Source organism: Denitromonas iodatirespirans (assembly GCF_018524365.1).
Lineage (GTDB): Bacteria > Pseudomonadota > Gammaproteobacteria > Burkholderiales > Rhodocyclaceae > Nitrogeniibacter > Nitrogeniibacter iodatirespirans.
Genome location: NZ_JAEKFT010000017.1, coordinates 56,545 through 111,845 on the forward strand (window position 1 = coordinate 56,545; position 55,301 = coordinate 111,845).

At 67.9% G+C, this 55,301-nt stretch carries 40 protein-coding genes, 1 tRNA gene and 1 other RNA gene (1 of these 42 running past the window's edge); 11 read left to right on the forward strand and 31 right to left on the reverse strand.

The features are described from left to right. The 16 genes from murC to rsmI all read right to left on the reverse strand — a co-directional run. Nucleotides 1-164 carry the 5' portion of a UDP-N-acetylmuramate--L-alanine ligase gene (murC, locus tag I8J34_RS15030; RefSeq protein WP_214362442.1) on the reverse strand. It extends 1,234 nt beyond the left edge of the window, so the window shows 164 of its 1,398 coding nt (coding positions 1-164); its start codon is at nucleotides 162-164; its stop codon lies off the left edge, out of view. Further along, a complete protein-coding gene (gene murG, locus I8J34_RS15035) occupies nucleotides 161-1,240 on the reverse strand; it encodes an undecaprenyldiphospho-muramoylpentapeptide beta-N-acetylglucosaminyltransferase (RefSeq protein WP_214362443.1) in 1,080 nt (359 codons plus the stop codon). Before murG ends, murC begins: the two co-directional genes overlap by 4 nt. 100 nt (nucleotides 1,241-1,340) lie before the next feature. Next, complete coding sequence (gene ftsW / locus I8J34_RS15040; RefSeq protein WP_214362444.1) at nucleotides 1,341-2,570, reverse strand: putative lipid II flippase FtsW; 1,230 nt, start codon at nucleotides 2,568-2,570, stop codon at nucleotides 1,341-1,343. Further along, nucleotides 2,567-3,949 (reverse strand): UDP-N-acetylmuramoyl-L-alanine--D-glutamate ligase, encoded by a 1,383-nt coding sequence (gene murD / locus I8J34_RS15045; RefSeq protein WP_214362445.1) that lies wholly within the window; start codon nucleotides 3,947-3,949, stop codon nucleotides 2,567-2,569. The genes ftsW and murD overlap by 4 nt, the downstream gene beginning before the upstream one ends. An 8-nt stretch (nucleotides 3,950-3,957) precedes the next feature. Next, nucleotides 3,958-5,046, reverse strand: coding sequence for a phospho-N-acetylmuramoyl-pentapeptide-transferase (gene mraY / locus I8J34_RS15050; RefSeq protein WP_214362446.1), 1,089 nt, complete (start codon nucleotides 5,044-5,046; stop codon nucleotides 3,958-3,960). Further along, the gene (locus I8J34_RS15055; RefSeq protein ID WP_214362447.1) at nucleotides 5,036-6,442 is read right to left on the reverse strand and encodes a UDP-N-acetylmuramoyl-tripeptide--D-alanyl-D-alanine ligase; all 1,407 of its coding nucleotides are present in this window, start codon (nucleotides 6,440-6,442) and stop codon (nucleotides 5,036-5,038) included. The genes mraY and I8J34_RS15055 overlap by 11 nt, the downstream gene beginning before the upstream one ends. Continuing rightward, a complete protein-coding gene (locus I8J34_RS15060) occupies nucleotides 6,439-7,944 on the reverse strand; it encodes a UDP-N-acetylmuramoyl-L-alanyl-D-glutamate--2,6-diaminopimelate ligase (protein WP_214362448.1) in 1,506 nt (501 codons plus the stop codon). Before I8J34_RS15060 ends, I8J34_RS15055 begins: the two co-directional genes overlap by 4 nt. Continuing rightward, nucleotides 7,941-9,692: a peptidoglycan D,D-transpeptidase FtsI family protein gene (locus I8J34_RS15065; protein ID WP_214362449.1), complete on the reverse strand. Its 1,752-nt coding sequence runs from the start codon at nucleotides 9,690-9,692 to the stop codon at nucleotides 7,941-7,943. Before I8J34_RS15065 ends, I8J34_RS15060 begins: the two co-directional genes overlap by 4 nt. Next, complete coding sequence (gene ftsL, locus I8J34_RS15070) at nucleotides 9,689-9,955, reverse strand: cell division protein FtsL (RefSeq protein WP_214362450.1); 267 nt, start codon at nucleotides 9,953-9,955, stop codon at nucleotides 9,689-9,691. Before ftsL ends, I8J34_RS15065 begins: the two co-directional genes overlap by 4 nt. Beyond that, nucleotides 9,942-10,889: a 16S rRNA (cytosine(1402)-N(4))-methyltransferase RsmH gene (gene rsmH / locus I8J34_RS15075; RefSeq protein WP_214362451.1), complete on the reverse strand. Its 948-nt coding sequence runs from the start codon at nucleotides 10,887-10,889 to the stop codon at nucleotides 9,942-9,944. Before rsmH ends, ftsL begins: the two co-directional genes overlap by 14 nt. After that, a complete protein-coding gene (gene mraZ, locus I8J34_RS15080; protein ID WP_214362452.1) occupies nucleotides 10,886-11,326 on the reverse strand; it encodes a division/cell wall cluster transcriptional repressor MraZ in 441 nt (146 codons plus the stop codon). The genes rsmH and mraZ overlap by 4 nt, the downstream gene beginning before the upstream one ends. A gap of 297 nt (nucleotides 11,327-11,623) precedes the next feature. After that, an RNA gene (rnpB, locus tag I8J34_RS15085) (RNase P RNA component class A) lies at nucleotides 11,624-12,080 on the reverse strand. A gap of 10 nt (nucleotides 12,081-12,090) precedes the next feature. After that, the gene (locus I8J34_RS15090; protein WP_214362453.1) at nucleotides 12,091-12,954 is read right to left on the reverse strand and encodes a DUF3025 domain-containing protein; all 864 of its coding nucleotides are present in this window, start codon (nucleotides 12,952-12,954) and stop codon (nucleotides 12,091-12,093) included. Further along, nucleotides 12,951-13,373 carry a hypothetical protein gene (locus I8J34_RS15095; protein WP_214362454.1) on the reverse strand — a complete coding sequence of 141 codons (423 nt, stop codon included), beginning with the start codon at nucleotides 13,371-13,373 and terminating at the stop codon, nucleotides 12,951-12,953. Before I8J34_RS15095 ends, I8J34_RS15090 begins: the two co-directional genes overlap by 4 nt. A gap of 16 nt (nucleotides 13,374-13,389) precedes the next feature. Further along, entirely contained in the window at nucleotides 13,390-14,424 is a 1,035-nt protein-coding gene (gene pyrC, locus I8J34_RS15100; RefSeq protein WP_214362455.1) for a dihydroorotase, read from the reverse strand. 28 nt (nucleotides 14,425-14,452) lie between these two features. Continuing rightward, nucleotides 14,453-15,328, reverse strand: coding sequence for a 16S rRNA (cytidine(1402)-2'-O)-methyltransferase (gene rsmI / locus I8J34_RS15105; protein ID WP_214362456.1), 876 nt, complete (start codon nucleotides 15,326-15,328; stop codon nucleotides 14,453-14,455). Here rsmI and I8J34_RS15110 point away from each other — a divergent pair. The 3 genes from I8J34_RS15110 to I8J34_RS15120 all read left to right on the forward strand — a co-directional run bounded on the left by I8J34_RS15110 (nucleotide 15,327) and on the right by I8J34_RS15120 (nucleotide 17,055). Then, nucleotides 15,327-15,740, forward strand: coding sequence for a YraN family protein (locus I8J34_RS15110; RefSeq protein ID WP_214362457.1), 414 nt, complete (start codon nucleotides 15,327-15,329; stop codon nucleotides 15,738-15,740). The genes rsmI and I8J34_RS15110 overlap by 2 nt on opposite strands. A 95-nt stretch (nucleotides 15,741-15,835) precedes the next feature. Then, nucleotides 15,836-16,426 (forward strand): phosphoheptose isomerase, encoded by a 591-nt coding sequence (locus I8J34_RS15115; RefSeq protein ID WP_214362458.1) that lies wholly within the window; start codon nucleotides 15,836-15,838, stop codon nucleotides 16,424-16,426. Nucleotides 16,427-16,428: 2 nt separating this feature from the next. Continuing rightward, complete coding sequence (locus I8J34_RS15120; protein WP_214362459.1) at nucleotides 16,429-17,055, forward strand: BON domain-containing protein; 627 nt, start codon at nucleotides 16,429-16,431, stop codon at nucleotides 17,053-17,055. A 56-nt stretch (nucleotides 17,056-17,111) separates the two neighbouring features. Here the strand turns inward: I8J34_RS15120 and I8J34_RS15125 are convergent, their stop codons facing one another. Beyond that, nucleotides 17,112-17,582 (reverse strand): Lrp/AsnC family transcriptional regulator, encoded by a 471-nt coding sequence (locus I8J34_RS15125; RefSeq protein ID WP_214362460.1) that lies wholly within the window; start codon nucleotides 17,580-17,582, stop codon nucleotides 17,112-17,114. A 171-nt stretch (nucleotides 17,583-17,753) separates the two neighbouring features. On the opposite strand from I8J34_RS15125, the gene I8J34_RS15130 reads away from it, so the two are divergent. Continuing rightward, nucleotides 17,754-21,353 (forward strand): indolepyruvate ferredoxin oxidoreductase family protein, encoded by a 3,600-nt coding sequence (locus I8J34_RS15130; RefSeq protein WP_214362461.1) that lies wholly within the window; start codon nucleotides 17,754-17,756, stop codon nucleotides 21,351-21,353. 58 nt (nucleotides 21,354-21,411) lie between these two features. Continuing rightward, nucleotides 21,412-22,212 (forward strand): transporter substrate-binding domain-containing protein, encoded by an 801-nt coding sequence (locus I8J34_RS15135; protein ID WP_214362483.1) that lies wholly within the window; start codon nucleotides 21,412-21,414, stop codon nucleotides 22,210-22,212. A 22-nt stretch (nucleotides 22,213-22,234) separates the two neighbouring features. On the opposite strand, the gene I8J34_RS15140 is transcribed toward I8J34_RS15135, so the two are convergent. After that, nucleotides 22,235-23,911 carry a PAS-domain containing protein gene (locus tag I8J34_RS15140; protein ID WP_214362462.1) on the reverse strand — a complete coding sequence of 559 codons (1,677 nt, stop codon included), beginning with the start codon at nucleotides 23,909-23,911 and terminating at the stop codon, nucleotides 22,235-22,237. 168 nt (nucleotides 23,912-24,079) lie between these two features. Between I8J34_RS15140 and I8J34_RS15145 the strand changes: the two genes are divergently transcribed. Beyond that, on the forward strand, nucleotides 24,080-25,141 hold the full coding sequence (locus I8J34_RS15145) for a PA0069 family radical SAM protein (protein WP_214362463.1): 1,062 nt from the start codon (nucleotides 24,080-24,082) through the stop codon (nucleotides 25,139-25,141). 44 nt (nucleotides 25,142-25,185) lie between these two features. Here the strand turns inward: I8J34_RS15145 and I8J34_RS15150 are convergent, their stop codons facing one another. The 4 genes from I8J34_RS15150 to I8J34_RS15165 all read right to left on the reverse strand — a co-directional run bounded on the left by I8J34_RS15150 (nucleotide 25,186) and on the right by I8J34_RS15165 (nucleotide 32,201). Next, on the reverse strand, nucleotides 25,186-26,004 hold the full coding sequence (locus tag I8J34_RS15150) for a type IV pili methyl-accepting chemotaxis transducer N-terminal domain-containing protein (protein ID WP_214362464.1): 819 nt from the start codon (nucleotides 26,002-26,004) through the stop codon (nucleotides 25,186-25,188). An 88-nt stretch (nucleotides 26,005-26,092) separates the two neighbouring features. Further along, on the reverse strand, nucleotides 26,093-27,538 hold the full coding sequence (gene tldD, locus I8J34_RS15155) for a metalloprotease TldD (RefSeq protein ID WP_214362465.1): 1,446 nt from the start codon (nucleotides 27,536-27,538) through the stop codon (nucleotides 26,093-26,095). 45 nt (nucleotides 27,539-27,583) lie between these two features. Next, nucleotides 27,584-28,399, reverse strand: coding sequence for a carbon-nitrogen hydrolase family protein (locus tag I8J34_RS15160; protein WP_214362466.1), 816 nt, complete (start codon nucleotides 28,397-28,399; stop codon nucleotides 27,584-27,586). Between the two features lies 1 nt (nucleotide 28,400). Continuing rightward, entirely contained in the window at nucleotides 28,401-32,201 is a 3,801-nt protein-coding gene (locus I8J34_RS15165) for a YhdP family protein (RefSeq protein ID WP_214362467.1), read from the reverse strand. Nucleotides 32,202-32,316: 115 nt separating this feature from the next. Here I8J34_RS15165 and glnE point away from each other — a divergent pair, with 115 nt between their 5' ends. Beyond that, a complete protein-coding gene (gene glnE, locus I8J34_RS15170; RefSeq protein WP_214362468.1) occupies nucleotides 32,317-35,028 on the forward strand; it encodes a bifunctional [glutamate--ammonia ligase]-adenylyl-L-tyrosine phosphorylase/[glutamate--ammonia-ligase] adenylyltransferase in 2,712 nt (903 codons plus the stop codon). A gap of 149 nt (nucleotides 35,029-35,177) precedes the next feature. Here the strand turns inward: glnE and I8J34_RS15175 are convergent, their stop codons facing one another. The 5 genes from I8J34_RS15175 to I8J34_RS15195 all read right to left on the reverse strand — a co-directional run bounded on the left by I8J34_RS15175 (nucleotide 35,178) and on the right by I8J34_RS15195 (nucleotide 43,829). Continuing rightward, nucleotides 35,178-40,322, reverse strand: a complete 5,145-nt coding sequence (locus I8J34_RS15175) for a RecQ family ATP-dependent DNA helicase (protein ID WP_230411857.1) — start codon at nucleotides 40,320-40,322, stop codon at nucleotides 35,178-35,180. A 451-nt stretch (nucleotides 40,323-40,773) separates the two neighbouring features. After that, nucleotides 40,774-40,850 (reverse strand) — tRNA-Pro (locus tag I8J34_RS15180). A gap of 23 nt (nucleotides 40,851-40,873) precedes the next feature. Continuing rightward, nucleotides 40,874-41,842 (reverse strand): octaprenyl diphosphate synthase, encoded by a 969-nt coding sequence (gene ispB / locus I8J34_RS15185; protein ID WP_214362470.1) that lies wholly within the window; start codon nucleotides 41,840-41,842, stop codon nucleotides 40,874-40,876. A gap of 95 nt (nucleotides 41,843-41,937) precedes the next feature. After that, nucleotides 41,938-42,684, reverse strand: a complete 747-nt coding sequence (locus tag I8J34_RS15190; RefSeq protein ID WP_214362471.1) for a glycerophosphodiester phosphodiesterase family protein — start codon at nucleotides 42,682-42,684, stop codon at nucleotides 41,938-41,940. After that, entirely contained in the window at nucleotides 42,681-43,829 is a 1,149-nt protein-coding gene (locus I8J34_RS15195; RefSeq protein WP_214362472.1) for an extracellular solute-binding protein, read from the reverse strand. Before I8J34_RS15195 ends, I8J34_RS15190 begins: the two co-directional genes overlap by 4 nt. Before the next feature lie 46 nt (nucleotides 43,830-43,875). Between I8J34_RS15195 and I8J34_RS15200 the strand changes: the two genes are divergently transcribed. After that, nucleotides 43,876-44,418 (forward strand): hypothetical protein, encoded by a 543-nt coding sequence (locus I8J34_RS15200; protein WP_214362473.1) that lies wholly within the window; start codon nucleotides 43,876-43,878, stop codon nucleotides 44,416-44,418. A 38-nt stretch (nucleotides 44,419-44,456) separates the two neighbouring features. Here the strand turns inward: I8J34_RS15200 and I8J34_RS15205 are convergent, their stop codons facing one another. From I8J34_RS15205 to I8J34_RS15215, 3 genes are read right to left on the reverse strand one after another with little or no spacing between them, the layout of a single operon-like run. Beyond that, entirely contained in the window at nucleotides 44,457-46,274 is a 1,818-nt protein-coding gene (locus tag I8J34_RS15205) for a bifunctional diguanylate cyclase/phosphodiesterase (RefSeq protein ID WP_214362474.1), read from the reverse strand. Beyond that, nucleotides 46,271-47,815 (reverse strand): cyclic di-GMP phosphodiesterase, encoded by a 1,545-nt coding sequence (locus I8J34_RS15210; protein WP_230411858.1) that lies wholly within the window; start codon nucleotides 47,813-47,815, stop codon nucleotides 46,271-46,273. Before I8J34_RS15210 ends, I8J34_RS15205 begins: the two co-directional genes overlap by 4 nt. Before the next feature lie 28 nt (nucleotides 47,816-47,843). After that, nucleotides 47,844-48,881, reverse strand: coding sequence for an aldo/keto reductase (locus I8J34_RS15215; protein WP_214362476.1), 1,038 nt, complete (start codon nucleotides 48,879-48,881; stop codon nucleotides 47,844-47,846). 101 nt (nucleotides 48,882-48,982) lie between these two features. Here I8J34_RS15215 and rlmM point away from each other — a divergent pair, with 101 nt between their 5' ends. The 3 genes from rlmM to I8J34_RS15230 all read left to right on the forward strand — a co-directional run bounded on the left by rlmM (nucleotide 48,983) and on the right by I8J34_RS15230 (nucleotide 54,128). Further along, on the forward strand, nucleotides 48,983-50,059 hold the full coding sequence (gene rlmM / locus I8J34_RS15220) for a 23S rRNA (cytidine(2498)-2'-O)-methyltransferase RlmM (RefSeq protein WP_214362477.1): 1,077 nt from the start codon (nucleotides 48,983-48,985) through the stop codon (nucleotides 50,057-50,059). A gap of 87 nt (nucleotides 50,060-50,146) precedes the next feature. Then, entirely contained in the window at nucleotides 50,147-51,568 is a 1,422-nt protein-coding gene (locus I8J34_RS15225; RefSeq protein ID WP_214362478.1) for a DEAD/DEAH box helicase, read from the forward strand. A 175-nt stretch (nucleotides 51,569-51,743) separates the two neighbouring features. Next, nucleotides 51,744-54,128 carry a sensor domain-containing protein gene (locus I8J34_RS15230; RefSeq protein ID WP_214362479.1) on the forward strand — a complete coding sequence of 795 codons (2,385 nt, stop codon included), beginning with the start codon at nucleotides 51,744-51,746 and terminating at the stop codon, nucleotides 54,126-54,128. Between the two features lie 89 nt (nucleotides 54,129-54,217). Here I8J34_RS15230 and ltrA read toward each other — a convergent pair. Further along, the coding region (gene ltrA / locus I8J34_RS15235; protein ID WP_230411859.1) for a group II intron reverse transcriptase/maturase at nucleotides 54,218-55,301 on the reverse strand (1,084 nt) is incomplete at its 5' end.

Here is a 55,301-nt window from a genome sequence, read left to right on the forward strand (position 1 = left end):
CGCATCACGCGCGCGCCCATCGCCGTCAGGCGACGTGTCGCGGCGCTCTCGCCCAGGTCGGAGCCGCTCACCGCGAAGCCCTGGTTGATCAGCACTTCGGCGATGCCGCTCATGCCGGCGCCGCCGATCCCCACGAAATGAACGCGTTTGACCTTGTGTTTCATGATGCTTTGGACTCCTTGTCGGCCGCCAGCTCGCGGCACAGCTGCGCCACCTCGGCGGCCGCCTGCGGGCGCGCCAGGGCGCGGGCGGCGTTGGCCATGTCGCGCAGACGGCGGCGGTCCAGCCCGCGCAGGACGCCGGCCAGACGCTCGGCGCTCAGCTCGCTTTGGGGCAGCAGGTAGGCGGCGCCGCGGTCGGCCAGGAAGCGCGCATTGCCGGTCTGGTGGTCATCCACCGCATGCGGCAGCGGCACCAGGATGCTGGGCACGCCGGCGGCGGCCAGCTCGGCCACGGTGAGCGCACCGGCACGGCAGATGACCACGTCGGCCTCGGCATAGGCGGCAGCCATATCGTCGATGAAGGGGCGCAGATCGCCGCTGACCCGCGCGGCCGCGTAGGCCTCGCGCAGCGCGTCGATCTGGGTCGCGCCGGCCTGATGCACCACCTGCGGACGCACCGCCTCGGCCAGGCTGGCCAGCGCCTGCGGCACCGTGTCGTTGAGCACCTTGGCGCCGAGGCTGCCACCGATCACCAGCACCCGCAGCGGCCCCTCGCGTTCGGCAAAACGCAGGTCGGGTTCGGGCAGCGCCACGATGTCGGCACGCACCGGGTTGCCCAGCCAGCGGCTGCCCGGCATCACTTTCGGGAATCCGGTGACGATGCGGTCCGCCACCCGCGCCAGCACCCGGTTGGCCAGCCCGGCCACCGAATTCTGCTCGTGCACCACCAGCGGCCGGCCGAGCAGCGCGGCCATCATGCCGCCGGGGAAGCTCACGTAGCCGCCCATGCCCAGCACCACGTCGGGCTTCGTCCGGCGAATGGCGGCCAGCGCCTGCCAGAAGCCGCGCAGCAGGTTCAGCGGCAGCAGCAGTTTGGCCATCGGGCCCTTGCCGCGCAGTGCGCCGAAGCGGATCCAGGCCGTCTCGTAGCCGCGCGCGGGAATCAGCCGGCCCTCCATGCGGTCGGCGTTGCCCAGCCAGACGATACGCCAGCCCTCGGCGCGCAGCGCCTCGGCCACCGCAATGCCCGGGTAGATGTGCCCACCGGTGCCGCCGGCCATGACCATCAGCGTCTTCATGCGCCACCTCCGCGGAGGTGCTTGGCTCGGTTTTGGCTCCGCATCGCGCTGGCGCACGATGCGATGCTCCTTTGATCCCGCCAAATCATGCGCTCCGGTGTCATGCGCCACCTCCGCGCATGATTTGTCGATTTTCCCAATCGATCCGCAGCAGGATCGCCAGCGCCAGGCAGTTGGCGACGATGCCCGAGCCGCCGAAGCTCATCAGCGGGAGGGTCAGCCCCTTGGTGGGCAGCAGGCCCATGTTGACGCCCATGTTGATGAAGGACTGCACGCCGATCCACAGGCCGATGCCCTGCGCCACCAGGCCGGCGAAGAAGCGTTCGAGGTCGATCGCCTGGCGGCCGATGGCGAAGGCGCGGTGCACCAGCATGGCGAACAGCACGATCACCACCAGTACGCCGACCAGGCCGAGCTCTTCGGCGATGATGGCGAGGATAAAGTCGGTGTGCGCCTCGGGCAGGTAGAACAGCTTCTCGACGCTGGCACCGAGGCCGACGCCGAACCATTCGCCGCGGCCGAAGGCGATCAGCGCATGCGAGAGCTGATAGCCCTTGCCGAAGGCGTCCTGGAACGGATCCATGAAGCCGAAGATGCGGTCGCGCCGGTAGGGCGACAGCCAGATCAGCAGCATGAAGCCGATCACCGCCACCACCGCCAGCAGGGCGAACACGCGTACATTGATGCCGCCGAGGAAGAGGATGCCGAAGGCGATCGCGGTGATCACCACGAAGGCGCCGAAGTCCGGCTCCTTGAGGAGCAGGAAGCCGACCAGCAGCACCACTCCGGCCATCGGCAGAAAGGCGCGCTTGAAGCTTTGCATGTGCGGCAGCTTGCGCACCGTGTAGTCGGCCGCATACAGCGCGGCGAACAGCTTCATGGCCTCGGAGGGCTGGAAGTTGAGCGGACCGAGCGGCAGCCAACGACTGGCGCCATTGACCTCGCGGCCGATGCCGGGCATCACCACCAGCACCAGCAACACGATGCCCCCAAGAAAAAGGTGCGGCGCCATCTGCTGCCAGATGCGCATGGGCAGCTGGAAAGCCACCGCACCGATGATCGTGCCGACCAGCAGGAACACCGCATGACGCACCAGGTAGTAGGTACTCTGGTGGCCGGTGTAGGCCAGGCCTTCGGCAGTGGCGATGGAGGAGGAGTAAACCATCACCAGCCCGATCATCAACAGGGCCACGGACGACCAGATCAGCATCGGGTCGAGTTCACGTGGCTGGGCGGCTGGCGCGCTGAGCCGATGCACGGCACGCCGGGCCGCCGGGAGATCATTTCCGCGACGGGCGAAGAGATTCGCGAACGGGAGGCTGAGCTTCATGCGGCCTCCACACGCGGCAAGGCGCGTACCGCGGCGACGAAAACTTCGGCGCGGTGCGCGTAGTTGCGGAACATGTCGAAGCTGGCGCAGGCCGGCGACAGCAGCACCGCGTCGCCCGGCTGGGCCAGCGCGTCGGCACGCAGCACGGCGCGCGGCAGGTCGGTGGCGAATTCGATCGGCACGCCGGCGCCGTCGAGCGCGGCGGCAATCTGCGGCCCGTCGCGGCCGATCAGGATCACGGCCCGGGCATGGCGCGCCACCGGCTCGCGCAGCGGCGTGAAGTCCTGCCCCTTGCCGTCACCGCCGGCGATCAGCAGCACCGAACGCTGCAGGCCACTCAAGGCGGCGATTGTAGCGCCCACGTTGGTGCCCTTGGAATCGTCATAATAGGTGACGCCATCGTCGCGCTCGGCAATGCGCTCGACCCGGTGCGCCAGGCCGCGGAAACGGCGCAGGCCGTCGAGCAGGCGTTCCGTGGGCAGGCCGACCGCTTCGCACAGGGCCATGGCCGCCAGCGCATTGGCGGCGTTGTGCAAGCCGGCCAGCGGCAGGGCATCGACGGCGATCAGCGGCTCGTCGCCGCGCATCAGCTGACCATCGCGCAGACCGTAGTCGGAGACGCGATGCGGGGCGTCCAGGCCGAAAGTGCAGCCGGCCGCATCGGCGACCATGGCGGCCACCCGGGCGTCGTCGCGATTGGCGACGGCCACCCGGGCGCCGGCGAAGATACGCGCCTTGGTGGCGGCATAGTCGGCCAGCGAATCGTAGCGGTCGAGATGGTCGTCGCTGATATTGAGCACCACCGCCGCATCGGCGCGCAGCTCGGTGACGGTTTCGAGCTGGAAGCTCGACAGTTCGAGCACCCAGCAGTCGGGCAAGGGCCGGCCGGCGCTCACGCGATCGAGCAGCACCGCCAGCGTGGCCGGGCTGATGTTGCCGGCCTCCACCGCATCCAGGCCGGCGGCGCGGCACAGCGCGGCGGTCAGCGCGGTGGTGGTGGTCTTGCCATTGGTACCGGTGATGGCAATCAGCCGGCAACGCGCACGCGCGCCGAGCGATTCGAGCGCATCGACGAAGACCTGGATCTCGCCGGTGACCGGAATGCCGCGCGCACGCGCGCCTTCGATGATCGGCAAGCGCGGATCGAGCCCGGGGCTGATGGCCAGCACATCGACGCCATCGAGCAGGCTCAGCGCGAACGCGCCAGTGCTCAGTGTGACCTCGGGCAGCGCGGCATGCAGCGCCTCGGCACCGGGCGGATGGGCCCGGCTGTCGGCCACGCGCACCGATGCCCCCTCGTGCGCCAACCAGCGCGCGAGGGCTAGGCCGGATTCCCCCAGCCCGAGCACCAATACGTGTTTGCCTTGCCACATGCCCATGTCTTTCCTCAGCGCAGCTTCAGCGTCGACAGCCCGAACAGCACCAGCATGATGGTGATGATCCAGAAGCGGACCACCACCTGCGTTTCCTTCCAGCCACCCAGTTCGTAGTGGTGATGCAGCGGCGCCATGCGGAAGATGCGCTTGCCGCCGGTCGCCTTGAAGTAGATGACCTGCAACATCACCGACAGGGTTTCGGCGACGAACAGGCCGCCCATGATGAAAAGCACGATTTCCTGGCGCACCACGACGGCCACGGTGCCCAGCGCCGCGCCGAGCGCCAGCGCGCCGACATCGCCCATGAACACTTCGGCCGGGTAGGCGTTGAACCACAGGAAGCCCAGCCCCGCCCCGGCGATGGCACCGCAGAACACCGCCAGCTCGCCGGCACCGGCGATGTAGGGCACGCCCAGGTATTTGGAGAAGCCGGCATGGCCCGCCACGTAGGCGAAGATGGCCAGCGCGCCGGCCACCATCACGGTCGGCATGATCGCCAGACCGTCGAGACCGTCGGTCAGGTTCACCGCATGGCTGGTGCCGGTGATCACGAAGTAGGACAGCAGCACGAAGCCGCCGAAGCCCAGCGGATAGGCCACGTCCTTGAAGAAGGGCACGATCAGCGTGGTCTGCGCCGGGTCGCTGGCCGTGAGGCCGAGGAGCAGCGCGCCGGCCAGGGCGATCACCGAGGTCCACAAGTACTTCCAGCGACTGGCCAGCCCTTTCGGATCGCGATGCACCACCTTGCGCCAGTCATCGACCCAGCCCACGGCGCCGAAGCCCAGCGTGACAAGCAGCGTCACCCACACATAGAGGTTGCGCAGATCGCCCCACAGCAAGGTGGTGATGCCGATGGCGATGAGGATCAGCGCACCGCCCATGGTCGGCGTGCCGGCCTTGGTCAGGTGCGACTTGGGGCCGTCGTCGCGCACCGCCTGGCCGATCTTCTTGGCGGCCAGCCAGCGGATCACCGCCGGGCCGAAGATGAAGGAGATCGCCAGCGCGGTCAGTGCCGCCAGCACCGTGCGCAGCGTGATATAGCCGAACACGTTGAAGGTGCGCACGTCCTGACCGAGCCACAGGGCAAACTCAAGCAGCATGGCCGTCCTCCGAGCCGTTCGAATCGGCGGTCACCGCGTTGGCCACCCGCTCCATGCGCATGAAGCGCGATCCTTTCACCAGCACCACGGTGTCCTCGTCCATCAGTTTTTTCAGCGTCTCGATCAGGTCCTCGATGCGCTCGAAGTGTTCGCCGCCAGCGCCGAAGTTGCGCGCCGCCACCACGCTGGCCTGCCCCAGCGCCAGCAGATGGTCGATGCCCTGGCTCTTGGCATAGCCGCCGACCTCGTCATGCATCTGCGCACTGGCCTCGCCCAGTTCGCCCATGTCGCCGAGCACCATCACCTTGCGCCCCGGCGTAGCGGCCAACACGTCGATGGCGACACGCGCCGAATCGGGGTTGGCGTTGTAGGTGTCGTCGAGCACCGTGGCGCCGTTGAGGCCGGCGCGCTGGGTCAGGCGCCCACGCGTGCCGCGGTAGCTGGATAGCCCGGCGGCGACGTCATCGAGCGTCATGCCGGCGGCCAGACAGGCAGCCGCGGCGGCGCAGGCGTTGCGCGCGTTGTGCAGCCCCGGCACCTGCAGCGGGAAGCAGGTGGTCGCGCCGTCATGGTGCAGGCACATGCGCACGCCCAGCCCATGCAGTTCGCAGTCGGCGCGCACCTCTGCGGTGGGGCCGAGGCCGAAGCTCAGCCTCTGGCGATCGCGGTTGATCCCTTGCCAATACGGGGCGAAGGCGTCGTCGGCATTGATCACGGCGACGCCGCCGTCGATCAGCCCGCCGTAGATGGCCCCTTTCTCGCGCGCCACGGCATCCAGATCGCCCAGGCCGGCCAGATGGGCGCGCAAGGCGTTGCTGATGACCGCCACGGTCGGCGCCGCCAGCGAGGACAGATAGCCGATTTCACCGGGATGGTTCATGCCCATCTCGATTATCGCGACACAGTGCTCGGGGCGCAGGCGCAGCAAGGTCAGCGGCATGCCGATGTCGTTGTTGAAATTGCCCGCCGTGGCCAGCACCGAGGCGTCGGGCAACAAGCCCTTGCGCGCGACCATGGCACCGGCGATCGCCGCGCACATTTCCTTGACGGTGGTCTTGCCGTTGCTGCCGGTCACGCCGATCACCGGGATGTCGAAGCGGCGACGCCACCAGGCGGCCAGCGCACCCAGGCCCTGCCGGGTGTCGTTAACCACCAGCCAGGGCAGATCGCCACCGTCGGGATGGGCGTCGGCATAGGCCCGATCCACCATCGCCGCCGCGGCGCCGGCCTGGCGGGCGGCGTCCAGATAGTCATGCCCGTCGAAGCGCTCGCCGCGCAGGGCGACGAAGAGGCACCCCGGCACGAGCGTGCGCGAGTCGCTCAGGACCGCGTCAATGCTTGCCTGGCCGGTCGCGTGCGCGCCGAGGGCCTGGGCGATGGTCTGCAAATCGATCATGTGCGCGCTCCATGGCTGGCTGCCCACTGCGCCAGCGCAGCCCGGGCATGCGCTTCATCCGAAAAGGGATGGCGCACGCCCTGAATTTCCTGATACGGCTCGTGGCCCTTGCCCGCGATGACCACCACATCGTCGGCACCGGCGCTGACCACCGCCTCGGCAATCGCCCGCACCCGGTCGGTAACGCGATGCGCCGTCGCGCTCTGCGCCACCGCGATCTGGTCGAGAATCTGCTCGGGATCTTCGCTGCGCGGGTTGTCGCTGGTGACCCACACCACATCGGCCAGATCGGTGGCGACACGCCCCATCAGCGGGCGCTTGCCGGTGTCGCGATCACCGCCACAACCAAACACGCAGACGAGGCGACCACCCCGCGCTGCAGCGCTTTGCCGCGCGGCGACCAGCACCTTTTCCAGGGCATCCGGGGTATGGGCGTAGTCGACCAGCACCAGCGGCTCGCCGACCCCGCCGAGCATCTGCATGCGCCCTGGCGGCGGGCGCAGGCGCAGGCAGGCCTGCACCGCTTCGTCGAGGCGGGCACCATGAGCGAGCAAGGCGCCGATCACGGCCAGGATGTTGGAGACGTTGAAATCGGCCACCAGCGGCACGCTGACCGGCACGCACTCGCCTTGCCAACGGGCGTCGAAGCGGATGCCGGCCGCCGTGGCGCGCACCTGCTCGGCCAACAGCACACGCCCCTCCGGCCCCTGGGCCGCGTTCTGCGCCACCAGGGTGTAGCCGATGACCGATGCGCCTTTGGCCACTTGGCGCCGCATCAGTTCCACGCCGAACGGATCGTCGAGGTTGATCACCGCGTGGTCGATCTCCATGCGGAACAAATCGGCCTTGGCCTCGGCATAGGACTGCATGTCACCGTGGTAGTCGAGATGATCACGCGTGAGGTTGGTGAAGATCGCCACATCGAAACGCACCCCGGCCACGCGCCCCTGGTGCAAGCCGATGGAGGACACCTCCATGGCCACCGCGCGAGCACCTTCGCCCCGCAGCCAGGCCAGGGTGCGATGGACCGCCACCGCCTCGGGCGTGGTGTGCAGGCCTTCGGCCAGTTTGTCGGGGAAGCCACTGCCGAGCGTGCCGATCACGCCGCAACGCGTGCCGTGCAGCGTCAGCGCGCGCGCCAGCCACTGGCTGACGGTGGTCTTGCCGTTGGTGCCGGTCACGCCGGCCACCCACAACTGCGCCGAGGGCGAGCCATACACCGCATCGGCCAGGTAGCCGGCCAACGCGCGCAGCCCGGTCGCCGGCAGCATCGGCACGGCGACGGCCGGCGGGGTGAAATCGTCCGCGGCTTCGTAGATCACCGCCGCGGCACCGTCGGCGACGGCCTGAGCGATATAGTTGCGCCCGTCGGCCTTCAGGCCCGGATGCGCGAGGAACACATCGCCCGGCGCCACGGCGCGCGAGTCGGCACTCACCCCGGTGACGGCCACGCCGGCCGCCTTCAGGGCATCGAGGAGTTGGAGGGCGTCTTTGCGGCTCACATGCGCCCCCGTGCGGCGGTCGGCTCTTCCTTGCCGCGCGCCACTTGCATCGGCGTCACCGGCGCATCGGGCGGAATCGACAGTGCGCGCAGCGCACCGCCCATCACGCGGGCAAACACCGGCCCAGCCACCTGACCGCCGTAGTACTGCTTGCCGCTCGGCTCGTCGATCATCACCGCCACCACCAGGCGCGGATCGCTCACCGGCGCCAGGCCGACGAAGGAGGCAATGTATTTGCTGGTGTAGTTGGCGCCTTCGAGCTTGTGCGAGGTACCGGTCTTGCCGGCCACCCGGTAACCCGGCACCTGGCCATGCACCGCCGTGCCGCCAGCCTGCGTCACCATTTCCATCATGGCCCGCGTCTCGCGCACGGTCTGCGCCGAGAACACGCGACGGCCGGCCGGCGGCGGCGCATCGGCGCGGGTCAGCGTGACCGGGATCATCTCGCCATCGCGGGCAAACACCAGATAGGAGCGCGCCACTTGCATCAGGCTGGCCGACAGACCGTAGCCATAGGCCATGGTCGCCTGCTCGATCGGCCGCCATTGATTGGCGGCACGCAAGCGCCCCGACGCCTCGCCAGGAAAACCGAGACCGACTGCCGAACCGAAGCCCATCTCGTCATAGACCCGCCACATCTGCTGCGGCTCGAAGCTCATGGCCATGCGCACCGCGCCGATGTTCGACGACTTCTGGATCACCTCGGCCACGGTCAGGCGACCGTGCGGCTTGGTATCGGAAATCGTCGCATTGGCCAGCGCCATGCGGCCGTTGCCGGTATCGATGACGGTGTCGAAGCGGAACTTGCCGCTCTCGAGCGCCATCGCGGCAATGATCGGCTTGACGACCGAGCCCGGCTCGAAGGTGTCGGTCAGCGCACGGTTGCGCAGCTGGGCGCCACTGAGCGACTCACGATTATTGGGGTTGTAGGACGGCGCATTGACCATGGCCAGCACTTCGCCGCTGCGCGCATCGAGCACCACCACACCGCCGGCCTTGGCGCGGTAGGTGTCCATGGCCGACTGCAGCGCCGCATAGGCGAGGTACTGGATCTTGGCGTCCACCGACAGGGCGATATCCTGCCCTTCCTGCGGGGTGCGGATCGACTCCACATCTTCGACGATGCGACCGCGGCGATCCTTGATCACCCGGCGCGACCCCGGCTTGCCGGTCAGCTGGCGGTCGAAGGCCAGCTCCACGCCCTCCTGGCCGTGATCGTCCACCCCGGTGAAGCCGAGCAGATGCGACATCACTTCGGCACCGGGGTAGTAGCGGCGGTATTCGCGCTGCTCGTGGATGCCGGCCAGTTTCATCTCGGCCACACGCTCGGCCACCTCGGGCGGCACCTGGCGCTTCAGATAGACGAAGTCCCCGTCCTTGCCCAGACGATGGCTCAGGTCGCGTGCATCCATGTCGAGCAGACCGGCCAGCTTGCGCACCTCGGCCGGCGTCAGCTTGGCATCGCCCGGAATCGCCCAGATCGACTTCACCGGCGTGCTCGCCGCCAGCACCGTACCGTGGCGATCGGTGATCTTGCCGCGGGTGGCCGGGATCTCGATCACCCGCGCGTAGCGCGACTCGCCCTTGGCCTGCAGGAATTCGTCATTGACCCCCTGCAGATAGGCGGCCCGCGCCACCAATGCAAAGGAGCCGCACAGCAGGGCCAGCAAAACGACACGGGGCCGCCAGACCGGCAGCCCTTTCGCAAGAAGCGGATTGTGATTGAAGGTGACGCTTCGCTTGCTCATGGCGACCCCTCGACAATCAGGATCCGGTCGGCACCCGGTGGTTGCATCCGCAAGCGCTCTCGGGCGATCTTTTCGATGCGCACATGCGCCGCCCAGGTGCTTTGTTCCAGTTGCAACTGCCCCCACTCCACTTCCAGCTGGCGCATGCGCGCCTGATCGCGCTCCAGGTCGGTATGCAGCTTGCGCGCCTGATGCTGCGCGGCCACCACGCCCAGGGCGCTGGCCACCACCACGATCACCAACAGGGCATCAACCCGCAGCATGGCCAGCCTCCGTCCGTTCGGCGACACGCATCACGGCGCTGCGCGCGCGCGGGTTGGCGCGCACTTCCGCCTCGCCGGCCTTCACCGCCTTGCCCACCAGGCGCAGCTTCGGCGCCGGGCGGTCGGCCTCGCGCACCGGCAGACCGCGCGGCAGGCGCGGCGGCACCGAGGCGTCGCGCATGAAGCGCTTGACGATGCGATCTTCGAGCGAGTGGAAGCTGATCACCACCAGCCGCCCACCGGTCGTCAGCCGATCGACGCATTGCGGCAGGACTAGCGACAGCTCCTCAAGCTCCGCGTTGATGAAAATCCGAAGAGCCTGGAAGGTGCGCGTCGCTGGATGTTGCCCCGGCTCGCGCGTGCGGACCGCTTTTTCCACGAGTGCGGCAAGTTGTCCAGTGGTTGCAACAGCCCCCCCTGCCCGAGCAGCAACAATCGCCTTTGCAATCGCATGAGCAAACCGTTCTTCCCCATAGTCCTTCACCACCTCGGTAATTTCGCCGACCTCCGCCCGGGCCAGCCACTGGGCCACGGTTTCACCGCGGCTCGTATCCATGCGCATGTCCAGAGGCGCATCGAAGCGGAAACTCATGCCACGCTCGGCTTCGTCGAGTTGCGGCGACGACACGCCCAGATCCAGCAACACCCCATCGACCCGACCGACGCCTGCCGCATCGAGCGACTGCGCCATCTCGCTGAACGGCGCATGAATCAACAGGAAACGGGAGTCGTCGATCGCCGCACCGGCCGCGATCGCCTTCGGATCACGATCGAAGGCCACCAGCCGCCCGCCTGACCCCAAACGCTCGAGCACGGCGCGGCTGTGCCCACCCCGGCCGAAAGTGCCGTCGACATAGCAACCGTCGGGACGGACATTCAGGGCATCGATCGCTTCGGAGAGGAGGACGCTGACATGGTGGGCAGCGTTGCTCATAGCGCCAGATCTTCCAGGCCCGGCGGCAGCAGATCGGTGCCCATGCCGAACATGAGCTCCTGTTGCTTCTGCCAGCCGGCATCGGACCACAGCTCGAAGTGCGAGCCCTGCCCGACCAGCCACACCGATTTCTCCAGCTCGCCGAACTGCCGCAGCTCTGGCGCCACCAGCACGCGACCCGCCGCGTCCAGCCGCTCTTCACGCGCGAAACCGACCAGCAGACGCTTGAGCATGGCCGAACGCGGCTCCAGGCTGGAGCCGGCGAGCACCTTGTCGCGAATCGGCTGCCATGCATCGACCGGATAGATCAGCAAGCAGCGATGGGGGTGTGCCGTCAGCACCAGTTCGCCGGCCGCCGTCAGCGCGTCACGATGCCGCGCAGGGATCGCCAGGCGACCCTTCGCATCGAGACTGAGCGCTGCTGCGCCTTGGAACATCACACCCCCCTGGGACGGTTCGGAAGAGAGGATTTGTGCACTCTCTCCCACAATTGTGCACTTGAACCCACTCTAGTGCAAAGGACAAGGGGGGTCAAGCGCACAAATCGGGGGTTTTGTTAATGGACACAACCACTTACCGAGCACGCGGCAAAACGTGCTCAACAGCGTTTTTCCAGATAAATCAATGACAACGGGAATGAAATCGAGATTTCACGCGAGAGCCGGCGCCACCGCGGCCCGATGGTGGGGCGGTGTGGGAGAAATCACACGGGATCGCTCTTCGAGTGGCGGGAAGTGGGAAGTCCGCCGATAAGCCGGGTTCTGTCAAACGCCCTTGCGGGCGCCGGGCAGTCATTCCTCTCGGCGACACGTTACCGTGCCGCTCTAGCAGCCTACCCGGGAGCGACGCGAGCCACGCCAATGCTCCCCTATTTGGCCTTGCCCCGGATGGGGTTTGCCGTGCCGTCCGTGTCACCACGTCCGCGGTGGGCTCTTACCCCACCGTTTCACCCTGACCCGACATCTGCGGCCGTCGGCGGTTTGTTTTCTGTTGCCATCGCGCGTCTGCTCGGGTTTCCCCACCGCAAGCGGCGCAGATCACAGATCACGCGATGATCGCCCCTTCGGGCGATACTTTCCGTCGCTTTGGCCTTTCGGCGTATGGCGCCCGGCCGTTAGCCGGCATCCTGCTCTGTGTGGCCCGGACTTTCCTCGATACGCTCGCGCGTGTCGCGACTGCCTGGCGAACTTCCCGGCGCGGATTATAGCGCGAGGGCCGCCGCTTCCGGGCAGGAGATCACGGCAGCCGGCGCACGATCGCCAAGCGGCCGGAAGTGGGAGGCATCGTGATAGAAATCGGCCACCGCGTTTTCGCGCACCACGCCGGGAATGCCCAGCAGGGGCAGCGCCGACAGATCGCGCGTGGCGCTCAGCAGGCCGCGCTCGGCCACCTCGGTCGCCAGCCAGGCGTCGGCCCAGGCCAGTTGTCCGGTCAGCGGCATGTGCAGCACCGACTCGGGCACCGACACATACAGCGCCTTGGCGCACAGGCCATTGAATGGCGTGCGCATCTGGTCATAGGAAGCATGACCAAACATCAGGAAGCGTGTCGTCGCCTTGAGCCGCGCCCGGGCATCCCAGAATGCCGAGCGCCAATCGTGACCGGCCAGCGCCGCCAGCAGGGACGCATCGGTGCCGATGACCAGCAGGCCGCACTCATCGAACTGCGTCAGCGCGTCGCGCACGGGGCCGCGACCGCGGCTGCGTGTGGCACCGGACAGCGCGATCTCCTGCATGTGGCGCACGTTGAGCGCCGCCTTGGTGCGCGGGAAGACGGCCCACACCAGCGCATTGAAGTAGTCATGCCAGTTGTCCGTGCGGGTGGCGACCAGCCCGCCGTCGAACACCGCCTGCTCGTAGTCGGCGCCGATGCCGTCGGGCGCCACGAAGCGCAGCGCCTCGCCGCTGGGGCTCTTCAGCGCCGGCGCAGCCTCGGCGACCAACCGATTGAGCGCCACCAAACCCGGCAGGCGCTCGCCGCTGGCTTCGAGCAATGGCGCCAACGGCGCATACAATGGCCATCGGGCCAATGCCGCCGGGATCAGGTAGTCGGGCCGGTCGCTCATTGCGGCGCCGCGGCAGGCTCGAACACCGCCGTGCCGTCACGCATCACGAAGGTGCCGACCTGCGGGCCGGGCGGCGTGGCGGGCGCATCGGGCCAGTCCTGCACCAGACACTTGTCGGTGCTGGCCAGATACCAGCGACGGCCTTGGTGCAAGGCCCACAGCAGGTAACCGGCCTCGAAGACCTCCATGGCCGGCCCTTCTGCATTGCCCGGCCAGATGGCGACACGGCGCTGGCAGTCGGGCAGACGCGAGACGACGACGGCCTGCTCGATCTCGTCGGACCAGAAATAGCGCTGCTCGCGCACCAGCATCAGCGCGTGGTTCGAGCCGTCGATCATGTAGGCGGTGGCGGAGTTCTCGCAGCCGGCCAGGCCGAGCAGCAGGAGTGGCAACAACAGGAGGCGGCGGTCAGGCTTCATGGTGTGACGGCGGCGTTCAGCCCAGTTGCCAGGCGATGGTGCCGCCCGCGCGCAGCGGGATCAGCGGATCGTCGGGCAGGTAGTCGAGTTGCGCCGGCACCGGCATGTCGGCGCGGGTCAGCGTCAGGGTGTCGGTGTTGCGCGGTAGGCGGTAGAAGTCCGGACCGAAATGGCTGGCAAAGCCCTCCAATCGGTCGAGCGCACCGGCCGCCTCGAAGGCTTCGGCGTACAACTCGATACCGGCATGCGCGGTGTAGCAACCAGCGCAACCGCAGGCCGACTCCTTGGCGCCGCGCGCATGCGGGGCCGAATCGGTGCCGAGGAAGAACTTCGGGCTGCCGGAAACGGCCGCCGCCACCAGCGCCTCGCGATGGGTCTCGCGCTTGAGCACCGGCAGGCAGTAGTGATGCGGGTTGATGCCGCCGGCGAAGATCGCGTTGCGGTTGAGCAGCAGGTGGTGCGCGGTGATGGTCGCCCCCACGTTAGGGCCGGTCTCGCTCACGAACTGCGCCGCCTCGCGCGTGGTGATGTGCTCGAAGACGATGCGCAGCGCCGGGTAGTCTTTTGCCAGCGGTGCCAAAACGCGATCAATAAAGACACGCTCGCGATCGAAGATATCAACGTCAGCATGGGTCACCTCTCCGTGAACACACAGCACCATGCCCGATGCTTCCATCCGCTCGAGCGCCGGCCGGACCTTGTCGATGGCGGTCACGCCGGCATCCGAGTTGGTGGTGGCGCCGGCGGGATAGAGCTTCACCGCGGGGATGAAGCCGGTCGCCAGCGCGCGGTCGATCTCATCGGGCGCCGTATTGTCTGTGAGGTACAACGTCATCAGCGGATCGAACTTGAGACCGGCCGGCACGGCGGCGAGAATCCGGTCACGATAGGCCGCGGCCTGCTCGGTGGTCACCACCGGCGGGCGCAGGTTCGGCATGATGATGGCGCGGCCGAAGCGGCGCGCGGTGTCGGGCACGACAGCGGCCAGCGCGGCGCCGTCGCGCACATGCAGATGCCAATCGTCGGGGCGGGTGATGGTCAGTGTTTGCATGCTTGAACCTCGATTGCGTCGGGCGGGATTATAGGCCCGACTCGGTGTTTGATTTGATCGCCAGCGCACGCTGATAGAGCGCATTCTTCGGCTGGCCGGTGATCTCGGCCGCGAGCTTCGCGGCGGTGCGGGTAGGCAGTTCGGCCAGCAGCAGCGTCAGCACACGCTCGGCCTCGGCATCGAGCCCCTCGGCCGGCGGCGCGCCGGACACCAACAGCACGAACTCGCCGCGCTCGCGGTTGGCATCGGCATCCAGCCAGGCCTGCGCCTCACCCAGCGGCAGGCGGGCGATCTCCTCGAAGCGCTTGGTCAGCTCGCGCGCCACCACCAGTTCGCGCGCCGGCCCGAGCACCTCGGCCATGTCGCGCAGGCTCTCGCGCACCCGGTGCGGCGCCTCGTAGAACACCGTCACGTCGGCGCTCTCGCGCAGGGCCTCGAGCCGGTGCCGGCGCGCGCCCGACTTGGGCGGCAGGAAGCCGACGAAGTGAAAGCCCCCTTCGACGAAGCCGGCCACCGACAGCGCCGCGACCACCGCGCTCGGCCCCGGCACCGGCACCACCGGATGGCCCGCGGCGCGCACCGCCGCCACCAGCCGCGCGCCGGGGTCGGAAATGCCCGGCGTGCCCGCATCGGAGACGAAGGCCACCTGCTCGCCCGCGGCCAACCGGTCGACGATCTGCGCCGCGGCTCTCGCCTCGTTGTGTTCGTGCGCCGCCATCAAGGTCGCGGTGATGCCATGGGCGCTGAGCAGGCCCTTGGTGTGGCGGGTGTCTTCGGCGGCCACCACATCCACCGCGCGCAGCACGGCCAGCGCGCGCAGGGTGATGTCCTGCAGATTCCCCACCGGCGTGGCCACCACATACAATGACGGCGTCCTGGAAAGCGGTGATTCGGTGATGTCCATGAAGCGCCTGATCGACCAATGCAAGTCCGCCATTGTCGGCCGCGGTGCGCCCCAACGGCAAGCCGCCGGCCGCGGCGAGGCGGCCGAGCGGATCGCCGAGGCGCATCTGCAGGCGGCTGGGCTGAGCACACTGGCGCGCAATTTCCGCTGCCGCGGCGGCGAGTTGGACCTGGTGTGCCGGGACGGCGCCACCCTGGTGTTCGTCGAAGTACGCCTGCGCGGTCGTCGCGATTTCGGCGGCGCCGCGGCCAGCATCACCGCGCGCAAGCAGGCGCGCATCATCCTCGCCGCCCGCCACTGGCTGAGCCAGGCGGGGCGCATGGCCGACGCCCCCTGCCGCTTCGACGTGGTCTTGCTCGACGCACTCGACAGCGCCCGCCTGGAGTGGATCCGCGGCGCCTTCGAGAGCTGACGAGAATGTAACGAGGCGCGTCCACCGCGCCGGCCGCGAAGGCCCCGCATGCTAGAATCGGCGCTCGTTTCAGCCTACCGTTTCGCGGATTCCCGATGGATCTCGTCAGTCGCATTTCCGAGCAGTTCGAAGAGAGTATCGCCACCAAGCGGGCGGCCCTCGAGTTGCTCGCCGCCCCGATCGCCCATGCCGTCGACGTGATGACCGGCAGCCTGATGAACACCGGCAAGATCCTCGCCTGCGGCAACGGCGGCTCGGCCGCCGACGCGCAGCATTTCGCCGCCGAACTGGTCAACCGTTTCGAGATGGAGCGCCCGCCGCTGGCCGCCATCGCGCTGACCACCGACACCTCGACGCTGACTTCGATCGCCAACGACTACGCCTACGACCAGATCTTCGCCAAGCAGGTGGCGGCGCTGGGCCAGCCGGGCGACGTGCTGCTGGCGATTTCGACCAGCGGCAATTCGCCCAATGTGATCGAGGCGATGAAGATCGCCCATGAGCGCGAAATGACCGTCATTGCGCTCACCGGCAAGTCCGGCGGCCGCATGGCCGAACTGCTCGGGCCCGAGGATGTCCACCTGTGCGTCCCGGCCGAGCGCACCGCGCGCATCCAGGAGGTTCATCTGCTGATCCTCCACTGCCTGTGTGACGGCATCGATTGTTTGCTACTAGGAGTCGAATAAAAATGAGTCATCCCCTGCGTCGCACCGTCCTCACGCTGGCCCTTGTCGCGGGCGTCGTGCCCGCCCTCCAGGGCTGCTTCCCGCTGGTCGCCACTGGCGTCGGCACCGGTGCGTTGATGGTCTCCGATCGGCGCAGCTCCGGCGCCTATGTGGAAGACGAAGCCATCGAGTGGAAGGCTGCCGCCCAGATCAAGGAGAAGCTGGGCGACCATGTGCATGTCAACATCACCTCCTACAATCGCAACGTACTGCTCACCGGCGAGGCGCCCAGTGCCGCCGTCAAGGAGCAGTTGCCGCGCCTCGTCGCCCAGGTGCCCAATGTGCGCGGCGTTACCAACGACGTGCAGGTGGCCGGCCACAGCTCGCTGACCGCGCGCAGCAACGACGCGCTGATCACCTCCAAGGTCAAGGCGCGCATGATCGACTCATCCCAGGTGCAGGCGCATCTGATCAAGGTGGTGACCGAGAACGCCACGGTGTACCTGATGGGCCTCGTCACCCAGCCCGAAGCCGAAGCGGCCACCCAGGTGGCGCGCACCACGGCCGGGGTCAACAAGGTGGTGCGGGTGTTCGAATACATTTCCGACGCCGACGCCCGCCGGCTCGACCTGCTGCGCAGCGACAAGTAAGCGCCGTCGCGACCGCACCCAACCGCCCTCCGGGGCGGTTTTTTGTTGCCTGCGGCTCATGCGCTCTCGGTGTCGATCGGCAGCACCGTGTCGTACTTCACCTCGCGCAACACCACCGCGGTGCGTACATTGGCCACGCCGGCGATGGCGAAGATCTGCTTGTGCAGGAAGCTGTCGTAGGCCTTCATGTCGGGCACCACCACCTTCAGGATGTAGTCCGCATCGCCGGTGGTCGAGTAGCACTCGATCACCTCCGGATGGGCCAGCACCGCGCGCTCGAACTCGTCCACCGCCGTGCCCACATGGCGCGCCAGTGTCACATGCGCGAGCAGGCATTCCTTGAGGCCGATCGCTTCGCGGTCGAGCAGCACCGTGTGGCGGCGGATCAACCCTGCCTTTTCGATCTCCTTGAGCCGGCGCCAGCACGGCGTCGATGACAGCCCCACCCGTGCCGACAGCTCCTGCACCGACTGGCGCGCATCGCGCTGCAGCTCGGCAAGAATGCGGCGCACAAAGCGATCAAGCATCGATGCTCTCCAAATTGATACAAATCAAGAACACACATTCTCATAAAACGCGGTTTCCCAGCAAGTCAGGAACGCGCAGACCACTCATGCGGCCTAAGCTGTTATCACCATAAAACACGACGGGCGACACGGCCGGACATCCAGGCCGCCATCGACCCCACGGAGAGAGACATGCGCCATCCCGAATCCCGGGCGAGCGCGCCGGCCGTAGCGCTCGCCTTCCAGGCCGAGCCGGACGCAGCACTGGCGCGCCCCGACTACACCCTCAGCGACGCCTTCGAGGCCGAGCATGGCGTCGTCTTCCTGACCGGCATCCAGGCGCTGGTGCGCCTGCCGCTGATGCAGGCGCGGCTCGACCGCGCGCGCGGCCTCAACACCGCCGGCTTCATCAGCGGCTACCGCGGCTCGCCGCTGGGCGGCTACGACCTGGCGCTGTGGAAGGCGAAGCAGCACCTCGAGACCGCCGGTATCGCCTTCCAACCGGCCATCAATGAAGAGCTCGGCGGCACCGCGGTGCTCGGCAGCCAGCAGGTCGAAACCGACGAGCAGCGCACCGTCGATGGCGTGTTCGCCGTCTGGTATGGCAAGGGCCCCGGCGTCGATCGCGCCGGCGACGCGCTCAAGCATGGCAATGCCTATGGCGCCTCGCCGCATGGCGGCGTGCTGGCGGTGCTGGGCGACGACCATGGCTGCGTGTCTTCATCGATGCCGCACCAGAGCGATCTCACGCTCAAGGCCTGGCACATGCCGGTGATCCATCCCGGCAACGTCGCCGAATACCTGGAGTTCGGCCTCTACGGCTGGGCGCTGTCGCGCTTCTCGGGCAACTGGGTGGGCTTCAAGGCGATTTCGGAAGTGGTCGAGAGCGGCATGACGGTCGACCTCGACGCCGTGCGCCACGACTTCCCGCCGCCGGCCGACTACACCCCGCCCGCCGGCGGCCTGCACTACCGCTGGCCCGACCTGCCCAGTCTGGCGCTCGAAGCGCGCCTGGCCGACAAGCTCGACGCGGTGCGCGCCTTCGCCAAAGCAAACAGCATCGACCGCTGGATCCGCGCCACGCCCAAGGCCACGCTCGGCATCGTCACCGTCGGCAAGGCGCACTACGACTTCCTCGAAGTGCTGCGCCGGCTGGAACTGTCGCTCGACGACCTGGCCGAGGCCGGTATCCGCCTCTACAAGGTCGGCCTGGTCTTTCCGCTGGAGCCGACGCGCATCGACACACTGGTCGAGGGCCTGGAGGAGGTGCTGGTGATCGAGGAAAAGGCGCCGGTGGTCGAGGAGCAGATCCAGACCCTGCTCTTCAACCGCCGCGGCGCGCGAGCACGTGTGATCGGCAAGCACGACGCCGACGGCACACCGCTCTTGTCGGCGCTGGGCGAGTTGCGCCCCTCGCGCATCATGCCGGCCTTCGCCCGCTGGCTGGCCCGCCACCGCCCGGCGCTCGACCGGCTCAGCCATGTGTGCGACTTCACCGCGCCCGAGGTGCTGTCGAATGCCGGCGACGCCGTGCGCCGCCTGCCCTACTTCTGCTCCGGCTGCCCGCACAACAGCTCCACCAAAGTGCCCGAGGGCTCGGTCGCCCAGGCCGGCATCGGCTGCCATTTCATGGCCTCGTGGATGGACCGCTCGACCACCGGCCTGATCCAGATGGGCGGCGAGGGCGCCGACTGGTCGGCCCATGCCCACTTCACCCGCCGCCCGCATGTGTTCCAGAACCTCGGCGACGGCACCTACTTCCACTCCGGCAGCCTGGCCATCCGCCAGGCCATCGCCGCCCGTGCCAACATCACCTACAAGATCCTCTACAACGACGCGGTCGCCATGACCGGTGGCCAGCCGCACGACGGCACCATCAGCGTCGAACGCATCGCCCGTCAGGTGGAGGCCGAGGGGGTCAAGCGCCTGGCGGTGGTCAGCGACGAACCGGAGAAATACGACGGCGCCGGCGCGCTGTTCCCGCCGGGCACCACCTTCCACCACCGCAGCGAGATGGACGCCGTGCAGCGCACCCTGCGCGACATCGAAGGCGTCACCGCCCTCATCTACGACCAGACCTGCGCCGCCGAGAAGCGCCGTAGGCGCAAGAAGCACGCCTACCCCGACCCGGACCGCCGCATCTTCATCAACCCCGAAGTGTGCGAAGGCTGCGGCGACTGCGGCACGCAGTCCAACTGCCTGTCGGTGATCCCGCTGGAAACCCCGCTCGGGCGCAAGCGCCAGATCGAGCAATCGTCCTGCAACAAGGACTTTTCCTGTGTGCAGGGCTTCTGCCCCAGCTTCGTCTCGGTGGCCGGCGCCACGCTCAGGAAGCGTGTCGGCAAGCTCGACGCGGCCACGCTCGACCACCTCATCCACGACCTGCCCACGCCGCACACGCACCTGGACGACGCGCCCTACGACCTGCTGATCACCGGCGTCGGCGGCACCGGCGTGGTCACCGTCGGCGCGCTGGTGTCGATGGCCGCCCACCTCGACGGCCTGGCCAGCTCGCAGCTCGATTTCATGGGTTTCGCGCAGAAAGGCGGCGCGGTGCTGGCCTTCATCCGTTGGGCGAAGACGCCGGAGTTGCTCAACCAGGTGCGCATCGACACCCAGCAGGCCGACCTGCTGCTCGCCTGCGATCTGGTGGTGGGCGCCTCGGCCGAAGCGCTCCAGACCGTCCGCCACGGCCGCACCCGCATCATCGCCAGCGAACACCAGAACCCCACCGACCGCTTCGTGCGCGACCCGGACGCCCAGCTGCATGCCGACGCCCTGCTCGACAAGCTGCGCTTCGCCGCCGGCGACGAGGCGATGGAATCGGTCGACGCCTACGACCTCGCCCTGCGCCTGCTCGGCGACTCGATCGGCGCCAACATCCTGCTGCTCGGCTATGCCTGGCAGCGCGGCCGGGTGCCAGTCTCGCTGGCCGCGATCGAACGCGCCATCGTGCTCAACGGGGTGGCGGTCGACAGCAACCGCATGGCCTTCCACCTCGGCCGGCTGGCTGCCGAAAAGCCCGAGGCGGTGCTCGCCCTGGCCGAGGAACCGGCCCACAAGACGCTGACGCTGGACGCGCTGATCGCCCACCGCGTGGCGCATCTGACCGCCTACCAGGACGCCGCCTACGCGGCGCGCTACACCGCGCTGGTCGAGCAGGTGCGCGCGGCCGAGCGTGCCGTGGTCGGCACCGCCGCCCCCCTGCGCCTGACCGAGGCAGTGGCCTTCGGCTACGCCAAGCTGCTGGCCTACAAGGACGAATACGAGGTGGCACGCCTGTACACCGACGGCCGCTTCCTGGAGGAGCTGCGCGACACCTTCGAGGGCGAGCTCAAGCTGACCTTCCACATGGCGCCGCCGCTGCTGGCCAAAGTGGATGCCGCCGGCCGCCTGATCAAGCGCGACTTCGGCCCCTGGCTGATGAGCGCCATGCGCTGGCTGGCGCGTGGCAAGCGCCTGCGCGGCAGTGTGCTCGACGTTTTCGGCCGCACCGCCGAGCGGCGCATGGAGCGCGAACTGGCCCGCGCCTATCCGCAACTGATCGGCGCACTGCTCGACACGCTGGACGCCGAGCGCCTGCCCGCCGCCACCGCGCTGGCCGATCTGCCCCGCCAGCTGCGCGGCTTCGGCCATGTCAAACAGGCCAACCTGGCCACCGTCGCCGCGCGCGAAACGCCGCTGGCGCGGCAGCTGGGCGTCGCGCCGATCTTCGCGCCGGCACTGGAAAAGCTGCCGGCCATCCATGCCGCCGCGTCATTCAAAGGCATCCCGGTCGTCTCCGGGAAATAACGCGGGCCGGCGCCCGCGCGCGCCGGCCCGCACACCCCCCCTCCAAGGAGCAAGACACATGAAATCTTCGTTGCTGCCGTTGACCGCCGCCGCTGTCCTGGGCACCACCCTGTTCGCCCCGCTCGCCCATGCCGACACGGCCATGGCGGTAGCCAGCCGGCTCGACACCGTCGTCGCCAACAAGAAACTGACGGTGTGCACCACTGGCGACTACAAGCCCAACACCTATTTGAACCCGGAGACCAACGCCTTCGAAGGCATCGACATCGACCTGGCCAAGCACCTGGGCAAGAGCCTTGGCGCCGAAGTCAGCTTCGTCAAGACCTCCTGGCCGACGCTGATGAAGGACTACGCCGCCGGCATGTGCGACATCGCCGTCGGCGGCATCTCGGTCACGCTCGACCGCGCCCGCCAGGCCTTCTACTCGGCCCCACTGGCCCGCTCCGGCAAGACGCCGATCACCCGCTGCGAGAACGTCGCCAAGTTCCAGACCCTGGAGCAGATCGATCAGCCCGACGTGACCGCCATCGTCAATCCGGGCGGCACCAACGAGCGCTTCGCGCGCGCCAGCCTGAAGCAGGCGAAGATCGAGGTGTACAACGACAACGTCACCATCTTCGACCAGATCCTGCAAGGCAAGGCCGACCTGATGATGACCGACGCGGAAGAAACCCTGCTACAGCAGAAGCTGCGCCCGGGCCTGTGCGCGGTGCATCCCGAAGCGCCGTTCACCTTCTCGGAAAAGGCCTTCCTGCTGCCGCGCGGCGACGAAGTGTTCAAGCACTATGTCGACCAGTGGGCGCACCTGAGCCGTGAGGACGGCAGCCTGCAGAAGATCGTCAAAACCTGGCTGCCCTGATCCGCCCGCCCGGCGCCCGCACTCACGCGGGTGCCGGGCGCTCGAACGGAATCGACACGCGGAAGGTGGTGCCTTCGCCGACCGTGCTGCGCACCGTGATCCGGCCACCGTGTTTTTCGACGATGCCGTAGGACAGGGCCAGCCCCAGGCCGGTGCCCTGGCCGACCGGCTTGGTGGTGAAGAAGGGGTCGAACAGGCGGCCGAGGTGTTCGTCGGGAATACCGCAGCCGGTATCGGTCACCTCCACCCACACACCGTCGGCGCCCTGGCCAGTGCGCAAGGTGATGGTGCCGGCACCGGCAATGGCCTGGCCGGCATTGACAATGAGATTGAGAAACACCTGGTTGAGCTGCGAGGGCAGGCACTCGACCGGGGCGATCCCGGCGTAGTCGCGCACCAGCGTGACCCGGTGCTTCATGTCGGTCAGCGCGATGTTGGCCGTGGCCTCCAGCCCGCGTTCGAGCGAGGCGCTCTGCCATTCGTCGTCGCTGCCGGCATGGGAAAAATCGCGCAGATCTTGCACGATCTGCCGCACCCGCTGGAGCCCGTCATGCGACTCGTCGAGCAGCGCCACGACATCCTCGCGCACGAAGTCCACATCGGCCGCCGCGCGCGCCGCCGCGTAGGCCTGCATCGCCTCGCTGTCCGGCGACAGGTTGGCGCGCAGACTCCGGTCGCAGGTGTCGAGCAGCGCGAGCAGACTGCCCACGTACTGGCGCAGCGTGGACAGATTGGTACCGACGAAACCCACCGGGTTGTTGATTTCATGCGCCACCCCGGCCGCCAACTGGCCGATCGAGGCCAGCTTCTCGGACTGCAGCAGTTGCTGGTGCGTCGTCTCCAGGGCCTGGTTGGCCGCTTCCAGCTCGGCATTGCGCTCCTTGAGCGCCGTCTCGGTGCGCAGGATGTTGGTCACGTCCTGGCCGAGCGTGAAGACGCCGATCACCTCGCCGTCCGGCGCGCGATGCGGCGCCGTGCTCACCTGCAGGTAGCCGTCGCTGCCGTCGGGCCGGACGAAGGCGCGGTGATAGGCGCTCGGCACGCCCGCCAGCGCCTGATGAAAGTACCCCTCGATCTGGGCATACACCGCATCGCCCACCAGCTCGCGCAGGGTCTTGCCGTCCTGGCCCGGTTGCGTGGCGCCGAAGATCAGCTCTCGCTCGTTGCTGTAGACGCAGCGCAGATCCGCATCGAAGAAAGCCAGCTTGCCGGGCACATTGTTCATCACCAGATCGAGCTGGCGCGCGCGTGCCTCGGCCTCGCGCTCGGCCCGCTTGCGCGCCGTCACGTCGGTCCAGATGGTGACGAAGCCCCCGCCGGGCAAGGGCTCGCCGCGGATGTCGATGACCGAGCCGTCGGGGCGGTCACGCTCGAAGTGATGCGGCTCGCGCCGGCGGGCGCGTTCGACCAGCTGGTCGGCCAGCACCTCCGGATCGCCTTCGCCATACTCCCCGCGCCGCGCGTTGAACAGGAACATCTCGCGCAGGCTTGGCATGCCATGGTCGAAGAGATGGTCGGGAAAGCCGAGCATCTGGCGCGCACGCCGGTTGAAGATGCGCACGTTCGCACCGGCATCGACCAGCGCCACGCCGACCGGCAGGTTGTCGAGCAGGACGGCGATCTCGGCGGCATCGTCCGGCGCGGGCGACACCTCCGCCGTGGCCGTGGGCTGCGTTGCGTCGTACACCGGGGGGGTCATGCCCTACTCCTCTGAAGAAAACGCGAGCCACCCCGGGCGGCCTGACCCCCGCGGGAACTGGGCGACGCCCGACTCAGGCGGCGCTCCCTGTTATCTCGGCCGGCCGCCACCGGACTTTAGCCGGGCGCTTGACCGTCGCCCGCGTCAGTCGCGACACTGGCGCTTGCCATGAACACACCTCCCCTCAAGGGCCGCGGCACCGGCGAGCGCCCGGACAGCCGCTTTGCCGACTGGCAGCGCGAAGCCTGCGACGACGGCTGGCCGGTGCAGGACGACACCCCGGCGCCGGCCACCGAACTGATGATCGACACGGCGCGCTCGGTGATCAGCTACAACCAGTCGCCCGACGTGCCCTTCGACCGCTCGATCAACCCCTACCGGGGCTGCGAGCATGGTTGCGTCTATTGCTTCGCGCGCCCGAGCCATGCCTGGCTGGGCCTGTCGCCGGGCCTGGATTTCGAGACCCGCCTGGCCTGGAAGCCCGACGCCGCCGCACGCCTGCGCGAGGAACTGGCCGCGCGCAGCTATCGTTGTGCGCCGATCGCGCTGGGCGTCAATACCGATGCCTACCAGCCGGTCGAGCGGCAGCTCGGCATCACGCGGGAGATTCTCAAGGTGCTCGACGCCACCGCGCATCCGGTGGTGATCATCACCAAGTCGGCCCTGATCGAGCGCGATATCGACATCCTGAGCACGATGTCGCGCCGTCGTCTGGTGCAGGTGATGGTGTCGGTCACCACCCTGGAGCCCGACCTGGCGCGCACGCTGGAGCCGCGTGCGCCGGCCCCGCACCGGCGCCTGCGCACCATCGCTGCGCTGGCCGAGGCCGGGGTGCCGGTCGGCGTGCTGTTCGCGCCGCTGATCCCGGCGCTCAACGATGCGGAAATGGAAACCGTGTTGGCCGAGGCGGCCGGGCGGGGCGCCAGCACGGCCGGCTACGGCCTGCTGCGCCTGCCGCGGGAAGTGGGGCCGTTGTTCGAGGGCTGGCTGCGCGACCATGCGCCCGAGCGGGCCGAGCATGTGATGAGCCTGCTGCGGCAGCTGCGCGGCGGGCGGGTGAACGATCCGCGCTTCGGCCAGCGCATGCGTGGCACCGGGCTCTTTGCCGATCTCTACCGCCAGCGTTTTGCGCTGGCCTGCCGGCAACTTGGTCTCGCGCCACGCCATCTCGCGCTCGACACCGAAGGCTTTCTGCCGCCGGGCGACACGCGCCAGGGGTGCCTGTTCTGACGCGTGGCGAGCCGCTCCGCCACGCCCGAAAAATGCTCAGGCGCTCAGCCCTGGGTCGCCAGCGTTTCGTACAGGCCGACCACCAGGTTGAGCTGCTCGAGAATCCGTTCGCTGGTGGTGGCGACGGCCTTCAGCGCCTTGGGCGAGTTGTCCTGGGACAGCGCGTTCTCGAAGAAGAACCACTGCTGGTCGGCCAGCGCCAGTTCGCTGGTGATCCGGGCCGAATTCTGCGGCGCTGCCTTGAGCAGGCTGAAGGCGGCGATGAATTCCTCGCGCGCCTTGGCCAGGGCCGCCACCGCCGCTTTCGACTCGACGCCGTAGCGCGCGAAGAAGACGAACTTGGCCATGCGCTGCGACAGCATCCGCTGACGCCCGGCGACGTTGATCAAGTGCCCCACCGGCGAGCCGGACGAGCGCTCGTAGGCCAGCGTGGCGGCATGCGCGGCGCCGAGCACCGCTTCGTTGCGCGCATAGAGCTGGGCGGCTACCTCCGGCGACGGCGGGCTGAGCAAGACCGTGCGGTAGCTTTGCCAGTCGGCCGCCAGCTGCACCAGCGCCGTCTGCACCTCGGTCGTGGGTTGCAGGCGCGACAACTCGCTCATCTGCGTCTCGAACAGGCTCATCGACGACTGCAGCAGCGGCCCGGCCATCTCGGGCGCCACGCCGAGCGCCTGCATCAGCCAGGCCTTGGCGCAGCGTTGCGAGAGCATGCGCTGGCGGCCCGCCTTGTTGATCGCCTGCGGCAGGGTCAAGGCGGCTTCCGCAGTGCCGACGGCAGCCGCGGGGGCCGCCCAGGCGCCGGGCAGCATGCCCAGGCCGGCCATGCCGGCGGCGGCCTTGATGAGGTCTCGTCTGTGGATCATCGCGTCACCCAAATCGGGAAATGGAAGCATGCTCTAACGGCCGGGCGCCGGATTCCTTGATGCAGGGCAACATGCCCGTCGATACGCGTCAGGCGGTGCCGCCGACCGTCAGCCGATCGATGCGCAGGGTCGGCTGGCCGACGCCTACAGGCACGCTCTGGCCGTCCTTGCCGCAGGTGCCCACACCGGGGTCGAGGGCCATGTCGTTGCCGATCATCGCCACACGGGTAAGCGCGTCGGGGCCGTTGCCGATCAGGGTCGCGCCCTTGACCGGACGGGTCACCTTGCCCTTCTCGATGAGGTAGGCCTCGGCGGTCGAGAAGACGAACTTGCCCGAAGTGATGTCCACCTGCCCACCGCCGAAATTGACCGCGTACAGTCCGCGGTCGACCGAGGCGATGATCTCCTGCGGGTCGTGCTGGCCGTTCAGCATGTAGGTGTTGGTCATGCGCGGCATCGGCAGATGGGCGAAGGATTCGCGCCGGCCGTTGCCGGTGGGGGCAGAGCCCATCAGGCGGGCATTGAGCATGTCCTGCATGTAGCCGGTAAGGATGCCGTCCTCGATCAGCGTGGTGCACTGCGTCGGGTTGCCTTCGTCGTCGACGGTGAGCGAGCCGCGCCGGTCGGCCAGCGTGCCGTCGTCCACCACGGTGACGCCCTTGGCCGCCACCTGCTGCCCCATGCGGCCGGCGAAGGCCGAGCTGCCTTTGCGGTTGAAGTCGCCCTCCAGGCCGTGGCCGATGGCCTCGTGCAACAGGATGCCGGGCCAGCCCGAGCCAAGCACCACGGTCATGGTGCCGGCCGGCGCCGGATCGGCGGCCAGGTTGACGCTGGCCTGATGCACCGCGGCGCGGGCGTATTCGCGCAGGCGCGTGTCATCGAACCAGGCGTAGTCGAAGCGCCCGCCGCCACCGCCGCTGCCCTGCTCGCGGCGCCCGTTCTCTTCCATGATGACGGTGATCGACACGCGCACCAGCGGGCGCACGTCGGCGGCCAGGTGGCCGTCGTTACGCGCCACCAGGATGGTCTCCCAGGAGCCCACCAGGTGGGCCATCACTTCCTTCACCCGGCCATCTTCGGCACGGGCGAACTGTTCGAGCCGCTCGAGCAGGCGCACCTTGTCGGTGTCGGCCAGCGACAAGAAGGGGTCGATGCCGCGGTAGCGCGAGGGCGCCGTCACCGCCGCGCCGATGCGCGTGCGCCCGTTGCCGCCGGCCTCGCCGATGGCGCGGGTGGCATCGGCCGCGGCCATCAGGGCCGGCAGGCTGATGTCGTCCGAATAGGCGAAGGCGGTCTTCTCGCCGCTGATGGCGCGCACGCCGACGCCCTGGTCGATGTTGAAACTGCCCGACTTGACGATGCCCTCTTCGAGGCTCCAGGCCTCGGTGCGGTGGTACTGGAAGTAGAGGTCGGCGTAGTCGACCCGGTGGGCGTGCAGGCGGCCGAAAACTTGCTCCAGCGCCGACAGGTCGAGGCCGGTCGGCGTCAGCAGGTGGTTTTCGGCGATGCTCAGGGCTTGCGTGTGATCGGTCATGGTGTCCACATCGGCCGCCGTTCGGGCGCGGCCTGTTCGATGAATTCAGGGAAGGCGGCGGTGCTTGAGCGCCGGCAGGCGGGTGCGCACGTCGCGCAGGCGCGCGGGGTCCATCTCGGCCACCACCACGCCGGGCCCTTCGGCCTGACGCGCCAGCACCTCGCCCCACGGATCGATGATCAGCGTATCACCATAGGTGCGCCGCCCGCTCGGATGGCGGCCGCCTTGCGCCGGGGCCATCACGTAGCACTGGTTCTCGATGGCGCGGGCACGCAGCAGCACCTCCCAGTGGGCCAGCCCGGTGGTGTAGGTGAAGGCCGCCGGCAGCACGATCAGGTCTACCGGCCCCATGGCGCGAAACAGTTCGGGAAAGCGCAGGTCGTAGCACACCGACAGGCCGACCCGGCCGCAGGGCGCGTCGAAGGTGACCACCGCCTCGCCCGGCTCGATGGTCTCCGCCTCGTCGTAGCGCTCGGCGCCGTTGTCGAAGCCGAACAGGTGGATCTTGTCGTAGCGCACCACCCGCTCGCCGTCCGGGTTGAACACCAGCGTGGCATTGCGCACCTTGTCGCCGGCATCGGCGACCAGCGGCGAGGTGCCGCCGACCAGCCAGATACCATGGCGCCGGGCGGTCGCCTGCAAAAAATGCTGGATCGGTCCGTCGCCGTCACGCTCGCGCAGGCGCACCTTGTCTTCCTCGTCGCTGCTGATGAGCGGGAAGTACTCGGGCAGCGCGATCAGCTGCGCGCCGGCGGCGGCCGCCTCGGCCACCAGCTCGCCAGCCATCTTGAGATTTTCGTCCACCGCCGGACCGGACACGGTCTGGATGGCGGCGATGCGCACGGGCGCGTCAAAGCTCATGTCACTTACTCCCGGCGCCGCCCTCCGGCGGCGCGGCCTCGATGCGGGTCACCACCGGATCGCTCCAGGTGCCCGTCACATGGTATTCGAAGGCGAAGGCTTTCTCGACCGGGTCTTTCAAGGCTTTCTGCACCAGGTAGGTCACCACCCCGGCCACCGGGTTGACGGCCCCCAGCGCGGCGCCGACGGCCACCGATTCGCTCAGCGTCGGTTGAACGTTGACGTTCAGATCCTGGGTTTCGTTCTTGACGTTGGCCGAGCCGCGCATGAAGACCTTGGCAGACGGGCCGCGGATCTCCAGCGAATCGGTGCGCAGCACGCCCTGATCGACATCGATGCTACCGGAAATGCTGTCGAAGGCGAATCCTTCGCTGAACACGTCGCGGAAGTCGAGCGTGATGCGGCGCGGCAGCGACTGCAGGCTGAGGACGCCGAGCAATCGCCCGACACCGGGTTCGAGCTTGCGGAACTGGCCGTTCTCGGCATTCAGGGTCAACATGCCCTTCATCGTCGCCACATTGAGATCGGTCGGCGCGCCCTGCCAAGCCACCTTGCCGGCCAGCTTGGCGCTGCCGCCCTGCACCGCTTCGGCATGGCCCAGGCGCTTGAGCAGGGCGCCCGTATCGGTGCTGTCGAGCGAAAAATCCAGTTCGGTGCGCGCCGGCGCCTGCGGCCACCACTGGCCCGAGCCGGTCAGCACGCCGTCCGCGCTGGCCAGTTTCAGCTGGTTCAGATGCCACAGGCCGCCGCGGTTGAAGGCCGTCACTTCGAGGCGCCCGAGCTCGAGGTCGCGCAGGCCGAAGCGCTCGATCACCACATCCAGCGCCGGCAGCGATTCGAGCGGCTCGAGGTCGGCCGCACCTTCGGCCTCGGCCTCGCCCTTCTTGAGCAGCAGATGACTGAAGCGCGCATGCACCGCGCCCTCGCCGCCCTGCTGCCAATCGATCTCCCCGGCGGCCTCCTTGGCGCGGAGCTTCACCCGCCAGCGATCCTTGTCCTGCCGGGCCTCGGCCCGGACGGCGTGAAGATCGGTGCCAGCCACCGTCAATCGCGGCGTATCCAGGACCACGCGCTCGATCGGCAGCGCGCCGCCCGCCTCCGACGACATCGACGACACGGCGCGCCAGGCATCCACATCGACATGCGGCTGCGCGATGGCGATGCGCACACCGCGCTCGCCCGCCGGCACCGGCGCGCCTATGCCCAGGCCGCCGCGCAGCGGTGCGCCCTCGTCGCGCGGAATCGTCAACTGCAGGCTCGCCCGGTCGGCCAGCTTCGCCTCCAGGCTCACCGGCGCGCCCGGCTGCACCTTGAAGGCGGCGCGCAGCGGCCATGCCTCGGTCGCCGACTTGTTGAAGGGCGCCGGCAGGCTGCTGGAGACGCCGGACAGCGGCGCCTCGACCACCACCTCCGCCTCGCGCCCGCGCACCACGACCTGCGCCGACCACGGCGTCTCGCCGGACAGATGGGCCAGCGCCGGCCAGGCATAGGCGGCCTGCAACGCCGCCATCTGCGCCTCGCCGCGCGCCTCGAAACGCACGCCGCGATCGGCCAGGGTGGTGGCCGTCAGTTGCAGCGGCTTGCCGAACAGCGTGCCGCTCGCCTGCGGAATGCTCAGTGCGTTGGCGGTGAAATTGACCTGCCCCGCGGCATCGGCGATGGGCGCCAGGCCCGGCACCAGCGTCAGCGCGTTGTCCTTGAAGCGATAGCGGCCGGTCACCTCGGTGTCGGCCACATGGCGGAGCGGCATCACCAGTTTGAGATCCAGCATGCCATCGCCCTCGGCGCGCATGTCATCGGTGAAGCCATCGATCCGCGCGCGCACCGGGCTGTCGCCGACGAAGCGCAGGAAGTCCTGCGTGCCGCCCGTGGCCACGCCGGTGATGGTCAGCACCTCATCCGGCACGTCGAGATCGGGCAGCACCACCCGCACCTTGCCCAGGCGCACGCCATAGATGCGCCCCTGGTTGGCGGTGATCTCCATGCGCGCGCCTTCGAAGCGCAGCCCGCCCTCGATCGCCTCGATGGCCGGCCAGGCCTTGGCGTAGTCGAGCTTGGCGCGGCTGATCCGGCCGGTGATGAGGAAGATGCCGCCGCCTTCGCGGAACGGGAAGTCCGCCAGGTCGCCCTGCAGGCGCAGGCGCACGTCATGCGCACGGCCGGCGGTGATGCTGTCGCGCAGCCACACCCGAGTGTCCTGGTTGACCACCTTGGGCATGTAGCGCCAGACCGCGGTGCCGTCGGCTTCGCTCAGGCGTGCCTGCAGATCGATCACCCCCGGCCCGTCGACGCTCGGCGCGTAGTAGCCGCTGGCCTCGCCCTGGGCATCGGCATTGGCGAAGCGGGCGCGGTCCAGCGTCACCCGCAGCGCGCCGTCACGCCGCTGCCAGCCGCCTTCGGCAAACAGGGTATCGAAGCCCAGCGGCGCCTCGAACACCGCCGGCAGATCGAGCGTCATGCTTTCGCTGTCGAGCGTGTAGCGGCCGCTGCCCTGGTTGCCGGCCAGGTGCCCGCGAATGCCGCCCAGGCCCGGCAGGTTGTCGCGTGCCCGCATGCCGACGCCGTCGAAATCGGCCGACACCTGCCAGGCCGACGGCGCAGCGGCCTCGCCGGTCCATTGCAATTGCACCTGGCTGAAGCGCCCGGTCGGCGCCAGCGCGGCCAGGCGCGAGCGCACCGCCTCGTCGAAAGGCAGATGGGCCCCCAACGCCGACAGGGCCGCCAGATCGAGCTGGTTGACCTCGACCCGCGTCACCTGCCCGGCGCCGTCGCCCTTGCGGCTGATGCGCAGATCGGTCGGCGCGATGGCAATCCCATCGCCGGCGTCGAGGCTCAGGCCACGACTGGTGAGCACCGTCTCGGTGGCGCTCTTCTGGGCGCCGAGCCGGCCGGCCACTTGGTCCAGCACCAACTCGGGCAGATCCTCGCCGAGCCGGGCACGCGCATCGCGCAGCGCCAGATCGGCGGTGGCCGCCACCGGTTGCCCCGCCTGCAGACTGAGCCAGACACGGGTGTCGCCGAAGCCGGTCAGCCCGGCCGGCATATCGACCCAGGCGTGCAGGCTCTCCAGCGAAGCACGGCGCACCGCGGCGTAGAGCCGGCCGGTCCATGCCGTCGGGGCCTGCTCGTCGAACTGTCGCAGGTCGGCGCGCATGTCGATCGACTCGGCCAGCGGCCCCTCGGGCTGCATGGTCAGGCCGAGGGCATGGGTGCCGAAGCCCTTGACCAGGCGGAAGTTCACCTCGTTCAGACGCAGCGGCGGCGCCTGGCGCAACGCATCGCGCCAGATCACGGTCGCGCCGCGGACGACAATCTGGCGTTGCGCCATCAGCCAGCGCAGGGCCTCGCCATCGCCCCCTGCCGCGGCAGCGACCGGCAAGCCGGCGACGGAGAAGCCGCCTTGCGCATCGCGCGCGATATGCAATTCCGGCGTCTGCACTTCGAGCCGATGGAAGTAGGGCCGCAGTTTCAGGATCGAGGTCCACGCCAGGGTGGCATCGATCTGCGGCAACACCAGGGCCGACTCGCCCTCGGCGTCGCGCAGCACGACATTCTTCAGATGCAGGCGCGGGCGCAGGCCCGACCAGTCGGCCTCGATCGCGGCGATGCTCACCGGCACCCCCAGCGCGATCTCGGCCTGCCGGGCGATCGGCGCGCGCCAGCGTTCGATATCGGGCAGCACCGCGTAGCGCAAGACCAGGAAGGCGATGCCAAGCAGGAAATATAGCGCCAGCGCGCCTGTCAGCAGACGGCTGCGCCAACGACGGGCGGGACGCGGCCCGGCGGGCTCGGAGTTGGGCACGGCGGAAGTGATTTGAGTATCCTGAGCAACGGGTGCATCAAAGGGCAGCGCGCTGCCAAGGGGGTGCCGACAGCGGCCGCCTGCGACCCGCTCATTCTATCAAGCCGGATTCACCATGTCCCTGAACGAACTCGCCGACCTGCCGGAAAAGCTGCGCCTCGCGCTGCCCTTCTCACGCTATCTGAAGCAGATGCTGCAAAGCCGCAGCTGGTTGGCCGATCAACTTGCCGCACATCTGGATGCCCCACTGGATACCGAGACGATGAGCGCCTTCATCGATCCGGGCGCGCTCGACCGCGACAGCATGCGCGCCGCCCTGCGCCGGTTGCGCACCTGGGTGCTATGCCATCTGGCGGTGCGCGATCTGGCCGGCGATGCCGATCTGGCCGAAGTCACCGAAACCATGAGCGCCTTTGCCGACCTGGCGGTGCGCGTTGCCCATGATGTCGAACGCGAGGCACTGATCGCGCGCCACGGCAAGCCGGCGGCGCCCGGCGGCTGGGAGCAGGAGCTGCTGGTGGTGGGCATGGGCAAGCTCGGCGGCCGCGAGCTGAACGTGTCTTCCGACATCGACCTGATCTTCGTCTACCCGGAGGACGGCGACACCGGCGGCGACAAGGTGATCAGCAACTTCGAGTTTTTCGAGCGCCTCGGCAAGCGCATCATCCAGGCACTGGCCGAGGTCACCGAACATGGCCAGGTGTTCCGGGTGGACATGCGGCTGCGACCCAACGGCGACTCCGGGCCGCTGGTATGCAGTTTCGACATGCTGGAGAACTACTTCATCGCCCAGGGCCGCGAGTGGGAGCGCTATGCCTGGATCAAGGCGCGGGTCATGCTGGGCAAGCGTTTCGAACAACTCGATGCCATCACCCGCCCCTTCGTCTTCCGCAAGTATCTCGACTTCGGCGCGATCAACGCCATGCGCGACCTGCATGCCCAGATCCGCCGCGAGGTGGCGCGCAAGGACCGCGCCCACAACATCAAGCTCGGCCCCGGCGGCATCCGCGAGATCGAGTTCATCGCCCAGGTGTTCCAATTGATCCGCGGCGGACGCGAACGCAGCCTGCAGATCAAGCCGACGCAAAAGGTGCTCGACCTCCTGGCCGAGCAGGGCGTGCTCGCCCCCGAGGTGGTCGACGCGCTCAAGCGGGCCTATGTCTTCCTGCGCCGGCTGGAGCATCGCCTGCAGTATCTCGACGACGCCCAGACGCACGATCTGCCCGAGCAGGTCGACGAGCAAGCCCTGATCGCCGGCGCCATGGGCTTCGCCGACTACCCGGCGCTGCGCGCCGAGCTCGACCGTCATCGTGCCGAAGTCAGCCGGCACTTCGAAATGGTTTTCGGCGATCCGGACGAAGAAGGTCACGAACTCGATGCCGTGTGGCTCGAGGCCGAAGACATCGCCACCCTCGTACCGCTGCTCGAAAAGCTCAAGTATGCCGAGCCGGAAACCTCGGCCCGGCGCCTGCAGAGCCTGCATCGCGGCACCCGCTATCAGCAGCTGCCGCCCAAGATCAAGAGCCGCTTCGACGCGCTGGTGCCGCGCGTGGTCGAGACCGCCGCCGAGGCCGCGAACCCCGACGACACGCTGTCGCGTTGCCTCGATCTGCTCGACGCCATCGGTGGGCGCGGCGCCTACCTGGCCATGCTCCAGCAATATCCGCAGGCCTTGCACAAGGTCGGCGAACTGGTCTCCGCCTCGCGCTGGGCAGCCCAGTACCTGGCCCGCCATCCGATCCTGCTCGACGAATTGCTCGATGCGCGCCAGCTCAACAGCAAGCCCGACTGGCCCGCCTTCGCCGCCGATCTGCGCCGCCAGTGCGACGACATTGAGCCGGACATGGAACGGCAGATGGACCTGATGCGCGAGCAGCATCACACCCAGGCCTTCCGCCTGCTGACCCAGGACCTGGCCGGCGTGCTCACCGTCGAAGCGCTGTCCGACCACCTCTCGGCGCTGGCCGACGCCCTGCTCGACATCACCGTCCCGCTGTGCTGGCGCAAACTGCGCCGCCGCCACCGTGACGACGCGCCGGCCTTCGCCATCGTCAGCTATGGCAAGCTCGGCGGCAAGGAGTTGGGCTACGCGTCGGACCTGGACATCGTCTTTCTCTACGACGACCCGCACCCCGAGGCGGCCGAGCACTATTCACGCCTGGCCCAGCGCATCAACACCTGGCTGTCCAGCCAGACCGCGGCCGGCCAGCTCTTCGAGACCGACCTGCGCCTGCGCCCGAACGGCGACGCCGGGCTCCTGGTGTGCAGCATCGACGCCTTCCGCAAATACCAGCTCGAATCGGCCTGGCGCTGGGAGCACCAGGCCCTCACCCGGGCCCGCTTCTCGGCCGGCGACACCCGCGTCGGCGACGCCTTCGAAGCCATCCGCATCGAGGTGCTGCGTCAGCCGCGCGAGCTCGCCCCTCTGCGCGAAGACGTCCTCGCCATGCGCAAGAAGATGATGGACGCGCACAGCAACAAGAGCGGCCTGTTCAACCTCAAGCATGATCGCGGCGGGCTGGTCGACGTCGAGTTCATCGTCCAGTACCTGGTGCTCGCGCATGCCCACCAGCATCCGCAACTGACCGGCAACCTCGGCAACATCGCCCTGCTGCGCATCGCCGGCGAGCTCGGCCTGATCCCACCCGACCTGGCGCGGCGCAGCGGCGACACCTACCGCGAATTCCGCCGCCTGCAACACCGCCAACGCCTCAACGGCCTGCGCGTGGAAGTGCCGCACGAATCGGTCGGCGCCCATCGCGATGCGGTGCGCGCGCTGTGGTCGCTGGTGCTGGAGACGCCGGCAGGGGGCACAGCCCCCCAGTGAGCGGTTTCCGGCGCCGTGAACACGGAATCGAAGAAACCGGAAAACACCCCTTCGATGGCTGCGATGCCGCTCCGCTGAGCGCTTCCTTCAGCCACTGAAGGGCATCGCCCGATGGCGAGGCCTTGATCTGACGGAGCGTCGAACGGACATCAACACGCGGGTTTGGCCTCGGTGCAGTATTCGATTTCCGGGAGCACCAGTTCCCATGAGGAACACTTCACTCTCCCCTGCTCGCGCTCCCTGGCCTGACGCACCAGGACGGCTGCCACTCGCACGGCCACAATCGCACCCGCCGGTGGATTGAATTTCGACGACATCCGCCCGACCGCCATGCCGGCTGTTTCCGCGATCTCCCAGCCTTCACTTCCGTTGCTGCGACGCCGGAGCGTCAGCGGACTGCCGACGTCCAGCGCCGCCAGCGCGCGATGAATCGGGGCGCCAGGGACGAAGTAGCCAGGCCAGGAGAGGACCACCTTCTCGGGGTCTGCGCACCACACGCGATGCGTCATGCCAGGCTCGGGAGGCTTCGCCTCCGGGCGGGACCTGAGCACCAATCCATCCATGGCTGAAACAAAGGGATGCTGCCCACCGATGACCGCACAGAGCGTCAGCGAGCACCTCGCCCGGGTCATGGCAACGTAATAGAGGCGGCGCTCGTCGTCGTCACGCCCCTGCCAGCCGCCTCCGTCCAGAATCAGGACATGCTCGAATTCAAGCCCCTTGGCACGGTGGGCCGTCGTCAGTACGAGCGGCGCATTGGGGCGCGGATCACTCGCCGGCTTTCCAGCGGCGCCGAAGTCATACAGTGCCTCGATGACGTCATCCACCACCAGTTCTCGCCCTGGCGCAGCGGACTCGGTGTCGACGATGAATTGCGCCAACGCGGCGCGATAGGGGTGACGAATCAGTCCGTCCAGCGCCATCCGGAAGCGCCAACGGAACCAGCGCGAGAGCGCGCCGCTGCGAATCAGTACGCGGCGGCGCCGGATCCTGCGGTGCTCGCCACGCAGAAGCATCCCGAGGGCGTTCCCCTCTCGCGTGGCATGCAGGCTGATCTGTCCCGCATCGCGCTGCATGTGCACCGGCACGGCACGCAGCCGACACAAGGCAGCGAGCGGCTCGAGGTCCTCCCAGCGTCGTGCGATAACGGCAAAGCGCCCCCATTGGCTCGAGCCCCCGCTCGTCAGCAAAGCGTGCAGCCGCTGCAGCTCCGCAAAGGCGATCTGCGCCTCTTGATCGGTGTTTCGCGGCACCTCGAGGACATGGACGCGCCCCTCGGTGAGCGGATCACGTTCGGCCTGTTCGCCGCCGTCCGGCTGCTGGCGGCGGGCATGGTCCACGCGGATTTCCTGCGCGGCCTTCATGCGCTCGCGGGCTTGGGCAATGACACGATTGGCGCACTGGATGATGTGCCGGGTCGAGCGATAGTTCTCGACGAGCGCATACCGGCGCGCGGCATAGTCGGTGTCGAACTGGCGAATGTAGCGCACATTGGCGCCATCGAAAGCATAGATATTCTGGTCGTCGTCACCCACGACCATCAGCGAGACGCGGTCTTCCTCAGTTTTCAGGGCCCGCCCGGCAACGGCGCTGATCAGCTCATAGTGATCGCCATTGATGTCCTGGTACTCATCAACCAGGAGAAAGCGCAGCCCGGCAAGCAGTCGGTCCCGCTCGATGGATGGCGCCATGTCCGCTTCGCTTGCGTCGCCCGGATCGGGGGCTTCTGCGGCCCGCAGCAGCTGTGTCGCCCGCCGAATGACTTCGCTGAAATCCACCGCTTCGCCACGCTCGATGGCCACGGCGTAGCTGGTTCCTGTCAGCCGCATGGCCAGGCCGTGCAGGGTCTGGATCGTCACCCCGGCGGCGTCCGCACCGATCAGGGCCCACAGCCGGCGACGAATTTCATTGGCCGCCGAGCGATTGTAGGCAAGGACCATCACCGCTTGGGGCAGCACCATGCACTCGCGCAGCAGCCATGCGACGCGATGGACGATGACGCGCGTCTTTCCCGCCCCCGGGCCCGCCAGCACCAGGTGATTGCCTTCAAGTGGTGCAGCGACAATTGCCTGCTGCTCGGGATTGGCCAGATCGGTCAGAATGCGGCGGTGGGCGGCCTCGGTGGTCGCCATCTCCAGGACGTCCTTCCGGCCGGCAAAATACCGGCGAATGAACTCGCCCCGGTCCAGGCTGAAGTAGTCGACGATGAATGCCATCGCGGCCTGGATCTTGCTGACGGCGAGCTTGGCGTACTCGGCCATCACATGCACCTGGACGATCTTGTCCTTGTAGTGCAGCGCAAGCTCGGCGTAGTCGGATTTCTTGAACTGGCGACGCCGCGCCTCGGCATTGAGGGCGATGCTCATCGCGGAACGGAACACGGCCTTGCCTCGCGCCAGATGCAACACCTCGTTGGCGTCCAGATACAGCAGTGCCGAAGACAGCGCGATGTCCCATTTGCCCGTCGCAATGTCGGCCAGCGAGACGTCGGCCTGAAGCGCGCTTTCGAGCTCGCCCTGTTTGCAGGTCACCAGGAGCGTGTTCCCTTGACGCCTTTTGTGGAACTCCGCCACCAGCGCCCGTGCCAGGCGCATTCTTCGTTCGCGGATGATATCGATCTCACGCCAGCTGCGCAGCAGCTTGATGAGGCGGCTGTCGTGGGTTCGCGGTCGCAGTGCAAAAACACTGCGGTTGGCCTCGCCGTCGCCAAAAGGTTCAGCAAAGGATTTGAGCAGGCGGGTGAGCCGGTCGGGGTCGAACTCGACCTGGGTGTCGCGTCGCAAGGTGTCGCACAGACGGCGGACATCGAGGATCTGCCAGCCCTCTTCGTCCGCATCGGGCGCTTCTTCGCGCAAACGCCCGATCAGGGCATCTTCGATGCGCCCCAGCTCAGCGAGCCGTTGCGCCGTATCCGGGTCACGGTAAAACGTGATACCGATTTCCGTATCGTTCGATAGCAGCTTCCATCGATCCAGTTCGCGCAGCATGTTCCGGATCGTGCGCGAGTCTTGCCCGGTCGCCAGTATCAGCTCATCGGTGGACACGCCTTCGTCATCTTCTGCCTGAATGAGCACGGAGAGTATTTTCAGATAGGGATCGATATCCGTACCGGCACCCAGCTTCTGCCGCAGAATTGCGCACGCCTCTTCTTCGTTCGCCACCAGCAGGCTCCCGGGGAAGACCCGGGTGTGATTTTCGTGGCGCTCCAGCAATCGCGCCTCTTCCAGCCACGCCACGGCAATGCGCACCTTGGTATCCGAGTCGCTGGCGTCCGGGTCAAGTCGATGCGCGTCGGGTATTTCCAGCAAGATCTCGCCGCTGGTCACGACGACCTCGCCATCACTGCGATCTTTGCGCTCGATCGAGCGCAAAGCCTTGAGAATCGCACCAATGTCGTGCTGGCTGAGCCGGGCGTTCTTCAGTAGCCGGAACTGCACCTCCAGATCGGCTTCGTCATACAGCAGGATGCCTCGCGCGGGCGCCTGGTCCCGCCCCGCACGGCCCGCCTCCTGGAGGTAGTTCTCGAGCGAGCCCGGCGTATCGAGGTGGATGACCAGGCGCACATCGGGTTTGTCCACACCCATACCAAAGGCATTGGTCGCAGCGATGACGCGCAAGGCCCCCGCGAGAAAGGCTTCCTGCACGGCCCGCTTCTCGGCGGGCATCATGCCACCATGGAAATGCCCGCAGGGCAGGCCGGCGTCCTTCAGGAACTGTGCAATTTCCTCCACGGTCTTCTGGCGCGCACAAAAGACAATTGCCCCGCCGTCTTCACGCAAGGCCTCCTGCAGCAGGCGCAGCACCTCGCCATACTTGGCCGGCGTCGGTACGAAGCGAACCTCATAGCTCAGGTTGTCGCGACTGACCCCGCCTTCGAGCCGCTCGAGCTGGACCCCGAGCCTTTTGTCGAAGTGCGCACAGATGTCGTCGACCACATCGGGTTTGGCGGTCGCGGTAAAGCAATGGACCGGTGACGGGTCATCTTTCTGAGCCGCACGGATGAATCGCGACACGTAGAGGTAGTCGGGGCGGAAATCATGGCCCCACTTGGACAGGCAATGCGCCTCGTCGAACACCCAGGCACCGATCTGGCGATGCTTGAGGGCATTGGCGAACGCCGTACTCCGAAACTGCTCGGGCGCAACGAAAATCAAGCCCAGATCGCCCAGCCGCAATTTGTCGAGCATCGCTTGGCGTTCCATTGGATTGAGCAGGCTATTGAGATAACCGGCGCAGGTCACCCCTCGCGCTTCAAGGTTGTCGACCTGATCCTTCATGAGCGACTGCAGGGGTGAAACCACCACGGTCAGGCTGCCGTTGCGGTAGAAGCGCGCAAGCGCCGGCAGTTGGAAACAGAGCGACTTACCGCCTCCGGTCGGCAGGATGGCCAGTGTCGGCCGACCGGCAAATCCATTTTCAACAATGGCGCGCTGCAAGGAGCGACCATCCGCCGCCGCAGGCGTAGTCCGAAACTGCGTGATACCCGGGAAATAGCGCGGCAACAGCGCCTCGAGGTCATGCTGCTCGCGGCACCACGTGCAATCCGGATCAGGACATGGTGTATCGCGCAGCACCGAAACCGCTTCGCGAACCCTGGGAAAATTCAGCTGAACCCACGGCGGCAAGACGGAGTTTCCGCCCGCAACGCGCAACCACGCCAGTACGTAGGCGAGCGGCTTGTGCCAGCACGGATCAGGCAAACATTGCTCGACCACGCGACGCAGGCCAGTGATACACACCTTGCCTGCCGTGGCACGCTGCCAGGCTGCAACCGCCTCACTCAGCGACGGTTTCAAGGCCCGGCGCAGGGTGGCAAAGAAGTTCGCCACCCCCTTTCCGCTCTCCGGTGCCAGCAAGAAATGCAAGCAGAGCGCCTCATCGGGATGCTCGGCAACCCGCTGCTGAAGCGCCTCGCTCTGATCAAGGAAGAGTTCATACGCCAACTCGGCGTCGCGCACCGGATCGTTGCGCGTCGTGGTACACAGCTTGTAATCCTTGACCAGGCGATGATAAGGATTCTGCGGGAAGGCGACGGGCGAGAGTTCGAGCGTGTCGACCAACGGCAGGCGATGAAGCGCAAGCCCCGGGTGCAAAGCGGCAAGCGCGGGTTGATCGAAGGCAACGACATTGTGACCGAGCACAAAGGCGGCGCCTTCGGTCATTGCATCCAGCCTGGGCGCAAGATCGGGCGCCTTTGCCGAAAGTCTCAGTCGCGCATCAAGATCGGGGCGAAACACACCCAGTTCTTTCAGGGTCAACCGGTCCAGGCGCGCAGTTTCAATGTCGAGACACAAACACCGTGCGCGGGGCGCAGCAGATGTACCCACCATGAATGACCTAAGGATACAGAGACGCCATGAATTGTATCCATTAATTCAGGGCAACCAACCTGGCTTTTTCAGGCAGCCCGGCAGAAATTCGGGAGAACCGAGAAACGCGGGTGGAGGCTTTTGCTCACTGTATCGGTCATCCGCGATGGACTCATCCGGATCAGAGCTTCACCTCCGATCTAGGACAAGCAGCGGTGCAAAACGCGTGCTGCCACAATGTCACGCTTTCGCGAAATGAAGGCAGGCGGATCAGATCAGATCGATCACGCTGACGGGCAAGCGACACGCACGAAGGCAAACAGGTAAGAAGGGATGATTGATTCGCGGCCTGGGCAGTCCTGTAAGAGAGACAGGGCGCGCGGAAACGGCGCACAAACAAAAAACCGCCAAACAGGCGGTTTTTTGGAAAATGCTTTGGTCGGGGAAAGAGGATTCGAACCTCCGGCCCCTGCGTCCCGAACGCAGTGCTCTACCAGGCTGAGCTATTCCCCGACGAATTTTGCAGCTGGGAAAGATCAGTGATCTCTCTCAACTGCAAAGTCCGATAATTCTAGCAGACGATCTTTGAAAAGGGAAGGCGGAAGCACGCTCAAAGCGTCGATCGCCAGTTGCGATTCGCGCCGCGCGTAGTCGCGCGTGGCGTCCAGCGCGCCGGTGGCCAGGATGGCGGCGTGGATGTCGGCAAAGGCCTCGCGGCCGCCCTCTTCGATCGCCTGGCGCACCAGGGCCGCCTGGGCGGGGGTGCCGTGCTGCATCACGTGGATCAGCGGCAGGGTCGGCTTGCCTTCGGCCAGGTCGTCCCCCAGGTGCTTGCCTGTCGCCGCTTCGGCGCCGGAGTAGTCGAGCACATCGTCGATCAGTTGAAAGGCCGTGCCCAGGTGCATGCCGAACACACCGAGCCGGGCTTCGACCTCGGGCGTGGCGCCGCCGAGGATGCCGCCGAGCCGGGCCGCGGCCTCGAACAGCTTGGCGGTCTTGTAGCGGATCACGCGCAGGTAGGCGTCGACCGACACGTCGGCATCATGGCAATTGAGCAATTGCAGCACTTCGCCTTCGGCGATGGTGTTGGTCGCGTCGGCCAGCACTTCCATGATGTGCATGTCGCCGACCGAGACCATCATCTGGAAGGCCCGCGAATACAGGAAGTCGCCGACCAGCACCGAGGCGGCGTTGCCGAACAGGGCGTTGGCGGTTTTTGCGCCGCGGCGCAGGGAGGATTCGTCGACCACGTCGTCATGCAGCAGCGTGGCGGTGTGGATGAACTCGACGACAGTCGCCAGTTCATGATGGGCCGTGCCCTGATAGCCCAGTGCCCGCGCGGTGAACAGCACCAGGGCGGGGCGCAGGCGTTTGCCACCGCTGTTGATGATGTATTCGGCGATCTGCCGGATCAACACCACGTCGGAATGCAGGCGCTGGCGTATGACTTGATTCACCGCCGCCATGTCGTCGGCGATCGGGGCGAAAAGATGCTGGGCAGACAAGATGGGGCCGCGACGAACAGGAAAAGGGCGATGGTATGAGGGGGACACCAGAGCGTCAAGCGGGAGGATCAAGGCGCCCCAGGAGAATTGCCGGTTTATCCGGGAAAACGGTCGGGCCAGTCAGTGATCAGGGCATCCAGGCCGTCGTCCAGCGCCCGGCGCCCGGCGCTCGCCTCGTTTTCGGTATAGATCGCCAGGCCAAGGCCGGCGTGATGGACGCTGGCGATCAAGGCTTGGGTCAGGCAGCCGCGCTCGACCACCAGCGCGACGCAGCCCAGGCGCCGGGCCTGGGCCAGGCTGTCGGGGCCGACCGTCTCCAGCAGCAGGGCCCGGGGCAGATGCGGCGCCGCCGCAGCGGCGGCCTCGAGCGCGGCGATGGAGAAGGACGACAGCAGCGGCGGCACGGCGGCCGTCTCGGGCCAGGCGCGGGCCGTCCATTGGGCCACGGTGCGACCGGTCGCGACATCGGCGCCGGTCGACGGTTTGATCTCGACGTTGGCCGCGATCCCCAGGCGCAGGCAGGTGGCGAGCGCCATGTCGAGGCGGGGCACGCGGTCTTGCGACACTCGGCCGTCGCGCGTGCGCAGCGCCGTGGCGGCCAGCGTCGTCCAGGGCGTGGCGTCGACCCGGCCGGCACCCATCGTGGTCCGGTCGAGGGTTTCGTCATGCATCAGCACCGGCGTGCCGCAGGCGGTCAGCATGGCGTCGAATTCGGCCGCCCGGCAGCCGATCGCGTGGGCGCGGAGCAGCCCTTCGATCGAATTTTCCGGCGCGAGCATGCCGCCGCAGCGGTGCGCGATCACCGCCGGCCACGGCCAGCGGTGATCGGCCGGGGTGCTCACAATCCGCCGCCGGTGCGCGCCACGGCGTTGTCGAGGGCCTGCTTGGCGGGTTGGCGATCCGCCCACACGCCGTCGAGCTCTTCTTCGAGGATGCTGCGCACACGCGCCTGCCGCGGCAGTTCGGAGGCCGCCGCAGTCAAGGTCGAGCCCACGCTGAGCTGCTTGCGGGCCACCAGCAGGTTGGGTTGATCCTCGGCGATACCGCCTTCGGCCACGCCGCCTTTTTCGTCGAGCGGCAGGTAGCCGGTGCCACGCTGCCAGGCCAGCTGGTTTTCCGGCTTGAGCAGGAAGCGCACAAAGCGGGCCGCCACCTGGTAGTCGGCGCGCTTCTTGCCCTTGGCGACCCAGAGCGTGGGGCCGTCGGCGAGGGTAGCGCCGACCCCGCCCGGGAAGTCGTCGTAAAAGGGCAGTTCGCCGACGCCGACATCAAAGGCCGCCGCCTGACGCAGCGCCGGCCAGTCGGCCGACTCGGCGGCGATCACGGCGCATTCGCCGCGCGCAAAACGCGCGGCGGGCTCGCCGCCCGCGCCATACAGATGCAGATAGCGGGCACGCACCCAGCTGGCCATGAGCGCAATATGGCGGATCTGCAGCATGCCGTTGACCGTCAGCTGTTCGGCACGCCCGACGCGCCGGGTGAGGGCCACGTTCTGGCGCGCGCTGACGTTGTCCACCATCACCCAGCTGGGCCGCGACACGGTGTAGGGGCAGGCATGGCCGGCATCGAAGAGCTTGCCCAGCGCTTCTTGCAGCGAACGCCAGGTGCGCGGCGGCGCGTTGGGATCCAGCCCGGCCTCTTCGAAGGCGCGCCGGTTGATGAACAGCACCGGGGTGTGCAAGCCGACCGGCAGGGCCACGCGGCGCCCGCGCGAATCGAGGGTGTCACGATCGTAGGCGGTCAGCCCGCGGTCACGCGCGAGACTCAGGCCGGCATCGGCCATGACTTGATACAGCGGGCGGAACGCGCCGCGCTGGCGCAGCGTCCGCTCGGCCTCGCCCTGGACGATCCGGATGGCCGCGCTGTCGGCTGCTGCCGGGTCGTCCACCACGCGCACCTGCCCCTTGGCATCCGTGGCGTTGAAGCGCTCGACCAGCGCCGCCAGTTGCTGCGCCCGGGTCGGGTCGAAACCATGCGACAGAGTCACCACATGAGGCTCGCCCGCCGCCTGCGCCGCCGTTGCCGAGGCCAGGGTGGCGACGAGCGCCGTTCGCCAAAGTCTTGAAAAACACCGCATCGCCATCCTCTCTCTTCAGGCCAGCGAGCCGCCGTCGGCGACCCCTTCATTATTGGTGCACCCTACGGCAATCCTCAAGATTTCTTCAGGGGCGACGATATCTTTCATCGTCAGTCCCAACCCTGTGGCCGCCATGATGATTCGATCCGCCGCTCTCGCCCTTGTGATAGCCACCACGCTTTCGGCGTGCGAACAGGTCGGCATTCCCGACCCGGTCAAAGAGGCGGCCCGCGCCCAGGCCGAAGGCGAAGCCATCGGCAGCGCCTGCCGCCACGCCGGCCGTGCACTGGAGGACTGCTTCACGCTCAACCCGAGAGCCTCCAAGGCCGATATTTTTACCGGGTGGCGGAATATGAACGACTACATGATCGAAAACAAGATCGACATCGTGCCGCCCACCCTGGGCGAAGCCGCCGCCACCTCGCCGGCCGAAGCCGCCACCGACACCAGTCCCCGCGAAACGGAATCCTTCTCGCCGCGACCGCGCCCCCGCTCCTGAGCGGGTCGCCCGGTCGAGACGCCCGCCGCCGCGCCACCTCAGGGCTGCACGGACACCAGTGACGACTGCCCGTAGCGGGCCCGCCACCAGCGCACGAAGGCGTCGATGCTCATCGGCCGGGCCACGAAATAGCCTTGCAAGCGGTCGCAGCCCAACTCGCTCAGGCAGGCGGCCTGCGCTGCCGTCTCGACCCCTTCGGCCACCACCCGCAGACGGAAGGCCTGCGCCAGCACCAGCAAGGCTTCAACCATGGCCCGATCCTTCGGATCCGAGCACACGCCGGCGACGAACTGGCGATCGATCTTGAGCTCGTCGACCGGCAAGCGCCGCAGATGCGACAGCGAGGAGTAGCCGGTTCCGAAATCGTCCAGCGCAACGGTATAGCCGGCCTCGCGCAATGATGTGACGACTTTGGCCACCGCCGGCTCATTGACCAGCAACGCCCCTTCGGTGAGCTCGAAACCGACCCGCGCGGCGGGTACGCGCCAGTTGGCCAGCGACTGGCGCACCAGCTCGGGCAGATCCGGGTCGCGCACATCCTGGGCCGTGAGGTTCAACATTACCGACACCGCCACCCCGGCGCGCGCCAGCTCGTCGACGACTCGGGCCTGACGGGACAGCAAGGCGCGAACCAGCTGCCCCCCGGCGCCGGCGCGCTCGGCCAACTCGATGATGGCCGGCGGCGCGACCCAGTCACCATCGGCCCGGCGCCAGCGCAGCAAGGCCTCGACGCTGTGACAGGCACCGCTGCCCACCTCGATCTGCGGCTGCAGAAACAGGTCGAAATGCTGCATGGCCAGCGCCCGCAGGAACTCCCGCTCGAGACTCGACGCGTCCCGCGACAGCTGCGCCACCTCGGGGCAATACATGGCCACCGGCTGGCGCGCATCGCGTGCGGCAAACAAGGCGTTGCGCGCGGCGCGCTCGAGCGCGGCGGCATCGGCCGCATCGCGCGGCCCGCAGGCTCCGCCGGCCGTGGCGTCGACATGCCAGCCGACACAGATTGGCGCCGCCGCGGTCAGGGCCACTTCGCGCATCTTGTGGGCGGCCAGCAGCACCTGGGCGGAGGTCCTTACCGCACACTGGACCAGCGACCATTCGTCTTCGCCGGTGAGGCACAACACATCGCCGTCGCGCATGACGGTGGCCAGTTGCTGGCTGACCGCACGCTGCAAGCGCTCGCGGTCGCCGGCCAGCATCACGGCGGCGTCGCTGCCGATCTGCAGGCTGAGCACCACCAGCCCGGCCGGCCAGTCGTCGCTGGCCACGCCGAGGGCGGCATCCAGCACCTGCTCGAAACGCAGGCGATTGGGCAGCCCGGTGTGCGCGTCGAGCAGCGAGAAGGCCTTGACCCGCTCGCGCTCGCGCAGCAGCGTCACCTCGGACAGATAGGCCGCCACGGCCCACACCGCGCGCACCAGGCCGGTCAGCAAGTCCATCTCGAGCTGGAACACCTCGGCCCGCCCGCCCACCAGGCGATCCCGGCAGGCCGACAGCAGCGCCCCGCAGGCGGCCCACGGGAAGTGGTCCGAGACGCCGCACGCCAGGCAGTGCGCCCAGCGCTCGGCGAGCCGGTTGAACCAGTCGGCGTCGCCTTGCCACTGGCAGATATTGAGCAGTTCGTCGCAAAAGGCCGCTTCGGCGTCGGCAGCCGCCGGGTCGACCGGCGCGCCCGCCCGTGCCAGGAAGGCCGTGCAGAAATCCGCCTGCAGCAGATCCCGGCCGATCACCCGCCCGAAAGCGCGTATGGCGGCGCGGTCTTCGGGCTTGAAGCCTTGCTGCGACAGCCGACGTAGCAGCTCGGCCTCGCTGAGCGCGGCCGGGCTGGCGGCTTCCAGGCGATTGCCCGCGTTCATCCGAGGTAAAACTCCTTGGGGTCGATGCCATAGGCGCCAGGCGGCAGGGCCTTGCTGATCGCGTATTCCGTGCCGTCCGGCGCCAGCGGGTCGTAGAGCAGATCGAGCGTCGGCGGATGGGAATTCGGGGAATGGTCGGGCGCCAGCAGCACCAGCACGCGCGGGCGCAATCGACGCACCTGGTTCTGCGCAATGACCACCGCCACCTCGCCGGTATTCAGCGCCACCAGCGTGCCGACCGGATACAGGCCGATGCACTGGATGAAGGTGTCGACCACCGTCTCGGAGAAGTCGCGGTTGCGCATGGCGTTGATCTGTTCGAGCGCGGTCTGCGGGCTGAGCGCATCGCCCCACGGCTTCTCGCGCGTCATCGCACAATAGGCATCGACCAGCCCGGCCATCTCGCCATAGCGGCCGATCGCATCGCCCGCCAGCCCGGCCGGGTAGCCCGAGCCGTCATAGCGCTCATGGTGGCGCGCAACGATCTCGAGCAACTCAGGCGAACCGTCCGGCGTGTCTTTCAGGATGGCCAGCGAGTAGTCGACATGGGTCTGGAAGATCTGCCGTTCGAGCGGCGTGATCTGGCCGGATTTTTTGAGCAGGCGCGGCGGCAGCCTGACCTTGCCGATGTCCTGCATCAGCCCGACCACGCCGAGCAGCGTCATCTCGGCGGCCGACATGCCCACCGAGCGGGCGAACACCATCAGCAGCACGCTGACATCCAGCGCATGGTCGTAGGCGTACTGGTCGGTTCGCTTGAGTCGGGTGAGCCACAACAGGGCGTCGGGATTGCGCACCACGCTGTGCATCATGTCTTCGACGTTGGCGCGCACCCGCTCCATGTCCGGGCGCAGATTGCGCTGGACGTCGGCGACCAGTTGCTCGATCGTGCCCTGCGCCGACTGATAGGCCGGCGCAGCGACGATCAACTCATCCTCGACCGCGACCGATTCGATCCACACCGTGGCATCGGGGCCGGCACGCGCATGCTCGTCGACCGTCTGCGCCGCGGCTTCGTCGCCATCGGCCGGTGCGGCAGCGTGGTAGGGCGCGGGCGCCTCCTCCCGGGCCAGCCAGCGCGACAGCCGCGAGCGCCATCCTTCGTGCGGCGCGGGCGGGGTGTCGTCAATCGGCACATCGGGCAGGTCATGCGCGGCCGGTTCGGCATCCACCGGCGCCGCCATGGGATGGTCCCGCAACTCGGCCGGCGGCTCGCCACCCTTGCGCAACCAGCGCAGCACGGCGACGAAATCATGGCGCGGACGCAGCGTGGTGCTGCGCCCGGCGATGCGCGCCGAGCCGGCCAGACTGTCGCCCACGGTCGACGCCACCGATTCGCGCTGCGGCGCGCGGTAATGCACGCCGGCGCTGCGCTGCCAATCCACGCAAACGAAGCGGCACAAGGCCTTGAGCTTGGCCAGCGTGTCCGCGTCTTCGATCAGGAAGCCCTGGATCAAGAAGGGCGAATCGAGCCAGGGCCGATCCAGCTCGGCCACGAACATGCCGATTTCCAGGTCCGTCGCGGCGACAATCTCTTTCACAAAAGCGGCTTCCTCGGCTCCGGCCGTATCACGGCGCGGGGTTACTCCATTGCAGGTGGACCGCATCGATGGCGGCCAGCTCGGACTCTGACAGCGTCATATCGGCCGCGGCGAGGTTTTCCTTTAGCTGTTCGAGCGAGGTCGCACCGATGATGGTGCTGTCGACGAACCAGCGACCAGTCACGAAGGCCAGCGCCAACGCCGCCGGTGAATGGCCGAATTCCGCTGCCAGCTTGGCGTAGGCGGCCACCGCCGGTGCCACCGAGGGCTTGTCGTAGCGCTGACCGAAACCGGGAAACTCGGTCAGCCGCCCGGCCGCCCTGGGGTCGGCCAGATACTTGCCCGAGAGCAGCCCGAAGGCCAGCGGCGAATAGGCCAGCAGGCTCACCTGTGCCCGAGCGCACAACTCGGCCATGCCGTATTCGAAGACCCGGTTGAGCAGGTTGTAGGCGTTCTGCACCGAGACGATGCAGGGCAGATCGTGCTCGCGCGCCAGACGCAGAAACTCGGTCACGCCCCACGGATGCTCGTTCGACAGACCGACATAGCGCACCTTGCCGGCCTTGACCAACCCCGACAAGGCCTCGAGCTGCGCACGGATCGGCGTGCACTCGCGTTCGCGCGCCGGGTCGTACTGCCACTGGCCGAACATCGGCTGATTGCGCTCCGGCCAATGCAGTTGGTACAGATCGACATAGTCGGTCTGCAGCCGCGACAGGCTCCCCTCGATGGCGGCCTGGAGGTTGGCCGCGTCGAGCGCCGTCGGCCCGCCGCGGATCCAGTTGAGCGCACGTGCCGGGCCGGCTACCTTGGTGGCCAGCACGATCCGGTCGCGGGGCTGGCGGCGCAGCCAGCTGCCGACGATGCGCTCGCTCGCACCATAGGTTTCCGCCCGCGCCGGCACCGCGTACATCTCGGCCGTGTCGATGAAATTGACACCGGCGTCGCGCGCCAGATCGAGCTGAGCATGGGCCTCGCGCTCGGTGTTCTGCTGGCCGAAGGTCATCGTTCCCAGGCACACCCGGGAGACCTCCAGGGCGCTGCTGCCCAACCGTCGATACTGCATGGCGCTGACTCTCCTCTTGGTTCCGGGCCCGGCATGGCGGGCCGCCGCGGATGCCAGTATTATCCGGCCATCCCGCCGAACTGTCCCGCCCCAAGGCCCCCATGACGCTTCCCGCCGCTTCTGCCCTGCTCGTCCAATGCCGCCCGGGCTTCGAAAAAGAAGCCGCCGCCGAGCTCGACGAGCGCGCGGTTCTTGCCAGCATATCCGGGCACAGCCGCGCGAGCGAACGTGACGGTTACGTGATGTTTCATCTCGACGAGCCCATGCCCTGGTCGGAACTGCAGGCCGCGCTCAACTGGCGCGACCTGGTCTTTGCCCGCCAGGCGTGGCCGGTCATCGCCCATATCGCCGCCCTGCCCGATCGCGACCGGGTGACGCCGATCGTCGAGGCGCTCGGCGCCGCCCGCGCCCGCGTTTCGGGCGTCATGTTCGAATACCCGGACACCAACGACGGCAAGAGCCGCTCGGGCTTCTGCAAGCGCTTCGCCGGCCCGCTCGACAACGGCTTGGCCGAGGCCGGCCTGCTGCGCCCCACCGGCCGCGACCCGCAGCTTCAGCTGTTTTTCCCCGACGCCTCGCAGGTGTGGATCGGCCTGGGCTCGCCCCGGCTGACCAATCCCTGGCCACAAGGCATCGCCCGGCTGCGCATGCCCTCCGAGGCGCCCAGCCGCTCGACGCTCAAGCTGGCCGAAGCGCTGATGTGCCTGCTCGACGAGACCGAGCGCGAGCGCTGGCTGCGCCCCCAGGGCAAGGCGGTCGACCTCGGTGCGGCGCCCGGCGGCTGGAGCTGGCAGCTGGCCCAGCGCGGCCTGTATGTCACGGCCATCGACAACGGCCCGATGGACCCGCGCCTGCTGGCCGGCGGCATGGTCACCCATGTGCGCGCCGACGGCTTCACCTGGCGCCCGCCGCGCACCATCGACTGGCTGGTCTGCGACATGGTCGAGCAGCCGACCCGCATCGCCACGCTGATGGCCGACTGGAGCCTGCACAAGCGCTGCCGCCATGCCATCTTCAACCTCAAGCTGCCGATGAAGCAGCGCTACCGGGCCTTGATGCAGTGCCAGGACATCATCGAGCAAAAGCTCGACGGCATCCCCTACACCCTGCGCCTCAAGCAGCTCTACCACGATCGCGAAGAGGTCACCGGCTACCTTGGTCGGGCCGATCTGCGTTGATCACCGAAACGACATCGCAACGCGCTATAATCCTTTGTTTTCTCACCTATTGAGGCGCTGCGCGCCCGCCCAGGACACTGACCGCCTATGACTTTTGCCGACCTCGGCCTGATGCCGGAACTGCTGCGCGCCGTTGAAGACGCCGGTTACTCGGAGCCGACGCCCATCCAGCGCGAGGCCATTCCGATCGTGCTGTCGGGCCAGGACGTGATGGGCGGCGCGCAAACCGGCACCGGCAAAACCGCCAGTTTCACGCTCCCGCTGCTGCAGCGCCTGGCCCCGCATGCCAGCACCAGCACCTCGCCCGCCCGCCATCCGGTGCGCGCGCTGATCCTGGCGCCGACCCGCGAGTTGGCCATGCAGGTGCACGAATCGGTGCTCACCTACAGCCGTCACCTGCCGCTACGCGCCACCTGCATCTACGGCGGCGTCGACATGCGCGCCCAGACCCAGGTCCTGCGCGACGGCGTCGAGATCGTGGTGGCCACCCCCGGCCGCCTGCTCGACCATGTCCAGCAACGCAGCATCCAGCTCAACCAGGTCAAGATGCTGGTGCTCGACGAAGCCGACCGCATGCTCGACATGGGCTTCATCCCCGACATCCGCCGCATCCTCTCGCTGCTGCCCAACCAGCGCCAGAGCCTGCTGTTCTCGGCCACCTTCTCCAACGAGATCAAGAAGCTGGCCGACCAGATGCTCAACGAGCCGCAGCTGATCGAAGTGGCCCGCCGCAACATGGTCAGCGAGACCATCGAGCACCAGGTCTACCCGGTCGAGTCCAGCCGCAAGCGCGACCTGCTGGTGCATCTGCTCAAGACCAGCATCGACGCGCAGGTGCTGGTCTTCGTCGACACAAAGTTCGGCTGCAGCCGCCTCACCCACTACCTCAACCGCTGCGACATTCCGGCCGACGCCATCCATGGCGACAAGAGCCAGCAACAGCGCACCGAGGCGCTCGAAGGCTTCAAGAACGGCACCACCCGCGTACTCATCGCCACCGACGTGGCCGCCCGCGGCCTGGACATCGACGACCTGCCCTATGTGGTCAACTACGTCCTGCCCAACACCTCCGAAGACTATGTGCACCGCATCGGCCGCACCGGCCGTGCCGGCAAGAAGGGCAAGGCCATCTCGCTGGTGGCGCCCGAAGACCGCCACAACCTGGCCGACATCGAAAAGCTGATCAAGCTGAAGATCCCCGTCCATACGGTCGACGACTTCCAGGTCGCGCCGACGCACGAGCGCGAGGAACGCGGCGCGCGCCGGGGCCGCAGCGACGAGGGCAGCCCCCGCCGCAGCCGTGACGAGGACCGCCCGTCGCGCCCGCGCAGCGAGCGCACCCGCAGCCCGGCACGCACCAAATCCACCGTGGCCGCCGACGGCTTCGACTACGCCAAGCCCTACGAAGCGTCCGACGCGCCCAAGGCCTCGGCCAGCAAACCCGAGGTGCCGTCGCGCCGCAACCGTCCGGTCGCCTTCCTGCTCGGCGGCATCGGCCGCAAAGCCTGAGCACGCGCGCCGTTGGCGCGTTTCGCCCCCGCCGCCGCATCGGCGGGCGGCGCTTGAAACGAACGAACAGAGGGGGAAACCCCCTGCATTCAACGTCAAGATTCGCCGGTCCGGGTCGATATGATGGTGAGCATTCCGATCACCACCGTTCAGGCTGCCGATGGAACTGGCTCCCGTGCCCCGAGAATCCGACGATTTCTTCGTCCCCGATCTGACCGAAGGGGCCGAAGCCGGCTTGTACCTCTCGCTCTTCGAGTTGATGAACGAGGGGCTGATCATTGCCAGCGACGAGACCATCCTGGAGGTCAACAGCGCCGTCTGCCGACTGATGGAGCGCAGCTATCGCGACCTGGCCGGCCAGCCCTTGTCCTCCCTGTTTCCGAACGAACGCGCCTTCCTCAAGGCCCGCGGCGCCCTGTTCATCCAGGGCGAGATGCGCGGCAGCCTGCGGGTCAGCCTGCCCGGCGGGCGTGAGCGCGACCTGAGCTATGTGGCCGCCGCGCGCATCCGCCCCGGCGTCCATGCCCTGATCCTCAGCCCCGACCCGGTCACCGGCCTGACGCCCGGCGGCCAACGCGCCACCGACACCGTCTGGCCGCGCCTGGCCGCCGCGCTCGACCAGCCTGCGCTGGTGCTCGACGCACGCGGCAAGATCATGGCCGCCAACGCCCCGGCACGGCGCCGCTTCGCCACCGGCGGCGGCGCCCTGACCGGCCTCGACCTGTCAGCGCTGTGCGCCGTGAGCGGCGCCTCGCACGAGTCCGGGCCGGTCACCGTCACGCCGGCCGACGGCGGCGCGCCCATGCTCGGCCGCTTGCTGGCCGGCCCGGAGCCGGGCTGGCAGGTGCTGCTGCTCAGCACCGTGACGTCGGCGGCCCCCGTCGCCCCGGCGCCGCCGGCAGTGGTCGCACCGAGCCTCCGCCCCACCGACCTTGACCTGTTCGGCACCAACGCCCGCGCCGTGATCGTCACCGACGCGGACCACCGGATCCAGTCCGTCAACCCCGCCTTCTCGGCCCTGACCGGGATCGACGCGGCGCAGCTCGTCGGCCAGCCCCTGTCCGCCGCCGCCAGCGGACGCCAGGACGCGGCCTTCTTTTCGCGACTCGAAGACAGCCTCGCCGACAGCGATGCCTGGCAGGGCGAATTCTGGTTGCGCAACCGCAAGGGCGAAGCCTTCCCCGAATGGCTCTCCTTCAACCGCGTGCGCGATGCCGAGGGCCGGCCGCTGGCCCACATCGGCTTGTTCAGCGACCTATCGGCCCGCAAGCAGGCCGAATCGCGCGCCGACTATCTGGCCAACCACGACGCGCTGACCGGGCTGCCCAAAGCGCACTTCATCGAAGCGCGCTTCAACGAACTGGCGCCCGGCGCACAGCGCCGCCAGCAACACCTTGCGCTGGTCTACCTCGACATCGACCAGTTCAAACAGATCAACCTGGCCCATGGCCATGCCGTGGGCGACCAGATCCTCCAGCAACTCGCCGGCCGGCTGCGCCAGTGCAGCCCCCGCATCCAGATCGCCCGCCCCGGCAGCGACCGTTTCCTGGCCCTGATCCACGGCGTGGAGCTGCTCAGCGAAGTCACCCGCGAGGCCAATGTGCTGCATGAAGCCGTGGGCGCGCCGTTCAAGGCCGGCGACGCCTCGGTCACGCTCAGCGCCAGTCTCGGCGCGGCCGTCTTCCCCGGCGACGGCGCCGGCTTCGCCGAGTTGTGCGCGCTTACCGCCACCGCGCTCGATCGCGCGCGCCTCGAAGGCCCCGGCGCCACCTGGTTCCACACCCATGAACTCAACACCGCCAGCTTCGAGCAGGCGGCACTCGAGCGTGCCCTGACCCATGCGGTGAGCCGCAACGAGCTGGAAATGCATTTTCAGCCGGTGGTCGACGCCGACACGGGCACCATCATCGCCGCCGAAGCCCTGCTGCGCTGGCGCCATCCCGACATGGGGCTGGTGCCGGCCCACCAGTTCCTGCCCGTCGCCCAAAGCGCCGGGCTGGATATCGAGATCGGGCAGCAGGCCCTGCGCATGGTCTGCGCCCATGCCGCCGAATGGCATGGGGCGGGGCTCGCGCTGCCGGTGTCCATCGGCGCCACCGAGCACATGCTGACCTACGGCCGGCTGCAGGAAACGCTGGTCGACGCTCTGCGCGACACCGGCCTGCCCGCCGAGGCCGTCGAGCTGAACCTGCCCGAAGCCTGCCTGCTGCGCGACCATGACGATCTGGTCAAGGCACTCTACGCCCTCGACAGCCTGGGCGTGCGCATCGCCATCACCGCTATCGGCGCCACGCCGCTGCCGCTGGGGCGGCTGCGCCAGCGCGCGGTGCATCGCCTCAAGCTCGACCGCTCGCTGATCCGCGAGCTGTCGCATGCCGACAACCAGTGTGTGCTGGCCGCCACGGTGGCTGCCGCCGAGGCTCTCGGCCTGAGTGTGCAGGGCGTCGGCGTCGAGTCGGCCGAGCAGCAGGCGGCACTGCAAGCGCTCGGCGTCGTGCGCCAGCAAGGCCGCCTCTTCGCCGCCCCGATGCCAGCCGACGATTTCGCCCAGTTGCTGTAATCGGGATAGGGGCGGCCAGATTACCTGACCGATCCCCTCCCACACCACCCGGCATGCGGGTCCGCACCGGGCGGTTCGAGCAGTTGAGGTCATGAGAGCCGAGGCACGCCGAGACGGTCGAAGTAGGCAATCGGCATCGCCCGATTCAGCGCGAAGCGGCTGTTGCACCACCATCGACGGCTGTTCACGGCGATCCGCTGGGCGTCGGTTCGCGATGCCCCCATTGCCAGCAACTCCCGGTATATCGTCACACCCCGACGCCAGTGCTTGAGCTGCAACGCGCGCAACCGGTGCCTGAGCCACTCGTCCAGTTCGCCGAACACCTTGGGTGTCTGCGCAAGCTGGAAGTAGGCCTTCCAGCCAGGCATGTAGGCCCGCAGTCGTTCGGCAACCTCCGGCAGGCTGCGCCCACCTGAGCGGCGCGTCATTTCCCGGATACGCTGTTTGAAGCTCTCCAGTGCCTTTCGGGCCACCGCACACTTGATCCGATCACCCGCACTGCGCCACAGCTCGTAGCCCAGAAACTTGCGACCGGTCGCCGGTGCGACCGCTGTCTTGGCCTCATTGACCTTCAGGTGGAGCCGCTCGTAGTACTTGCGCAGCCCCGCCAGCACCCGTTCGCCCGCCCGGCGACTGCGTACATACACGTTGCAGTCGTCGGCATAGCGCACGAAGCGGTGGCCACCGCGCTCCAGCGCCCGATCCACCTCGTCGAGCAGCACATTGGCCAACAGCGGCGACAGCGGCCCGCCTTGCGGCGTACCTTCGTAGCGCGCCATGGCCACCCCGCCATCCATGAGCCCGGCCACAAGGTAGCGACGGATCAGCCGAAGTACAGCACGGTCCGCAATTCGCCTCAATAGCCGTTCCATCAGAATGTCGTGATTGACCCGGTCGAAGAACTTCTCCAGATCCACATCGACCACCACCCGGTAGCCGTCCTGCACGTAGCGCTGCGCTTCGAGCACCGCGTCGTGCGCCCGGCGCCCAGGACGGAAGCCATGGCTGTGTTCGGAGAAGCTCGGATCAATGATGGGCTGCAACACTTGCAGCAGGGCTTGCTGGATCAGTCGATCCGTCACCGTCGGAATCCCCAGTTCGCGCACCCCACCACCGGATTTCGGGATCTGGACGCGCCGCACGGCGTGGGGCCGATAACTGCCATCCAGTAAG

What these genes read in the sequence shown, in the direction of transcription:
- murG (WP_214362443.1), bottom strand. Translation starts at nt 1,240, where the DNA reads ATGAAGACGCTGATGGTCATGGCCGGCGGCACCGGTGGGCACATCTAC.
- ftsW (WP_214362444.1), bottom strand. Translation starts at nt 2,570, where the DNA reads ATGAAGCTCAGCCTCCCGTTCGCGAATCTCTTCGCCCGTCGCGGAAAT.
- murD (WP_214362445.1), bottom strand. Translation starts at nt 3,949, where the DNA reads ATGGGCATGTGGCAAGGCAAACACGTATTGGTGCTCGGGCTGGGGGAA.
- mraY (WP_214362446.1), bottom strand. Translation starts at nt 5,046, where the DNA reads ATGCTGCTTGAGTTTGCCCTGTGGCTCGGTCAGGACGTGCGCACCTTC.
- I8J34_RS15055 (WP_214362447.1), bottom strand. Translation starts at nt 6,442, where the DNA reads ATGATCGATTTGCAGACCATCGCCCAGGCCCTCGGCGCGCACGCGACC.
- I8J34_RS15065 (WP_214362449.1), bottom strand. Translation starts at nt 9,692, where the DNA reads ATGAGCAAGCGAAGCGTCACCTTCAATCACAATCCGCTTCTTGCGAAA.
- ftsL (WP_214362450.1), bottom strand. Translation starts at nt 9,955, where the DNA reads ATGCTGCGGGTTGATGCCCTGTTGGTGATCGTGGTGGTGGCCAGCGCC.
- rsmH (WP_214362451.1), bottom strand. Translation starts at nt 10,889, where the DNA reads ATGAGCAACGCTGCCCACCATGTCAGCGTCCTCCTCTCCGAAGCGATC.
- mraZ (WP_214362452.1), bottom strand. Translation starts at nt 11,326, where the DNA reads ATGTTCCAAGGCGCAGCAGCGCTCAGTCTCGATGCGAAGGGTCGCCTG.
- I8J34_RS15090 (WP_214362453.1), bottom strand. Translation starts at nt 12,954, where the DNA reads ATGAGCGACCGGCCCGACTACCTGATCCCGGCGGCATTGGCCCGATGG.
- I8J34_RS15095 (WP_214362454.1), bottom strand. Translation starts at nt 13,373, where the DNA reads ATGAAGCCTGACCGCCGCCTCCTGTTGTTGCCACTCCTGCTGCTCGGC.
- pyrC (WP_214362455.1), bottom strand. Translation starts at nt 14,424, where the DNA reads ATGCAAACACTGACCATCACCCGCCCCGACGATTGGCATCTGCATGTG.
- I8J34_RS15110 (WP_214362457.1), top strand. Translation starts at nt 15,327, where the DNA reads ATGAAGCGCCTGATCGACCAATGCAAGTCCGCCATTGTCGGCCGCGGT.
- rsmI (WP_214362456.1), bottom strand. Translation starts at nt 15,328, where the DNA reads ATGGACATCACCGAATCACCGCTTTCCAGGACGCCGTCATTGTATGTG.
- I8J34_RS15115 (WP_214362458.1), top strand. Translation starts at nt 15,836, where the DNA reads ATGGATCTCGTCAGTCGCATTTCCGAGCAGTTCGAAGAGAGTATCGCC.
- I8J34_RS15120 (WP_214362459.1), top strand. Translation starts at nt 16,429, where the DNA reads ATGAGTCATCCCCTGCGTCGCACCGTCCTCACGCTGGCCCTTGTCGCG.
- I8J34_RS15125 (WP_214362460.1), bottom strand. Translation starts at nt 17,582, where the DNA reads ATGCTTGATCGCTTTGTGCGCCGCATTCTTGCCGAGCTGCAGCGCGAT.
- I8J34_RS15130 (WP_214362461.1), top strand. Translation starts at nt 17,754, where the DNA reads ATGCGCCATCCCGAATCCCGGGCGAGCGCGCCGGCCGTAGCGCTCGCC.
- I8J34_RS15135 (WP_214362483.1), top strand. Translation starts at nt 21,412, where the DNA reads ATGAAATCTTCGTTGCTGCCGTTGACCGCCGCCGCTGTCCTGGGCACC.
- I8J34_RS15140 (WP_214362462.1), bottom strand. Translation starts at nt 23,911, where the DNA reads ATGACCCCCCCGGTGTACGACGCAACGCAGCCCACGGCCACGGCGGAG.
- I8J34_RS15145 (WP_214362463.1), top strand. Translation starts at nt 24,080, where the DNA reads ATGAACACACCTCCCCTCAAGGGCCGCGGCACCGGCGAGCGCCCGGAC.
- I8J34_RS15150 (WP_214362464.1), bottom strand. Translation starts at nt 26,004, where the DNA reads ATGATCCACAGACGAGACCTCATCAAGGCCGCCGCCGGCATGGCCGGC.
- tldD (WP_214362465.1), bottom strand. Translation starts at nt 27,538, where the DNA reads ATGACCGATCACACGCAAGCCCTGAGCATCGCCGAAAACCACCTGCTG.
- I8J34_RS15160 (WP_214362466.1), bottom strand. Translation starts at nt 28,399, where the DNA reads ATGAGCTTTGACGCGCCCGTGCGCATCGCCGCCATCCAGACCGTGTCC.
- glnE (WP_214362468.1), top strand. Translation starts at nt 32,317, where the DNA reads ATGTCCCTGAACGAACTCGCCGACCTGCCGGAAAAGCTGCGCCTCGCG.
- I8J34_RS15205 (WP_214362474.1), bottom strand. Translation starts at nt 46,274, where the DNA reads ATGAACGCGGGCAATCGCCTGGAAGCCGCCAGCCCGGCCGCGCTCAGC.
- I8J34_RS15215 (WP_214362476.1), bottom strand. Translation starts at nt 48,881, where the DNA reads ATGCAGTATCGACGGTTGGGCAGCAGCGCCCTGGAGGTCTCCCGGGTG.
- rlmM (WP_214362477.1), top strand. Translation starts at nt 48,983, where the DNA reads ATGACGCTTCCCGCCGCTTCTGCCCTGCTCGTCCAATGCCGCCCGGGC.
- I8J34_RS15225 (WP_214362478.1), top strand. Translation starts at nt 50,147, where the DNA reads ATGACTTTTGCCGACCTCGGCCTGATGCCGGAACTGCTGCGCGCCGTT.